Origin of the sequence: Kordiimonas sp. UBA4487 (genome assembly GCF_002389025.1) — a bacterium.
Taxonomy (GTDB): domain Bacteria; phylum Pseudomonadota; class Alphaproteobacteria; order Sphingomonadales; family Kordiimonadaceae; genus Kordiimonas; species Kordiimonas lacus.
On record NZ_DGNR01000011.1, the window covers coordinates 792,127 to 849,797 of the forward strand.

A 57,671-nucleotide genomic window follows, 5' to 3' on the forward strand; every position below is an offset into this window, starting at 1 on the left:
TGCCCATTTCGGCCACGCCGGTGCCCAGGTTTACCACGTCGTTGCTGTCGGTCAGGTTGATATGGTCGAAGCCGTCGCCGCCATTCAGTGTGTCATCACCGTTGGAGCCCAGCAGCGTATCATCGCCAGCCCCCCCAAAGAGGCTGTCGTCGCTGTCGAGGCCGATCATATAGTCGGCCTCAGTGGTGCCGGTCACGGTATCGGCGCCGTTTGTGCCCAGGATGATCGACCCGCCAAAGAGGAAGTCGTCCACGCTGATGGCGCCTGCTGCGATACCTGCGAACGTCAGCACATTGCCGTTGCCGTCATCGAAGGTGGCGATGCCACCGGATTCGCCGATTCCGTCGACGATATCCCAATAGTCATAGCCCGAGCCGCGCAGGTCGATACGGTCTGTGCCCTGCGTGAAGTCGGTGATCACTGCCGTGCCGAAGCCCGCTGTCAGGCGGAAGAAGTCTGCGCCTGCACCGCCCGTGAGCGTATCGTCACCTGCACCACCCGTAAGCGTGTCGTCGCCGCAGCCGCCGGAAAGGTTGTTGTTGCCGTCGCCACCATTCAGCAAGTCATCATGGCAGCTGCCGGTCACGCCTTCGAAGTTCCGGTAGAGGTCGCCGCCAATCAGGGCACCGCCCGTATCAGACAAGGTGACGCCTGTCATGTCGATGCCTGCACTGAGGCCTGCGAAGTCGATCACATCAATGCCGTCACCGCCATCGACTGTGTCGTTGCCGCCTTCCGGGGCACCAGCGTTGCCATAGGGATCGAAGCCCTCAGGCGCAGCAAAGCTGAAGTCGTCTTCGTTGACGTTGAAGGTGGCTGTGTGGCCTGCACGGCTGTAGGAAGAATAGCCGCCTGCCGTAGGCACATAGGGCACATCAATGCCGGTCATGACCGCGTGGCTGGTGTCGCCTGCCGCGATTTCCGCGGCCGTGGCACCATTCTGCCATTCACCGTTGACGGAAATCCAGATGGCACCTGCGTCGGCATCGAATGCCACACCGATCACGTCGCCTTCGCGGATGCGGTCAAGGCCGTTCTGGCCGCTCCTGGAGCGACTGCCATCGCCTACATAGGTCCGGCCGATGCCACGCAGCATCAGCGAGCCGTCGATGGTGGCGAGATCCTGGGTCCAGTCACTGTCCGCAGGGGCGGCAATGGCCACATACAGGTGGCCGCCCTCACGCGCCACATCGGTGAGAGTGACTTCCCAATAATATTGGCCACTGTCGATATCTTCGTCGAGGGCTACACCTTCCCGGTTGCGCCCGCCTTCATAGGTGTAGATCAGGCCTCCGTCGGCCACGGTCACCTGTGACGCGTGGGTTGCGTCTTCCAGGGCTTTGTCCGATCCGCTTGCGCCTGCGAACGCCTGTACAGTGTCGTCGCCGCAGCCACCCATGATGATATCTGCGCCCGCGCCGCCATCCAGGACATCGTTGCCCGCACCACCCAGCAGCAGGTCAAGACCTTCGCCGCCCATGAGCGTATCGTCACCCGCCAGGCCATCCAGCGTCTCATCACGGAACAGGCCTTCGATCAGGTCGTCGCCCGCTGTGCCTTCAAGAGATGTTTCACCAAAATAGAAGTCAGCCGCCGTAAGGTCACCCGCAGTCACACCCGCAAGCGTGATTTCGCCATGGTCCGGCACCTCGACAATCGCGTCGCTGCCGTTCTGTGTGATCACCAGCGAAGAGAAGGTCACTGGCATGCGCGACAGGTCGATGACGTCGTCGCCAGAGGTGAAATCGGTCACCAGATCGCGGACAAAGTCGGCCTCGAAGACGAAAGTATCTGCGCCCGCGCCGCCCGCAAGCGTGTCGTCGCCACAGCCGCCGATCAGGCGGTCATCGCCGCCTTCACCCATGAGGTGGTTGGCGCTGTCGTCACCGATGATCGTGTCGTTGCCGTTCCCGGCTGCAATCGCTTCAAAGCCCGTGATCAGGTCGCTGCCCGTGCCGCCACTTGTGGTGCCGGTGCCAAGGTCAATCACATCGGCGCAGTTTGATCCGCTGAGCGTATCGAAACCGTCGCCGCCAGACAATGTATCGTCGCCTTCGCCGCCACTGATGATATCGTCACCGTCGCCGCCGCCAATGATGTCATCGCCATTGCTTCCGGTGATGGTGTCATTCCCTGCGGAGCCTTCATAGGCTTCTATATTCTGGTGGTTTGAGCTGACAACAATGGACTGGCCTTCGCTCAGGTGCGCATAGCTGATGACGTCATACCCGTCGCCGCCGTCGATCACATCACCTGCATCCACGCCCAGGATCACATCGTCGCCGTCGCCGCCAGTGATCGTGTCGTCGCCGTTGCCGCCCGAGAGCGTATCATTGCCGTCTTCGCCCAGGATCACATTGTCGCCGTCGCCACCATTCAGTTGGTCTGCGTAGGCGGAACCGCGGATATTTTCGAAGTTTCGGTATATATCCCCTGCGATGGTGCTATCGCCTTCGGCCTCCAGGCGGCTGTCACCCATGATGATGCCTTCAGGTGCGTTCGACAGGTCGATCCAGTCGATGCCATCGCCGCCGTCGAGCGTGTCGCCCGCGTCGCCTACTACATTGGCGCCACCGCCATAGCCGCTGTAGCCTTCAGGTGCGCTGAAGCTGAAGCTGTCTTCATCGAACGCGAAGGTGGCTGTGTGGCCTGCGCGGCTGTAGGAAGAATAGCCGCCTGCCGTAGGCACATAGGGCACATCAATGCCGGTCATGACCGCGTGGCTGGTGTCGCCTGCTGCGATTTCTGCGGCCGTGGCACCATTCTGCCATTCACCGTTGACGGAAATCCAGATGGCACCTGCGTCGGCATCGAATGCCACACCAATCACGTCGCCTTCGCGGATGCGGTCAAGGCCGTTCTGGCCGCTCCTGGAGCGACTGCCATCGCCTACATAGGTCCGGCCGATGCCACGCAGCATCAGCGAGCCGTCGATGGTGGCGAGATCCTGGGTCCAGTCGCTGTCCGCAGGGGCGGCAATGGCCACATACAGGTGGCCGCCCTCACGCGCCACATCGGTGAGGGTAACCTCCCAATAGTGCTGACCGCTGTCCTGCCCTTCGGTAAGGGCCAGGCCTTCCCGGTTGCGCCCGCCTTCATAGGTGTAGGTCAGGCCGTCAGCGGACACAGTGACCTGTGGGGCGTCGATGCTGTCGTCCAGCACGATATCCGCGCTGGCGCGTCCGCCTTCTGCCATGGCTTCAAGCCGCATGGTCATGGCGCCTGCATCAGGTTCGATAAAGATGGCCTGCACAGTGTCGTCGCCGCAGCCGCCCATCACCAGGTCGGCTCCCGCGCCGCCGATCATCATATCAGCGCCCGCGCCGCCTTCGATTGTATCGTCGCCTGTGCCGCCGTTGATCGTGTCGTCGCCGGTGCCGCCAACCATCGAATCTGCGCCCGCGCCGCCGTCCATCATATCGTCGCCGCAGCCACCCCACATTTCATTGTCCTGGCTGTCGCCGCCGAGAGAGTCGTTGCCGCTCGAGCCATTGATGATGCGTGTGAACAGGAAGTCGTCCAGGCTAATATCGTCTGGCACGATGCCCCGGATCAGCAGGCTGTTGCCATTGCCGTCTTCCAGGAGGGTGCCGTTGCCGACCTTGGTGAAGGTTACGTCGCTTGAGGTGCTGAGTGTCGACGACATATCGATGACATCAACACCGGATGTGAAGTCTTCGATGGTGTCATTGCCCCAGCTGGTGCCACGGAACACGAACCTGTCACTGCCGGAGCTGCCAGTCAGCAGATCATTGCCGCCGGCACCTTCGATGATGTCATCGCCGCCGCTGCCGACGATTGTGTCGTCGCGCGAGGAGCCCGTCAGGGTGTCGTCGGAGCCTGATCCGACAATTTTTTCGATGCCGCGCAAGGTGACGGTGCCGGTTGCTGTGGCTACGGTTCCAGTCTCCAGGTCGAGGGAAATGGCCTGTGATTGATCTGTGAATCTGGCAAGGTCGTCGCCTTGCCCGCCGTCGAGCGTGTCCGCTCCGCCGCCTGTGACCAGGGTATCGTCGCCGTTACCGCCCAGGATCAGGTCGCTGCCTGAGCCGCCGGTGATCACATCGCTACCTGCGTCACCGGAAAGGGTGGAGTTGTCCGAACCGGACGTGATTGTATCGTCACCGTTACCGCCGCTTGCGACGTCCGCCCCGCTGCCGGTGTTGATCCGGTCATTGCCGGCCCCACCATCAATGGTGTCATCGCCGGTGCCGCCGTCAATCTGGTCGTCACCTGATCCGCCATCGATCCTGTCGTGCTGGTGGCCGCCATCAAGCAGGTCGGCGCCTGCCCCACCGATCAATGAATCGTTGCCGCCCTGGCCGTAAAGCGTGTCGTCGCTGACCGTGCCGACGATTTCCTCGTCCCTGGAGTTGCCGATCCTGCGCACCCCGGTGGTGCCGCGGGAAATGGCTTGTTCGACCATGCTGATGGAGGTGTTGTTGAAAAGCAGCGTGCCAGCTTGATCGCCGCCATAGCTCAGCAACACATTGTTACCGGTCAGGTTCAGGGAATAATCAAGAATGTCAGATGTTCTGATCACATCGGCTGTCGTCAGGCCGTCGACAGTATCGTTACCCGATGACAGCACAAGGGTGTCGCGGCCGCCCCAACCAAGATTGATGAGGTCGTCCCCTTCACCGCTGTCGATGAGATCGTTGCCATCCAAGGCGTAAATGGTGTCATCTCCGGCGCCTGCGGAGATGACGTCATCCCCGCTACCAGCGGAGATAAAGTGCGCGCCATCCGACAGCAGGATGGTGTCATCCCCGGCGTTGGCATATATCCGGCCGGTGAAGGAGCCATCGCGGCTGTCGAACATGTCGTCACCAGCCGCGAGCGTCACGTCGCCGGTGATCGAGCCTGTGTTGTTGACCACGAATGTGCCGCCCAGCAGGCGCAGGTCGCCTTCGATGGTGCCGCTGTTGGTGATGGTGGGGTCGTAATACTGTGGTGTTGTATCGAACTGGACCGCGATGTCGGCTGAGATCGTACCGGTGTTTGTCAGGCTGTGACCTTCGACCAGGCGCGTAAAGCGGACGCCTATGGATTCATTGCCGTTCGGCCCTGTGTTCGTTGTGATTGTTCCATCATTATAGATGTGAACCGGCGTGTTGTGGGTGGCAAGAATGCCCGTTGCATTCACGCTGCCCTCAGTCAGGATGGTGCCGCTGTTGAAGAAGTTGCCGCCGCTCTGGAAGTTGACACCCGTGGCGTCGCCGCCGCCTGCCCAGGCATGCACCAAACCGCTGTTGATGGCGTTCCCTGACGATGACGTCGTTTCATAGCCGACCGCAGACCCTTCGGCCGACACGGCATAAATCTCGCCATTGTTGACGACAGTTGCGCTGTCATAAATATCGATGGCACGCAGGTATCCAGTCTGCGCCAGGGCAACAATCCTGCCTCCGTTGATGACCGTGTCGCCCGGGGTTGCATAGATGCCGGTGGTGCTTCCTTCGGTCCAGATGGTCCCAAGGTTAGAGAAATTACCGTCGACCTGGATCGGGCGATAGGTGCCCTTGAAGTAAAGTGCTTCTTCGGTTGGGATGACGGTGTTGCCCGAATAGATCTGGGCGCCTGTCTGAGCATCCACATCCGGGCGGGTGATATGGTCCGGGAAGAAGGTGAAGGGGACGCCAAGGTCAAGAATCTCATAGGCATAGACTCCGGAGCCCTGATCTTCATCAGTGGCCGGGATTGTGCCGTCGAAGCTGAAGTCCGCTTCCGTGAGGTCGGTTGCCGCGACATCGCGCAGCGTGATGCTGTTTCCAGAACCGTCTGAAATCACGGCATCATCGCCGGACTGGGTGATCACCAGATCGCTGAAGGCAAGACCAGTGCCGGACATTTCAATAATGTTGCTGCCACGGCTGAAATCGCGGATCACATCATTGCCCCAGCCAGAGGCAAAGTGGAACACGTCGTCTCCGGTGCCGCCAATGAGGGTGTCGTCGCCGCCCGCCCCTGTGAGCGCGTCCCGCTTGTCGCCGCCACGCAGGATATTGTCGCCGCCGTCGCCCACCAGCGTGTCATTGTTGGACGAGCCGATCACATTCTCAATATTGATCAGGCGGTCGCCCGTTGCGTCACCGCTGGATTGTCTGCCGCTCGAACTCAGGTCGATCGATACGCCCTTGTGGCTGCCTTCATAGGACGCTGTGTCGATTCCGCTGCCGCCGTCTATTCTGTCGTGGCCCAGCCCACCGACAATCGTGTCGTCGCCGTCTTGGCCGGCAACGGTGTCATCACCGCGCGCAGCATAGATTTTGGTGCTGCCGTCACCGTCAGTGAGGGTTTCATCGGCATCGGTCCCTACCATGATGCCACCCTTGAGGAAGGCGGTTTCATCAATGGTCTCGGCAGTGACGTTCAACAGCGTCAGGCTGTTGCCGCTACCATCGCTGATCACGGTATTATCGCCATCCTGGGTGATGATCAGGTCATCAAACTGTACGCCGCCTTCAGACAGGCCGATCAGGTCGTGGCCCAGGGTGAAGTCTTCAACGGTGTCGTTGCCCCAGTCTGGCGTCAGGACGAAAATATCGTCGCCTGCGCCGCCGCTCATGAGGTCTTCGCCATGGCCGCCGCCGAGGGTGTCGTCGCCTTCGCCGCCCTCGATCGTATCGTCGCTTTCGGAGCCGCGCACCAGGTCGTCGCCTTCGCCGGCCGTGATGACGCCATGAATCTGACCGCCTGTGCTGTCGATCGTGTCAGATCCATCGCCCAGGTTCAGGTCACCAGTAATTGTGCCTGTGTTGGTAATATCCATCCAGGTGTTACTGGCGTGAATGGCGCCGTCCAGCGTACCACTGTTGTTAACGGTGAACCCGTTGTCGGTGTACCGGTAACCGCTGGCATTCACGGCGATTTCAGCTGTCACCGTTCCTGTGTTTGTGAAGCTATGGTCACCGGAGCCTCTAAGGTCCACGCCGACAGAGTTGATGGTTTCAGTATTATCGATGGCGGTGATCTGGCCGCTGTTGGTTATCGATGTATCGCTAGACGATTCGGCTCGAATGCCGACACCAGAGGCTGCACCCTGCGCCAGAACGGTGCCAATATTGTTGAAGCTGCCACCCCAAACCTGAACCCCCATGGCGTGTAGGCCTGCCCAGGCTTCAATATGACCGCTGTTGACCGATGCGTCGGATGGGTCGTTGATATAGATTGTGGCAGCTTTGGCATTGTAAGTTTCAGCAATTGCATAAATTTCACCTTGGTTATCCAAGGCGGTGCCACTAACTGACAAGAAACCATAGGCCTCTTCTTGATTTTGCGCGATGGCGAGGATCAGGCCTTGGTTCACAAAGGTTTCTGCATGTGCCACGACAGCGTCGGCAGAATAGTAGCCTGTAAGGGCGCGAACAATGGCGGCCCCGTCGAACGTGAGGGTTTCTATCTGCGGTGACCCGACGCTGATAAGCCGCGAGCCATTCAGATTGACATAGGTGCCGGTTTCAATGGCGCCATCGGTGATATTTGGCCGGAAGCTCGAGCTGGCGATGTTGCTCCAGAAAGGCAGATAGCCGATTTCCGGCAGGTCCGCCCACGGGTCTGTGATGCCGAGCACGTCTGCAATCACCCCGGTCGGGCTGTCGTCTGTGGGGGTGGCTGTGCCGTCGAAGCTGAAGACGGCTTCCACCACATCCGTGGCCGTCACGTCTTCGAGTGTCAGCGTATTGCCGCCGCCTGAGATAAGCGTGTTGTCGCCGTCCTGCGCGATGACAAGGTCTGCGAACGTGAGGCCTGTGTCGGTGAAATCGAGGATGTCGGCTGTGGGGTCGAAATCTTCGATCGTGTCATTGCCCCAGCCGGTGTCGAAGGCGAACACGTCGCCACCCGAGAGGCCGCGCAGGATGTTGTCGCCGCTGTCGCCTTCGAGGCGGTCGCCCGCGAAGGAGCCGACGGCGTTTTCGATGCTGATCAACGTGTCGCCGTTATTGCCTTCGCCCGTCACCGTGCCTTCGGCCAGGTTGATGCTGACGCCAAGATAGGAATCGGCTGCCGATACCCAGTCGCTGCCTTCGCCGCCATCGAGCGTATCCTCGCCGGGGCCACCGACAAGATAGTCGTCACCGCCAAGACCAAGGATCGAATCATCGCCCGCGAACCCGTGGACCAGATTGCCATAGCTATCGGTCTGCCATTGGCCGTCGGCGTCTGAATTGAAGCTGTCCGCATAGTCCGTGCCTACATTGACCGTGTAGATATAGAACTGGTCACGGCCAATGTCCTCGAGCGCCACATTCTGGAGCGTCAGGCTGTTGCCTTCACCGTCGCTAATGATCACATCGTCGCCACTGCTGGTGATTGTCAGGTCATCATACTTGATGCCCAAGCGCGCGATATCGATGCGGTCTACATCGGGGTTGAAATCTGTGACGGTATCATTGCCCCATCCGGCGCGCAGGTCGATCACGTCGCCGCCGCTTCCCAGCGTGATCATGTCGTCGCCATTGCCGCCAATGATGGTGTCGTCGCCGTTGCCGCCGGCAAGGCTGTCGTTGCCGTCGCCGCCAAGCAGGCTGTCGGAGCCGTCACCGCCATCAATGGTATCGTCACCCGCCGACCCAATGATGATATCATGGCCAGCACCGCCATCGATGATGCCGTCAACGCTGCCGCCAGTGTTGTTCAGCCTGTCGTTGCCGCTGCTGAGGTCGACATTGCCGGTGATGGTGCCGGTGTTTGTCAGCGTGTCGTCGCCGACCCCCATATCAACATCTCCGGTGATCGAACCGGTGTTGTTAAAGATGTCAGTACCACTCTGCATCTTCACATCACCGATGATGGTACCGTCGTTGTTAAACGTTTCGTAGGAGCTCCAAGTGGCCCCGAGGTAGGCGATGTCAGCGTCAATCACGCCGCTGTTGATGATTATAGACCGGTAGCTACTATAGTTATGAATACCGATGCTGTCGCTTCCTGCGCTGCTTGTGCGGGCAAATAGTTCGCCGGTATTTTCGAAGGTAACGCCATCGGAGTTCACACTATGAAGATAAACAGCGGTAGCAAGGACGAAGCCATTCGCTGTGATTGTCCCATGGTTTTGGCTAGTGCCATCGCCATAGAGAAGTTCAACGCCGGTCGAAGAGCTCTCACCCGCCCACGATTCGATAGTCCCATGGTTTATCAGCTGGCCAGAGCGAAGTGAGACGCCTGTGGCGTCATAACCGGCTATGGAATATATGTTTCCATGGTTTTCAACTTTACTCCTGTAGTTGCCTTGAACGGCAGTATTCCAGCCATCTTCATCAATCGCTACAATCGTGCCGTTGTTGGTCAGCCTAAGGTATGGATCGATATAAATGGTAGAGTGGTCTCTGTATGGCTCGTCATACTCGACCCAAATAAGGCTGTCGTTGGCGACATGTGAGTTTAAAGTCAGGAAACGCGACTCGTTTGTCCCTGGGTTATAGATTTCACTTTCGATATCGTCAGAGATTAGTCCACCGTCGTGGGTCGACGATCCAGACGGCCGCACCAGAATGTCGGGCAGGCTAGTCCAGGGCGCGAGAATGCCGAGATAGTCGCCAAGGCTGCCGGGGACAACAAAATCGTCTTCCGTGATGTCGGCACTATCATGGCCCACGAGGGTGACCTGGTTGCCAGATCCATCAGATACAATCACGTCATCGCCGCAGCTGGAGATTGTCAGGTCGTCAAAATTGGCGTCACTGAAAATCAGCCGGTCGTGGCCGGTGCCGAAGTCGGTGATAACGTCGTTTCCGGTAATGACGAAGATGTCCCTACCGGTTCCGCCGGTGAGCGTGTCGTCGCCATTGCCGCCATCGAGATAGTCAAGGCCTTCACCACCCAGGATGATGTCGTCGCTTTCAGAGCCGATGATGGTGTCGTCACCACCGCCGGCCGAAATAGCGCCGACGATCTGGCCGCTGGTGCTATCAACGCGGTCGTCGCCGTCACCAAGCAGGATATCCCCTTCGATCGAGCCCGTGTTTTCGATCACGAAGATGCCGCCATTGTCCAGGTCCAGGTCACCGATCAGCGATCCGCTGTTGATGATGGTCGGGTCATAATAGGTGTTGCCCAGGAACTGGATCGAGATATCGGCCTCAATGGTACCGGTATTGGTGACCTTGTGGCCATTCTGGATGGTCGTGAAGGTTACGCCAACAGAGCCATTGTCCACGTCACCGGACACAGCGGTGATGGTGCCATTGTTGACGAAATCGGTAACATAGCGGCCGTCAAAGCGAACGCCGCGCGCGCCCACGGACCCTTGTGCCAGGATGGTGCCATCATTGGTGAAGCCGCGCTGCCATTCCAGTTCCACGCCGGTGGCGTAGCCGCCGTCGGCCCAGGCTTCGATATGGCCGGTATTGGTCAGGATACCGCCGTTGTTGGTGAAATAAACAGTGGTAACATTGCTGTTGCCAGCCGCGACAATGGAGCCGCTATTGTCGATGTTGTAGGCCCGAACGCCATAAAGTGAGGCGTTATGACCGATGATCACGGTTGAGCCACTGTTATTGAACTGGCCAATGTTGTAGATGCCGTTGCTGGAATAATAGCTGTAGCCCAGCTCGAGCCATATCTGGCCCTCGTTGGTCAGGCTGTCGCCGCTATAGCCGCGGATGGCGCGGGAATAGTTCGGGACCTCGATATTGATGTCTTCGTCGGCCCCCACGGTGCGATTGCCCGAGATATAAAGCGAACTGGTATAAGGGTCTGATCCCGGCTGCGCATACCCGGAAGGCATCTCGGCCCATGGGTCGGTGATGCCCAGCGCTTCCTGGATGCTGTCAGCATTGTCGCCGTTGGTGAACGGGATGACGCCATCGAAGCTGAAAATGGCCTCGGTCACGTCGGTGCTCGCCACGCCGACAAGCCGGATGCTGTTGCCCGACCCGTCGGAAATGACTGTGTCGTCGCCATCTGCTGTGATGATCAGGTCGGCGAAGGTCAGGCCTGTGCCGCTGACTTCCAGAAGGTCTCCGTCGACGTTGAAGTCGGTGATGACGTCGTTGCCCCAACCCGCGGCATAAACGAAGACATCGTCACCGTTGCCGCCCGAAAGCGTATCGTCACCGGCGCCGCCTGTCAGGAAATCCCGGGCGCCGCCCTGGCCGCCAGACAGCTGGTTGTCGCCGGAATCGCCCTTGAGAGTGTCAACATAGGTGCTGCCCACGATCGCTTCGAAGCCCGATAGCACGTCATTGTCGCCCGAACCACTTGTCGCCGTACCGGCCGACAGGTCGACAGCCACGGCAGTGTCCGAGTCTGCATAGGTCGCGATATCGTATCCGGCGCCACCGTCCAGTGTATCAGATCCAACGCCGCCGCTGACCGTATCATTACCGTCGCCTGCAAGGATGATATCATCGCCTGCACTGGCGCTGATGGTCCCGCCGATGGTCCCGGTATTGGTGACCGTGTCGTCACCGATGCCCAGAACGATGTCGCCGGTAATGGTGCCGGTATTTGTCAGGTTCACCGTGGCCAGGTACGCACGCACACCAATGTCTGCGGTGATGGTTCCATCATTCGTGATGGTGACCAGGCTGGCTTGGTTCCCTGACGAATAAACGCCGTAACTGGTACCATATTCATAGTGGCGACTTGCAGTAATGATACCCGTGTTGGTGAGGGAGGTTTCACCGGAATAGATTCCAACCCCGAACGACAGACTGCCCCCTTCCGCAAGCAAGGTGCCTGAGTTGGCGAGGGTGTTGTCGCCGTAAAGGCGCATCGCAGAGGCGAGGCCGCCTGTGCCGGTCCAGGCGTGGATGGTGCCACTGTTTGTATGGGAGCCCGTTTCGCCTGCCGCGTTATAATAGACGCCCGTCGCGCTTTCCGTGCGTGACAGCGCCTGGATCGTGCCGCTGTTTGTCAGCCCTGTTGACGCCGCTGTGGCTCGTCCCTGAACAGATACCCCATAAGCGTCGGAATAGTAGGACACGGCCGATATACTGCCGCTGTTTGTAAGGGTATCCCAGCCGTCTCCGGCCACACCGACCGCAGAATTATAGGTATGGAGCTTGCCGTGCGAGACAAAGATATTGCCTTCGTTATTGAGGCTGGTGCCGGTATCGCCGCTGCTGATCACACCGCGTGCATAGGAGCCAAGCTCGACATAAACCTCGTCGTCAGCGCTGATGGTGTGGGTGCCGGACACCACAAGCGGGTCCGTACTGCTGCTGCCTGTGGGGTTGTAGATCAGCGTCGGATAGGCAAGCCAGGCTGAAAAGTCCCACACGGTGGTCAGATAGTCGGCCGTGACAAAGCTTGAAGCACCCAGTTCCGTTGCCTCGACACCTTCAAGCGTGATGGCAAGGGATCCATCACCGGTGATGACGGTATTCTCGCCTTCCTGAACAATTGTCAGTTCCGAATAGCCCAGGGATGTGCCGGCGATGTTGATGCGGTCCTGTCCAACGACAAAGTCCGTGATGCTGTTGGTGCCGAAGGGACTGCTGAGCACGAAAACGTCCGCGCCCATGCCGCCCGTCAGCGTGTTGTCGCCGTCCTGGCCCACGATGGTGTCGTCGCCGTTGCCGCCGGAAATGATATCATCCAGATAGGAGCCAAGCAGATAGTCATTGCCGCTCGTGCCTGTGTGGACATTGGTGAAGATGAAGTCTTCGGCGGTCAAAGCCGAGGCGTCGACGCCTGTCAGCAAAATGCTGTTGCCGCTACCGTCGGAAACCAGGGCGTCATCGCCTTGCGCGGTGATCGTGAGGTCAGCAAAGCTGAGACCCGTGGTGGCCAGGCTGAGCCGTTCGCTGCCAGCATCAAAGCCTTCAATCGTGTCGCTGCCCCAGCCTGAACCGAAATAGAAGCGGGTATCGTCGCCCGCGCTGATGATCAGGTCATTGCCCGCACCGCCCGTGACGTGTGCGCCCTTATTGACCGACACAGTATCGTCGCCGTCGCCCCCTGAAATGACAGCCTTGCCGTTGCCGGCGATGGTGATCAGGTCGTTGCCGCTGCCGCCATCAATGGTATCGCCGGTACCGTATGAGCTGGCGGAACTGGTAATGGTGTCGTCGCCATTGCCACCATATAGCGCGTCCGTGCCGCTTGCGCCGCTAATCAAATCGGCGCCATCGCCACCGTCCAGAACACCGCTATAATAGCTGTTGGACAGGGTATCGTCGCCCGCGCCGCCGAAGACTGTTACATTGTCATTGACGATGATTTTGTCTGCCAGGTCAGTGGCAATCACGGCCTCAATGTGATTGATCCGGAGGTCGTCTATCGACAGTTGGAGGCCTCCAGAAATGGAGACATCCAGTGCTTCATCGAAGTCGGCAAAGCTGACGGTGTCTTGTCCGTCGCCGCCGTCGATATGGCCAGGGGAGCCGGATACATAGAGAAGGTCATCGCCAGCACCGCCCAGCAGTGTATCCTGGCCGTCGCCGCTACGCAGGGTATCGTCGCCAGCCAGCCCTGCCAAAAGATCCGCATTTGCGCCGCCGCCAAGCGAATCGCCGTTCGCCGTACCAAAGACGGTGAAGCCGCCTGCTTCATTGTCCTGGCAACCGCCGCCAACAGGAGCAAACAGGAAGGTGTGCGTGCCGCCGGAGGTCGCATGAGGCGGCAGGTGAACCAGCTCGCCTTCAAAACCCTCCAGGGTGAACTGATAGCTGGACCCTCGGAAATCCAGCGTTACAACCGTATTGCCGTCCACAACTTCAGAGCTCGGCCCTATCTCATAGTAGCTGGTTGAGACCTGAATGCTGTCAGCAGTTGTGAAGTTGCGAATAACTGTGCCGTCCAAATTCTGGACGTCATAAGACGACAGGCCTGTACGCACGACGTCGGCGTCATTGTCGGCGCCGAGGTCAACGGTATCATCCCCCGTCCCAACGGTTATCGTGTCGCTGCCTTCGCCGCCCAGCTGCAGGTCGTTGCCGCTGCCGCCACGCAGCAGGTCATCGCCGGCGCCGCCGTCTAGTGTATCGTCGCCGCCATTGGCCGTGAGTGTGTCGTTGCCGTCGCCACCTGACAGCAGGGTGCGGCCTTGATTCCAGTCATCATCCAGGATGACATCGTCGCCTGCGCCGCCAAGCAGCGTATCGTCGCCACCTTCCGAGCGAATGGTGTCGTTGCCGTCACCGCCTTCGATGCGGTCGTTGATAGTGGCTTGTGACGACGTGGTTTCGTGTGCAAGCAGAAGGTCATCACCGCTGCCACCAAGCAGGGTGTCTTCGCCGTCGCCCCCCACCATGGTGTCATTGCCGTCGCCGCCGGACAGGCTGTCCTGGCCGCCGCTGCCTTCCAGAAGATCATCACCCGCATTGCCAGCCACAATGTCATCGCCATCGCCGCCACGGATAAAATCATCGCCGTTGCCACCGACAGCACTGTCGTTGCCGGCCCCGCCGCTGATGGTGTCATTGCCGCCGTTGCCGCGAAGAATATCGTCGCCGCCTTCACCGGAAAGGCGATCCGCATTGCCGGTGCCATCAAAGATATCGTTATTGGCGCTGCCAAAGAAATCAGCGCCGCCTTCAGTATTGTCGGCCTGGGTTGTGTCTGACGCCACCAGTTTGAAGGTCAGTTCATTGCCTGCCTCGGCCAATACGATTCTGGAGCCGACAGCCCCGTTGATGCGGATGGACCCCTGCAAGGGATCGGCATCGCCGCGCCCGAACGTGAACATGACGATAAGGTCGTCGCCCAGTGCCTGTGTCTGGATGCCGCTATAGTCGGGTTCGTAATTCAGGCCGCTTAGGTCGAATACAATCCTGTCGGCTTCGGTCCAGTTTTCGAACTCCGTGCCGTCCAGGCGGGAGGTCAGTTCGGTGTAACCAAGGCGGATGGTATCGGTTACATCGTCTTCACCCAGATCGACGAATGCATCCGAACTGGCCAGGTAAATCAGGTCTTCACCGGCGCCGCCCTCAATCGTCATCTTGAAAGCGGAGGAAGCGGTCTGCGCCCGGATGGTATCGTTGCCGTCCCCGCCCATCAGCAGCATGGCCCCGGAGCTGATACTGTCGTCGCCGTCCCCGCCCGAAAGGGTGTCCCGGCCGCTGCTGCTGGTGGTCAGCTTGTCATTCCCGGCGCCGCCTTCCAGAAGATTGCCTCCGGAGTAATAATAGTAAGGGCTGCCTTGGTCATCGAGCGTGTCGTTACCGTCACCACCCCTGAGCGTATCATCGTCACTGCCGCCACTGAGCTTGTCGTTGCCCGTGCCGCCCTCGATCACCTGGCTGTCTCGGCCCCCTAGCAGAACATCGTTGCCCGCGCCACCAAGCAGGGTGTCGTCACCTGTGTCATATTGGTCGGAAGTAAGCGTGTCGTCGCCATTGCCGCCATCAAGCAGATCTCTGCCCTGGCCACCGACCAGGACATCAGCGCCCTCGCCGCCTAACAGGGTGTCCTGGGCTGCGCCGCCTTTCAGTGTGTCGTTGCCGTCGCCGCCGACAAGGCGGTCGTTGCTGCCTTCGCCGATCAGATAATCGTCACCCAGCCCGCCCTCAAGGGTATCATTGCCCCAGTAGCCCGACAGGCTGTCATCGCCGTCGCCGCCAACAATACTGTCATGGCCTTCACGACCGCTGATCCGGTCATTACCGGCTGTGCCCGACAGGGTTTCGCCAGAATCGGCACCGATAATATCAAGTCCGCCAAAGGCATTGCTTTCAGAAACCTCACCAGTTTCGGAATAATAGATCACAAACGTGTCGCCAAACGCGGCGCCCACGAATCCGCCTGTCGTCAGGCCGTTTACCGTGAAGGTGACATCATGATAGAAAACCTTGACCGTGACCTGCATGTTGCCGTCAACGACAGAGCTGGTCACACTGTAGTCGTCTTGTCCGTTCAGGGGCACAGACAGATGGTCGTGAGTGGTCCAGTTTTCAAAGACCGTGTTGTTCAGGCGATAGAGGTTGTCCCATGACTGCACGCCAACAATGTCACCGTCGGTATCCTCGCCCAGGTCAATGTTGGATCCACTGGCCGTGACATAGATGGTGTCGGCGCCCGCGCCTGCATTGACCATGGCAGTGGCATCAATCCGGATATAGTCATCGCCCGCGCCGCCCAACAGGGTTGTTTGCGATGCACCGGCCAAAAGGCTGTCGTCGCCGTCACCACCGGAAAGGGTGACATTTTCGGCATAGGCGCGCAGCGTATCGCTGCCTGCATCACCAGAGGCCACCACACCCGAGACATTGACCCTGACCAGATCATCGCCGTCACCGCCGGAAACGGTCGAATTGATGCCGGAAACATAAAGCACGTCGTTATCGGCATCGCCCGATGCCACGACACGGCTGGTGTGAATTTGCAGCGTATCGTCGCCGTTGCCGCCGCGCAGTGTGTCGCCGTTTCCCGATCCGCTATGCAGCCGGTCGCTGCCGTCACCGCCTTGCAGGCTGTCTGTGCCGTCCTCGCCGAGCAGAGTGTCGTTACCGGCACCCCCCCGCAGCGTATCGTTGCCCGCGCTGCCGGACAGCCTGTCGTTGCCACTGTCCCCGTCGATTTCGTCGTTGCCAGCGCCACCGCTTACGGCGTCATCGCCGCTGCGGCCAAGGATGCGGTCGTCGTTGGCCGTGCCGTCCAGCGTGTCGCTGTCGGCGGTGCCAATGATACCGCCGGCGTCAATGTTGAGGTCAGCAGGCGTCAGGTCGTCGGCCGTGACATTCAGAAGCCGGATCGAATTGCCGCTTCCGTCTTCGATCAGCGCATCATCGCCATCCTGGGTGATGGTCAGGTCCAGGAAGGTGAAACCTCGACCCGACATGTCGATCCGGTCGGTGCCCACCTCGAAATCGGTGATGGTATCGTTGCCCCAGCCAGCCACCTGGTAGGAGAAGGTGTCCGCGCCTGCGCCGCCGGTCAGGCGGTCATCACCGGTCTCCGAAGGCACATGCCGGATGTCACCGTCGAGCGTATCGTCACCGTTGCCGCCAACCAGTGTGTCGTTGCCCGCGCGCCCGTATAGTTGGTCATCGCCGTCGCTGCCGTCCAGCGCGTCGTTGTTCTGGTTGCCCCACAGGGTGTCATTGCAGGCGCCCCCCTTGAGGGCTTCGATGTGAGCCATGTCGGAGATGATCAACTGGCCTTCGGCTGTCACAGGGCCGTCGATTTCTGCGTTGACTGCATAGTCGCGACCAAGCTGGTCCCGCAGGACCGTCATCAGGTCAAGAAGATCGGTCCCGTCGCCGCCATCGATGATGTCATTGCCTGTGGTCGCATAGATGGTGTCGTCACCGCCAAGGCCCGTGATGGTATCGGTGCCGGCGGTACCGGCCAGGGTGTCGTTCCCCGACGTGCCTTCGATAATCCCGCTATCCAGGTTAAGCTTGTCTGCTGTGATGTCGGCGGCTGTCGTATTCACCAGTCGAATGGAATTGCCACTACCGTCTGCTATCAGGGCATCGCTGCCATCCTGGGTAATGGTCAGGTCGCTGAAGGCCAGGCCCGTGCCGGACATATCGATCTGGTCAGATGCGTCCGCATAGTCTGCAATGGTGTCGTTACCCCAGCCTGCGCCAAAGACGAACAGGTCTGCCCCATCGCCCCCGGTCAGGACATCGGTGCCGGCGCCACCAGTCAGGGTATCGTTACCACTGCCACCGACAAGCACGTCATCACCGTCGCGCCCAGACAGCTGGTCGTCGCCGCCGCCGCCATCAAGGGCATCATCATTCTGATTGCCTGACAGGGTATCGTTGCAGCCGCCACCCCTCAGTGCTTCGATGGAGGCCATATCGGTAACCAGAATTTCGCCACCTGCAGACGTCACGGCACCGTCTATTTCCGCGTTCACAGCAACATCGTGACCAAGCTGGGCATTCAGCGCAGTCATCAGGTCAAGAACATCGGTTCCGGTGCCGCCATCGATAACGTCACCGCCAGTAGTCGCATAGATGGTATCATCACCATCAAGCCCGCGGATGGTGTCGGCAGAAGCCGTTCCTTGAATTGTATCGGAATTGTTCGTACCTGACAGGTCCGCCATACGTCCCCCATAAACGTTGATGCGCGGTAGCAAAGTGCTGCGAATAAAACAAAATATTCCGACTTTAGACCGTGTTAAGGGGCTTGTGTCAAGCGCTTAGTGTCAATCTACCCATATTGTTTCCGCCATTATATTTTGGTTGCTCCGCCGGGTGTCTGTTTTTGGTCGGGCGGCCTTGAAAAAGCGCAGTTTCCTCCCCGAGATTTTTACAGGGTTTTTTCTGCAACGCTCTCAATACAACCTGTCTGACAACAGTTCTGACGTCAGGACGATGGATTGCGTTGCTGCTATTTTGACGAAGTGATATACACCTAATAGTAGATATCGCATCGCTATAGATGTAAAAGTTCAAGAGTTCCCGAATGTAATGAGGCAAGGATTGGGTGCCTTCCCGGCAGTCTCTCCCGCGGTACAGATGTGTCTGTACCGACAGGGGAGCTGTACTTCAGGTAGGTGGTCAGTCCGGTATCCGGGCCGCCAGGGGGGCGGTCCATAACGCAACCAAGGGCACCCACCATGACTGTTCATCCACCAAACACCGCACCCAACCTGTCTGAACCACTGATCACCGAACCGCCGCAGATGTCGCCGGGTGTGCCGACCGCAGACCTTGGCCCGTTGCAGTATCTGATCGGCACCTGGACCAACCAGAATCTGCCAGGCACCAGCATGGGTGGGCCACAGGCGCCCTATGCCTATAATGTGATGCCCCTGCCGCAGGTGGACCCATCGAGCCCGTCAGGCTTCATCCTCAAGAATTTCACTTACTATGAAGAACTGACGTTTTCAGCCATTCACGGTAGCGCCGCAAATCGCGGGGGTATTGGAACACAGACCGCCTATACGATCTTTTACGAGCAACGCGTCTATTTTGCCGAAGGGCCAAACAAGGATGCGCTGGTGCACGCGGAAAACGGTTCGCTTCTGTTCCTGCGTGACGGTACGCAGCAGCTGGGCCCCTACGGCAATGGGGACCAGCCGGGTATCGGCAACCAGACGGTCAAGGACAGCATGGCGCCAACCCAGGCCTTCAATGTGGTCAAGCAGGTATCGGTACCGCACGGCAACTCGATCCTGGCGCTGGGCAATTATACGGGCAGCAACGCCGGATCAGGCGTCCCGACGATCCCACCCGCCACCGTGCAGCCTGAAGGCTTCAGCGGCCTGCCGCCCCAATATACCACCCAGGACCCGGTGACCAACCCGCAGCCCAACTTCACGGCAAACCCAAACCTGGTGCTTGAGAATGCGTTGGCGGCCAGAAAACCGACCAACTTCCTGGAGCTGGCGTTGAGCACAAGGAACGGCAAGGGCGCTGTGACCAACATTGGGTTCGAACAGCAGCACGCCAACGTGCAGTGCTACGATTTCACCTATTGGCTCGAATCCTTCGACGGGACCGACAATTATACCCAGTTGCAATATAGCCAGTCCATCTGGATGCAGCTGCCGGTGGGGGGGCGCTTCCTGACCTTCCCGCATGTCACGGCGAACACATTGACCAAAGTTCCGGGTTCTTAAAACAGTGCCGGGCGCCTGAGCTGGATCGGGCGCCCGACACAGAGGCATTCCAATAGAGACAAAGGACACACCCATGTACGACACGACCCAAAAAAGCGATCCTCTGCTGCCGCCAACTGAAGCGGAAAAGGCACTGATCAACACCATCAACACCTCGCCCGCCTGGAACCGGGAAAAAGTGCTCAGCGATCTGACCGAACACTTGAAGGTGGCGGTTAAGATCGAACTCGCGACCCTGCCAATCTATCTCTACACCTATTATTCCATCAACCGGACGCCGGAGGGCTTTCCGTCCACCAACGTGACCCGTTTCGCCGATGAGGCCGGCGGCCTGATCATGAGCGTAGCGGTGGAAGAGATGCTGCATATGTCGCTTGCATCCAACATTCTTGATTCGCTCGGGCAGGACCCGGAGCTGTATGGGAATTCACCATGGCCTTACCCGGCCAACCTGCCAGGCCACACCTACCTCGGGCCGGACGGCAAGGCGATGCAAATACCGCTGGCGCCCTTCTCGCTCGAGCAGATGTGGCAGTTTCTTGAGATCGAATATCCGGCCATGCCAGATGCGCCGCCGCAACCGGGCGCTTGGTCGACGATCGGGCAGGTCTATTCCTATGTGCGCTGCCTCATCCTGTCGAAATACATCACGGACGCAGATTTCAATCAGCGCCAGACTGCAAGCCAGATCCAGGACACCAACTATTCGCCCAACAATATTGATACAGCCTATCCTACCGGCAGCTTCGACAAGAAATGCCCGGTGCCGACACCGACGGCGGGGTCTGCTGCAACTGTGGCGGAATTCTCCAGCCGGGATGACAGCCACGCAGGCGGCGTGCAGCTTCTGACCGTCAATTCAAAAGAGAGTGCGCTCCTCGCGATCCAGACGATCGACGCCCAGGGCGAAGGCTATGATTTCACCAAGTTCGACGATCCATCGGACCAGGAGTTTTCGCACTATTATAAATTCCTGACGCTGCAGTCGAACCTTGAGGGCTATGACCCGGCCCACGAAAAAATACCGCATCAGAACCCGACCCCGCCGGCGCCCGCCGCGACAACCATCACGAATTCTGATCTGGCGAGCTTCGTCTATAATGTGCCCACCAACCCGGTGGCGGCCAACTATGAAGACGGCTTCAATGACTGTGCAAATGTGGTGAACGGTCTTTACCAGTATATGCTGATCATGACCGAGACCATCTTCAAGATCCCACCGGCCCAGCAGAAGCTTTATTTCAACCAGTCCCTGCACCGGTCCATGATCTGGATTCTCGACAAGGTCATTCAGGCCATGCGTGTCCAGCAGGCGCCCATCAAGGGCAGCTGCCTGACGGTCGCCTTTGCACCATCGTTCGAGAATGTCGACCTTGGCACCCGCGACAAGGCGTTTGGCAACCTGTGCCACATGGTTACCAAGTTGAACAAAAAAATTGGCACAGAGAAATGGTACACCGATGACATCCAGGGCTATATCAACATGATCCCTAGCCTCTTTGATGTCAGCCCTTACTGGACATCGGGCATCGTGCCGGCGGATGTGCTGGATGCCAATGTGGCGGCGGCAAAAGCGGCCACCACCTTCAAGACCTATCCGGCGTCAGCGCCGAACCCGCCATCGATGGTGTGCGACATCACACCCTATCAGGGCATTCCGAAATTCCCGCAATATCCACCAAAGGATATCGGGGCTGACGAGGTGCGTCACGCCTGTATGGGGCTGAACAGCTGCAAGGGGCAGGGCCGTACCCGGGACAATGCCTGCGCGGGCCAGGGTTACTGCTCGACGGCGCTTGCCTATAATTATACCAAGCCGGGTGAGCCAATCGTCTCCGACCATACTTGCCACGTGAAGAACAACTGTGCGGGCCAGGGCGGTTGCGGCCTCTACGGTACGGCGGAAGAGCAGTATAACGACCCGAGCAACAACGCCTGCGCCACCAAAGGGTCGTGCGCGACGCCGATCAACGCCGAGCGTTTCTCCACCATGGGCAAGAACCAGGGCAAGAGCGTCTGGGTGCGGGCACGGGAGATCTTTGAGACGGAAACCTACCCGGAACTCCGCAAGAAGAAGCCGCACCTGCCCGAAAAGCCCGGCACTGTGCCGCATCCCAACCTGTTCCAGTATGGCCCGACCATTCAGTGGATACAGGACTATAGCGGCCAGGGCATGACCGCCTGTGGGGCATCCGGCATGAGCGGCGCAGGTAGCTGCAGCTGATGGATGGTGCGGTAAAGCAAAGCGTTGCGCAGGCTGACGCTTCGGGCCCAACCTTCGAAAGGTTGGGCCTGGGGGTCGGGCTGCGCAACAGCCATTTCGACCATATCCTGAAGGCCTGGCCCGAGGTGGACTGGTTCGAAGCCATTTCAGAGAATTTCATGGATTCAGGCGGACGACCGCGCTGGGTCCTGGACCAGATCAAGGAACGCTATCCCATCGTGCTGCACGGGGTGTCCATGTCGATCGGCAGCACCGACCCGCTGGATAGGGCGTATCTTGCCAAGCTGAAAGCGCTGGCGGACGATGTGAAGGCCCGGTGGGTCAGCGACCATCTGTGCTGGACCGGGATCATGGGCCTCAACAGCCATGACCTCCTGCCCCTGATGTTGACCGAAGAGGCCCTCACCCATGTGGCGGCGCGGGTGCGCATAGTGCAGGACGTGCTCGAACGCCCGCTGGTGCTCGAAAACCCTTCCAGCTATGTGCAGTTCCAGCAGTCGACCATCAGCGAACCGGATTTCCTGCGCGCCCTGTGCGACCAGACCGGCTGCAAACTCCTTCTGGACGTCAATAATGTCTATGTCACCTGCTTCAATGCGGGGACGAGCACGGACGCTTATATGAAGGCTTTCCCCTTTGAGCATGTCGTTCAGATGCATCTGGCCGGGCACCAGCATTGCGGCACCCACATTGTGGACACCCACGACGGCCCGGTGTGTGACGAAGTCTGGCAGCTGTTCCGCGCCGCCTGGCAGAAAACCGGCGGCGCCAGCCCGCTTCTGGAGTGGGACGGCGACGTGCCGGAATTCGACCGCGTGCACGCCGAGGTGCTGCGCGCCCGCGCCTATATCGACGGCATTGATCCGGTAGAGGCAGTGGCCACCCGCTCGCGCACCAGTGCCGCCACCTCCACGCCGGTGGATTTCATGGTGCCGAACGTGATGGGTGAGAGCAGGATGCAGACCCTATGACCACAGCGACGCTCCCAGACATGCAGCGCTGGATGATGGAGGCGCTGATCGCCCCCGGCAGGGTGGACGGCGCAAGTGTGGCGGGTACCTTCAAGCCCGGCGCCCACATTGACGCTGCCGCCTGCCTGGGTATCTATCAGCGCAGCTATATCCTCAGGCTTCGGCAGTGCCTCATTGAGCAGTTCCCGGCCACCGCACACGCGCTGGGGCAGGACCTGTTCTGTGATTTCGCGGATGAGTATCTGCGCAGCTGCCCGTCAGACAGTTATACGCTCTATGAACTGGGCCGCCGGTTCGCAGGCTGGATTTCAGACAACCGCCCGGACAAGGACCTGCCGGAGGACGAGCGCGAAAGCTGGATCGATTTCATGATCGACCTTGCGACGTATGAGCGTGCGCTGTTTCACCTGTTTGACGCGCCGGGGCATGAAGGCAAACCCTGGCCTGATGGGCAGGAGGCTGACGCGGAGCTGACGCTTTTGCCGTCCCTTGTGCTGGGGCACTACCGTTTCCCGGTGGCCTGGTATTATCATGAAGTGCGCGCAGGCAAATCGCCAGCGCATCCGGGCCAGGCAGCGCAGTATGTCGCCGTCGTGCGCCGGGATTTCCAGACCACCACCTATCCCCTCAGCCCGTTCCACCACCGCTTCCTGATGGCAGTCCAGCAACTCGGCAGCATCGATGCGGCACTCGAAGACCTCGCGGCCTGGAGCCAGCGGCCCCTTGAGGACGTCAGGAACTCCTGGCGCACGGACGTGCGGCAAGGCTGGATTGATGCCGGCTTCTTCATTCGCCGCGGAGACGCGTAACAGGAAAACAGGCAGTAGCTGGCTGCCTGCCGTCTCTCCCTGAATTCAGAAATGATTGGCAACCCGGCCGGTTCCGGGTGGGGGGCTATTTTTTTGGTGGTATGTGATTCCCCGACAGTTGCAAAAATATTTTATTCAGCTATAAAAAAATATACGAGTTAAAAAATTAAATTAAGGGACTAGAGACCATGGCTGGCCTTAGGGAAAAACAAAAGGCGCAGCGCCGCGCCCTGATTGAAAAGGCTGCGGCGGACCTGTTTGTGGAAAAAGGATTCGCTGACACCACGATCGAAGAGATCGCCGAACGGGCGCTGGTGTCCGCCCCCACCGTCTATAACTATTATGGTACCAAGGGCGACTTGCTGCTGGCGCTTGTGGCGCGCGGCGAGGAGGGGATCGAGGAAGCTCAGGACGATTTTTCCAAACAGACCGGCACGCACACACCGTCCGAACTGGTGGCCAAGGTGATTCACTCGAACGTCAACGATACCCTGTCTGCCCTGTCGCGCGAGCTTTGGGGCCACGTGGTGGCCTTTGTGGCGACGGCAAGCGACCCCGCGGTTGCCCCCCGGTATATCGAGACCATCGCCAGCGGCCTGGGCACCGCGATTGAAAGCGTGCTCAGGAAATATCAGGACGACGGCAAGCTGCGGGCTGGTACAGACATGCACGAGCTGGCATTCCTGCTGACCCGCATGGAGCGCATCCACTTCCTGAATTATGTGTATCTGAAGGATATGACGGTCGAGGACCTGCACAACGCCATCGCGGCGGATGTCGCCATGATTGTTGGGCCTTATGAAATCTAGACATCTTTTAGTCGACTAAAAAAATAGTCACTAATAAAAATTTAGTTGACTATAAAAAATTAGCCTGCCATAAATTTGTCAAATGACATCGAAATGGGAGGAATAGCCATGACGGCTATCGGTAAAGTTTCTACATTCGCACTGCTTTCCACCACGGCGCTGTCGGGCGCATTCGCACCTGCCGCGATCGCACAGGATGCCGCAGACGAGGGAATCAGTTTTGAGGAAATCATGGTCACGGCCACGCGCCGGTCTGAATCTGTCCAGGATATCCCCTATAATATTTCCGCAGTGTCCGGCGCTGCCATCGATGCCGCCAAGGTGATCGACGCGTCGGAGCTGCTGCGCAACATTCCGGGTGTGGCGGTAAGCGACAAAGGTGCGCGGAACGCGGGCCAGGTGAACGGCATTCGTATCCGCGGCCTGAGCGTGGATAGCGCCAACCGCTCCGACGTGCCTGTAACCAGCGCGCCAACGGTTGCCACCTACATCAACGATACGCCGGTGTTCGGCAACATGATGATGAGTGACCTCGAGCGCGTCGAAGTGCTGCGCGGCCCGCAGGGCACGCTCTATGGCTCCGGTTCGCTCGGCGGTGCGGTTCGCTATATCACCAACAAGCCGGTGCTGGGCGAATTTGAAGGCTCTGTTGGCGGCACGCTGACGACCACCGCGGGCTCCGGCAGCCTCAGCTGGACGGGTGAAGCCATTGCCAATATCCCGCTCGGTGACACGCTTGCGCTTCGCGTGGTGGGCAGCAAGGTCGATTCCGCCGGTATCATCGATTATGTGAATGTCTATGAACTGGACAGCTCTGGTGCCCCCGTGGTGCCGGGCGATATCACAGACACCGATGCGGTCTTCACCTCGGTCAAGGACGCCGACACAGTAGACATTGATTTCCTGCGTATCAGCGCGCTGTTTGCGCCAAGCGATGCCTTTGATGCAGTGCTCACATACACGCGTCAAAGCGACGAAGTGGGGGCTCGCCGTGGCTCCGCAGAGGGTTTCCTGGACGGTTTTGGTAATGAGTATGGCCGCTATGAAGCCGGGTCTGTGCAACTAGAGCCTTCCCACTCGGATCTCGAACTTGCAAGCCTTGAAATGAACATAGACCTCGGCTTCGCGACCCTTACTTCGTCAACGTCCTACTATGAGCGCGATGGCCGCTCCATCAGCGAAAACACGGGCTTCTATGCCCAGAAAAACTGGCTGTCGGGTTTCTATTATAACTCGCCGCGTCCGCTTGCACGCGCCGACCGGGGCTATTCCGATGAAGCTTTCATCCAGGAAGCGCGTCTGGTGTCCCAGAGTGACGGGCCGTTCAACTGGGTTGCGGGTATCTATTACCACGACCAGGAACAGACGGCTGACCAGATCTCCACGCTGGCGGGCTACAGGGCCTGGGCGTCGACCGTGTTCCCATGGATGTCCAACGGCTTCGGCTATTCCGATATCGACAATGATTTCGATTTCGACAGCGTGACCAAGATCAAGGAAACCGCCTTCTTCGGTGAAGCGACCTATGATGTGAGTGACCGACTGAGCGTCACAGCGGGCATCCGCTATTTCGACAGCAAGGTCACCGCCGACGCCCGCATTGACCTGCCGTTCTGGAACACGCTGTTCGCACCGGCTGTGATCGAGGGTGAGACGTCCGGCAAGAAAGACGCGCTTTTCAAGTTCAACATGTCCTATGACGTGAATGACGATACCATGGTCTATGCCACCGTATCTGAAGGCTATCGCCGTGGCGGCGCAACTGCTGTGCCCACCACCGGCTTCTTCGCCGAAGACGAAAGCTGGCTTTCCTACGGCTCGGACTCCACCCGAAACTATGAGATCGGCATCAAGGGCGCGACCGCGGATGTCCGCTATAGTGTCAGCGGCTTTTATGTGGACTGGTCCAACCCGCAGATCAACACGGCGACAAGCAACTGGGGTTTCTTCACGGTCGCCAACGGCGACAGCGCCCGCTCTATCGGGATTGAAGCCGAAGTCGAAGGCTATATCGGCAACGCGCTGCACTATAACCTCGGCTACGCTTTCGCTGACGCCAAGCTGACCAGCGACTTCCTGTCGCCAACCGGCAGTGTGATTGCCACTGACGGCAACCAGCTCACCGGCGTGCCCAAGCATATGCTGAATATCGCGTTTGATTACACCACCGATATCACCAGCGAGATCCAGATGGTGGCACGGGTGAACGGTTATGTTCAAAGCAGCAGCCAGAACTATATCGACAATGATAACGCCACCCTTGGGGCAGAGCTTGGTGGCTTCTCCATATGGGGTGCGGGCCTGACCTTCACCAAGGGTGACATTGACGTAACGCTGTTCGCCAAGAATATCTTCAACAACCGCGGTATCTCGGCCGTTTACGGCGACGCCTATATGGGCACCGACGCCAGCCAGAACTATCTGGGCAGCGGCGCTAAAAGCGAAATCACGCTGCCGCGCACCGTTGGCCTTGCGGTCAAATATAACTTCTAAAGCGACGCTGAAAGCGTCCGTGGGGAAGGGGCTTCCCTTCCCCCCCTCATTTGCCGCATGCTCAGACATACCAGATGTCCCTGCAGCGGAGAGAGCCTTGTGAATATCATGACCGCCCTACAGCAAATTGATGCCCTGATGAAGGAGCGACGCCTGGCAGAAGCCGGTGACCTCGCAGCCCTTCTGGCGGAAAAGCATCCCACCAACCCGGATGGGTGGCGGCGGCTCGGGCGGGTTCACGAGGCCTCTGGTAACTTCAGCGCCATGCTCACAAGCTTCCAGAAAGTAGTCGAGCTGGCGAAAGAAGACCTTCACGCCCACCTCAAGGTGGCGCAGGCCCTGATCCAGCAAGGCGACCTGAAAGCCGCGACAGATGAACTCGCACGTCTTCGCGCGCTTGCCTGGGGCGACAGCTATCTGTTGATGCATACCGGCCAGCTGTATACGCACCTGTCGGTTTTTGATCTGGCCTATGACTGTTTCAAGCGCTCTGTCGCGCTCGCGCCAAAGGATACGCAGGCCCTCTACAACCTGGCGACTGCCGCCACGGCGGTGGGGGACCTTGATGAAGCCGTCGCACTTTATGATCAGGTTATCGCCCTGAAGCCGAGCGATTATGACGCTTACTATAACCGCGCCACGCTGCGGAAATGGACGGCGGACAATAATCACATCGCAGAGATGGAAGCGCTCTTGCGCTCAGGTGTCCCCGACATGAAGGGCGCCGTGCAGCTTTTCTACGCGCTCGCGAAAGAATATGAAGACCTCGGGGACGCGGGTGCGAGCTTTGCGCACCTCCGGCGCGGCGCCGACCTGCGCGCCTCCATGATGGCCTATCATGTCAGCACCGACACAGGCGCCATGGCCGATATCGAACGGGTTTTCAGTGCCGACTTTTTCAAAGGCGGTGTATCCACCTCAGACGCACCGGGGCCGATCTTCATCGTCGGCCTGCCGCGCACGGGCACGACGCTCGTGGACCGGATATTAAGCTCGCACTCAAGCGTCGACAGCCTTGGCGAAATTCATGATTTTGCCCAATCGCTGATGAGGCTCGCGGGCCCTGCTTCGAATAAGACAGACCTGATTGAAAAATCTGCGGCCCTTGATTTTGAGGCGCTCGGGGAAGCCTATCTCACCAGCACGGCGGCGCGCGGGCAGGCAGGCCCCTATCTGGTGGACAAGACGCCAGCGAATTTCCTGTATCTGGGCCTGATCGCCCGGGCCATGCCGACCGCCCGGATCATCCATCTGCAACGCGGGGCCATGGACAGCTGTTTTGCCATCTATAAAACCCTGTTCCGGCTCGGGTACCCCTATAGCTACCGGCTGGAGGATCTGGCCGACTATTTCATTGCCTACCGGAAGCTGATGGCCCACTGGCATGCTGTGCTGCCCGGCCGCATTCTGGATGTGTCCTATGAAAGCCTGGTCGCGGACCTTGATGGCCAGACGCGCCGGATGCTGGACCACTGTGGCCTGCCATTTGAGGACGCCTGCCTGACGTTCCATGAAAACAAAAGCGCGTCGGCCACGGCCAGTGCCGCGCAAGTGCGGCAGCCCCTTTATGCGTCCTCTGTCGGGCGCTGGAAAGACCATGCTGAAGCGCTGGCGTCCCTGAAGGCACGGCTTGAGGCCGCTGGTATAACCACCGAAGGGGGCGCGAAGTGATAGTGGGTGGCCGCATCTTCCTGTCTGCTGCTGTTCTCCTGCAGGCCGTGGGTCTGTCGGCCTGTGCTGCAGCGTCCGATCTTGATGCGCTGTTTGGCGGCGCGGCCTTCACGGACCCGCTTGATTTTGCAGATTTTGCCAAGCCCACGGGCGCCAGCCCGACAAGCCGGTTGATGGACGGCCACCTTGTGTTGGGCGGAAACCAGGCGGCCAGTGGCTTTGAAGCGCTGGATGATGCCGACGGCATCGCAGACGTGCCAGCCAACCAGGTCAACACCTTGCCGGCCATGGACATCTGGCTGGTGCAATCGGGCGACGCCATCGTGCCCGTGGTGCGCGGTATTGTGAACGCCCTGCACCCTTATTTCGACCTTGTCTTTTCCCCGGGCGCCGTGTGGCAGGACGACAGCGGCGACAACCGCATTTCCCTGCCGTTCGCGCTGATGGAAAAGAACGCCAACTGTATCCACAACGGGGTGCTGACTGTGCGCGTCAGCGGGTCGGGCCGGGCCAGCAAGGCGCTGGTGCAGGTAGCCAGCGAGACCTGCGGCTATTTCAAATTCAACCTGTGGGGCAGCTATGACGCGGAATGGGCCTATGCGGCCCCCCTCGGTGCAGACGGCGTGCGCGCGGCGTATGTCGCAGAGGTGGCGCGCCGCCTGCCGACGGCTCCGATCAAAAACCTCGCGGGCACGGATGCCGACGTCTTCGCTCAATCCGGCACCATCGCTTCTGACAATATGACCGTCTTTGGCGTGGTGCATGACGGTACGCATTATGTCAGCGGCTGCGACACGCGCTTCGGCGCCTACCCCTTCTGTGACACCATGACCCTGCCGTCCTATTCGGTCGCCAAATCACTTGCGGGCGGCATCGGCCTGATGCGGTTCGAGAAGCTCTATCAGGGTCTGAAAGACGCCACTCTGCAGCGTTTTGTGCCCCAGTGCACAGGCAGCCAGTGGCAGGATGTGACACTTGAGCATCTGGCGGACATGACCACCGGCAACTATGTCAGTGCCGAGGCTCACGTGGACGAAGGCTCCGCTGGCTATCTGCCTTTCTTCCTGGCGGAAATTTCAGCTGACAAGACAGATTTTTCCTGCCGCTATTTCCCGCGCAAGAGCCAGCCGGGCGAACAGTGGGTGTATCATACGTCTGATACCTACCTTTTGGGCGTGGCCATGAACGGCTTTCTCAAAAGTCGGCATGGCGGTGGTGCCGACTATTATCGTGATCTGGTGGCCCCGCTGTGGCGCGCGCTTCACCTCGGGCCGCTCAGCCAGGAAATCCGCCGCACGAGCGGCGCGAACCCTGAGCCCTTCAGCGGCTACGGCATGCTGTTTTACCGCGACGATATCGCCCGCATTGCCACGGCCCTTGCCGGACGCGACGCCCGACTTGAAACCATGCTGGACACCGGCCTTCTGGACAGCGCCATGCAGCGCGACCCTTCTGATCGTGGGTCTGAGGCAGGCAGCAGCACGTTGCGCTACAATAATGCTTTCTGGGGTTGGAATGCCAAGGATGCGCTTGGCTGCACGGGCGATACCTGGCTGCCTTTCTTCTCTGGTTATGGCGGGATCACGGTGGTGATGCTGCCGGGTGGCAGGGTCTATTATTATTTCAGTGACGGCTATAATTTTACATTTTCAGAACCGGTGAAAGAATTGGCGAAAGTCAGCCCGGTATGCGGGGTGACAGAATGATCGATACCGGCAATAAAGCACGCTTTCCGGTGGTGGCCCCCAATGGCCACCTGGCCAGTGTGCTGCTGGCCTTCCTGACAACGGCGGGGCTGTTTTATGTGAACATCATGCCCGCGCTGGTAAGCGGCCTTGTGGAGGGCCTCGGCTTTTCCAAGCAGGCCGCCGGCCATGTGGCGTCGGCCAATGTGTACGGCGCGGCACTGGGGGCGTTTGTGGCGGTGTTTGCCATCAAGCATCTCAGCTGGCGCCCGACGGCCATTGCGGCACTTTTGATCCTGATTGCGCTCGATGTCTTTTCCAGCACGATCGCGGACCCGACGCTGCTGACAGTCATGCGCTTCATCCACGGCTCAACAGGCGGCTTCCTTGTGGGCGTTGGTTTTTCCGTGATCGCGCGCACGCACGCGCCGGACCGCAGCTTCGGCATGCTCCTGATCGTGCAGTATGGTCTGGGCGGACTGGGGCTGATGTTCCTGCCCAAGCTGGTGCCGCTTTACGGCACGCAGGTGCTGTTTTTCGCGCTGATTGCCTTCAGCTTTGTCACGCTTCTGATGGTGCCCTTTATGGGGACTTATGCGCCCAAGGAAAAGACGGCGCTTTCAAATGAAAGCGGCGGTGAAGACAAGGTTTACCTGAAGCCCTTGGTGATGGCGCTGTTCGCGGTGTTTTTCTTCCAGGCGGCCAATATGGGCCTTGCGGCCTATGTGATTGAACTGGGCAAAAGCTTCGGGCTCAAGACCGGCTCCATCAGCACCACGCTTGGCCTCGCCAACTGGATTGCCGTGATTGGTGCGGTGCTTGTCTATGGGGTGGGGACCAACTTTGGCCGCCTGCTGCCGCTGATGGGCGGCCTGGTGCTGACTGCCGTCGGCATGATCCTGTTTCGTTTTTCCGGTGAAGTGGGCGTCTTTTTTGCCGCCAACATCATCACGGGCATCACCTGGGCCTTCCTGATCCCATACCTCCTCGGGATGTGTTCAGCCTTTGACGGGCACGGGCGGATGGCTGCGCTGTCGGGCTTTTTCTCCAAAATGGGCCTGGCGTCAGGCCCCTTCATCGCAGCCCAGGTGGTGGGCGATGACAATTATAACCTGATTATCAATCTGGCGGTTTCCGGCATCATCCTGTGTACGCTCGCGGCCTTTATGCCCGCGCGGCTCCTGGACCAGAAGGAAGCAGCCTACAAGGCGCCTGACCAGGGTGTGTTAGAGTAGGGAAGGGAACCAACCGTGAAACCATTTGCTATTGCAGGGTTGCAGCTGGATTTGAAGCCAAACGGCAATTTCGATCTTGTTGTGAAGAAAATCCGCACCACGCTTGTGCGCTATCCGTGGGTCCAGATGGTGGTCCTGAGCGAACTTGCAATCTGCGGCGCAGGCACCGGCACGGCTGAGCCCTTGCCGTCTGCCACCGAAGGCAAGCTGGCGGCACTCGCCAAAGAGCTGGGCATCTGGCTGGTGACAGGGTCGCTGTATGAAAAAGACGGCGATGAGGTCTATAACACCGCGTCGGTGATCAACCCGGCGGGTGAGGTGGTGACACGCTACCGCAAAATGTATCCCTTCTATCCTTATGAAGTCGGGGTGGCCGCAGGCACCGACATCTGCGTGTTCGATGTGCCGGACGTAGGCCGGTTCGGCCTGTCGATCTGCTATGACATGTGGTTTCCGGAAACCAGCCGCGCAATGGTGCTGGAGGGCGCCGAGGTGATCATCCACCCGACGCTCACGAACACGGCAGACCGCGATGTGGAATGCACCATGGTGCGGGCAACCGCCGCCCAGCAGCAATGCTATGTGGTGGACGTGAACGGTGCGGGCGAACAGGCGTACGGCCGGTCCGTGATCGCGGGGCCGGACGGCGAGGTTATCCACGCCGCGAGCGACGATGAGGAAATCATCGTGGTGGAGCTGGATATGGACCGGGTGACCCGCAGCCGCGAGCGCGGCGTTCTGGGCCTTGGCCAGCCGCTCAAGAGCTTCCGCGACGCCGCCCACACCTTCCCGGACCCACAGGCAAGCAAGGCGCTCAAGGCGCTCGGCCCGCTTGAGGTTCCTGCCCGGCACAAGTAGCCTCTATAAGCGGTTGATCCGATATGGCGTCAGGTCCAGTGCGGGCTTTTCGCCGGTCACAGGGTCGCGCATCACCGCACCTGTCACGGCGCCGAGGGGGGCTGGCCTTGCCTGTCCCGGAACGGCAGCCGTGACAATTTTATGAAAATTGCATGCACGGCTTGGCCGGTTGTATCGCTCGTGCTATACGCTAAGTTCACGCGTCAGGCACCCACCGCGTCATCAGGTAATCTAAGCGAGAATCAAACATGCCCATCTCAAATGCAAACGACCTTTTGGCTCAGGCCAATAATGTAACCGGTTACATTGATCCTTCCGTGGCTATCGGCCTTCAGGGAATCACCGATACTTCGACCCAACTTCCTTTCCTGGACCTGACAAAGATGATGCGGCCCTGGTTCGGGGTCTCCGACACCGAAGGGTATGTGGATTATGAGTCCTTCCGGCCCTTGATGACGCTGGATGAAAATGGCTGGCCGACAGAAATGGTGGACGGGTTTCACAGCATCCAGACCATCTTCGATTGGGACCTTGGACCCATTGCCGAAGGGGCGAATGCGGGACGGGCGGGTGTCTATGTGCTGCAGTATGAAGGCGAAGGCGACATCAATATCTTCGGTGTCAACATCAATATATTGAGCGAGACAGACGGTAAAATCGTGTTCGAGAATACCAGTGGCGGCACGTTCGGTTTCGAGATCGCGAACACCGACCCGGCCAATACCGGTGACTATATCAGGGATATTTCCATCGTTCGGGAGGAACATCTGGAGCTCTATCAGGCGGGCGCGGTCTTCAATCCAACCTGGCTCGACCTTGTGGACGATATGCGCGAATTTCGCTTCATGGATTGGATGAACACCAATCATTCCCCGATTTCCGAATGGTCCGATCGGCCACAGGTGGATGACTTCACCTATGCGGCCAACGGCGTCCCCATTGAGGTGATTGTCCAGCTGGCCAACGAAGCGGGGACCGATATCTGGATCAACATCCCCCACCTGGCAACTGACGACTATGTGGAAAACATGGCCCTGTATATCAGGGACAATCTGGACCCGGCCCTGAAGGTGACCGTGGAGTTTTCAAACGAGGCATGGAACACCATCTTTGCCCATTCTGCCGAAATGGACGCCCTGGGCCAGGCCGCGTTTCCGGGTGTCGAGCCCAGCTATCAGGTTCGGCTTGACTGGTACGGCATGCGCGCGTCCCAGGTGATGAAGATCTTTACCGAAGTGTATGGTGACCGGGCCGAAGACAGCCTCGTGCGGGTCGCCGGGTCCATGACGGACAACACCTGGGTGACCGAGCAGGTCCTGACCGCCTCATCCTGGCAGCAGACCGATCCGGAAGGGTACGAGCCGCCACATACCTATTTCGACGCCGTGGCCGTCACCACCTACTTCGGGGGTGCGGTCCCGCTTGATGACACGCATCGGCAAACCATTTTGGATGCCATAGACGACCCCGCAGTGGATGCGTTCGATGTAACGGCAAACCTTCTGCGGGACCCGAATGTGGAAAGCTCGATCCCGCAGGTTCTGGATGCCCTTGCCACCCAGCAGGCTTTCGCGGCCGACTATGGCCTCGCGCTTCTGTCCTATGAAGGCGGGCAGCATATCCACCACTATGCCGGGACCAATGGGTCCAGCCTTATCCTCAGCGATTTTCTGGCTGACTTTGTGCGGTCGGACCAGATGGCCGAGTTGTATCAGGAACTGTTTGACGGCTGGCAGGCAGTGGGTGGCGAAGCCTTCATGCAATTCGTGGATGTCTCGGCGCCGGGCCAGTTCGGCTCCTGGGGCTTGCGGGCCTTTCTGGAGGACACAAACCCGCGCGCAGAATTGATCGACACCCTCAATGCCACCGTATCGCCCTGGTGGGAAAGCCGGGGCGGCACCCATTTCCAGCAAGGGGTCCAGGCTGAGGGAACCAGTAGCGACGACACACTGATCGGCACTTTGCAGGAAGATTATCTGGTTGGCTCAAGCGGGGACGATGTGCTTGTTGGTGGGGCGGGCGATGACGGCCTGCATGGCGGCGACGGCACCGACATTGTGCTGCTGAGCGGTACAGCCGATGACTATGAAATCAGCGTGGAAGGTTATGGCTACCGCGTCGTGGGCCCGGACGGGTCCGACCGCCTTGTCGCTGTTGAAACAATCGAGTTCGCCAACGGCACGCAGATACAGCTTGATCCGCTGCCGGTACCTTCAACGTCAGGCGGTTCAGGCGGCGGTGGTGGTGGTGGTGGTGGCGTGCCGGCCACCGGAAACCACTATGAAATCAGCAACTATATCTTTGGCCACAGCCTGGTGAATTATCAGGAAGTGCCGGAAACGGCCATGCCCTACTGGCTGCATCAGCTGGCAGATACGGCCGGGAATGACTATGCCTTCACCGGTCAGTTCGGCTTCCTGCGCCTTCATGACGACCTGAACCCGGTCTCCCAGTGGGGTTTTGCAGGGGTGCCCAACCCATGGAACTCGGAATCCGGCACCAGCTTCGCCGATGCCGATTTCACTACCGTCACAATCACGCCGGGCAATTTCATCCAGGGGCTGGCGCCTACGGAACCTTTCGAAGGCGAGAACCCCGAGGGCACAACCCCGCTCCAGTCTACGCTCACCATCATTGACTGGGTGCAGGAACAGGAACCCGGCGCGGTTATCTATATCTATGAAAGCTGGCCGGACATGGCAGCCCGACAGCTGTCGTTCCCGCCGACGGAAGCTGAGTTCGCGATATATCACGACTACGCCCAGGGGGAGTTCCACGACTGGTTCGAGACGTATGTCGATGCGATCCGGGAAGCGCGCCCAGATGTGGTCGTGGAGCTGATCCCGGTTGGATCGCTGATCAGCCAGATGCTGACAGACGACAGCTTGGGTCTGGGCGGCATCACGCCAAGTGACCTCTATGTCGATGCCGACCCGCACGGTACGCCCACCATGTATTTCCTGTCTTCGCTGATCAATTATACTGCCCTGTATGGTCAGCCAGCGCCTGATACCTTCCAGGTTCCGGATGACGTTCATCCGCTGGTTCAGCAGAATTATGCGGCTATCGCCGATTTTGTCTGGCAGGCCGTGGGCGACGAACTGGCGCATGTCGAACCGGTGGAGGGGCCGGGCACAGGCGGGGGTACGCCTTTGCCGGGTCCTGATCCTGAAATCCCGGTTTATACTTTCCAGGGCGACGACGGCGATAATCTGTTCATCGGGTATGACGACCATCAGCGCTTCCTTGGCGAAGGCGGCTTCGACACTGTGGACTTCAGCGGGTCTGCCGGTGGTATCGCCATTGATCTGGGCACAGGGACCGGGACTGCAGGCGATGCCATCTGGGACGAATTCCATTCAATCGAAGCAGTGATCGGCACCAATGACAATGACACGATTTCAGGTGGGGATGAGGCCAACGCCCTGTCCGGGCGCGGCGGAACTGACATCCTGTTCGGCGCTGGCGGGGCGGACACCCTTCACGGCGGCGACGGTGAAGATCTCTTGCTGGGCGGTGACGGCGATGACCAGCTGTATGGCGACACAGACACCGCAGCATCCGACACGCTTGTTGGCGGCGACGGCAATGACCATGTGAACGGCAGCGGTGGCAATGACCTGCTGATCGGCGGTGGCGCTGAAGTAGCGTTTACCGTGGCCGGAAACGGCTATGTGGGTAGCGGCGAGCATGACGGTTCAGACTATCTGATTGGCGAAGAGGGCGACGACACGATCATCGGCGGCGGTTGGGTAGACGGCATTGTTGCAGCCAACGGCCAGTTCGACGAAGGCGAAGCCCTCACCTACGGCACCGACAGCGATACCATGAAGGGCGGCGCCGGTGATGATGTGTTTCATGCGGCGTCGGGTGACGACATCATCATGGCCGGGTCGGGTGCCGACAGGGTGTTGGCAAACGCGGGCGACGACAAAATATACGCCGGCAGCGGCAGTGACTGGATTGACGGCGGCTTGGGTGCAGATCTGATCTTTGGCGGCAACGGCAATGACACGATTTTCGCAGGCAACGGCGAGGATGTCATCTGGGGCGGTGCAGGCGACGATCTGCTGTCCGGCGGCGGCGGCGCAGACCTCTTTGTCTTTGGTGCCGGGCACGGCCAGGATGTGATCATGGATTTCGACATAAACCAGGACACCCTGAAGCTTCGGGCCCATGATGGCTATTTCGCGGATTTCGACGCGGTGGTTGCCGCGGCCAGCGACTATCGAGGCAGCCTGTTGATCGACTTAGGAAACGGTAGCGTCCTGATTGAAGGATACAGCGTCGCTGACCTGGCCACCATGGCGATCGAAATTTAGGCTACGGCAGGCTGGCTTTATCCTGCGGCACACTGATTGCCGCAGGATGGTCCGGCTCCGACATTCAGATTCCCATGCCGCCCTTGCGCGGCTTGGGAAGTTCTAGGGCGGCAAGTTAAATGCCGTCAACGCCTTCCCGGACCCGGTCGAAGGGGCTCCGGGCCTTGGTCCCACTTAAGGTCCTCCGGCACCGGTAACCCGCTAAAAGCGATTGAGCCGGTATGGCGTCAGGTCCAGTGCGGGCCTTTCGCCGGTCACCAGGTCACGCATCAGCGCGCCGGTGATGGCACCGTGGGTCAGACCCATATGGTTATGGCCGAAAGCGGCATAGATGCTGTCATGGTTCGGCATCGGGCCCATCACCGGCAGGCTGTCCGGCAGCGTGGGGCGGAAACCCATCCACGGCGTTGTGGCCTTGGCGTCAAGCCCAGGCAGCAGGTCCTGCCCCAGTGGCAGCAGGGCATGGGCGTGGCGGTCCTTGGGCGGCAGCTTGAGCCCGCCCAGTTCCACCCGGCCCGCGAGCCTCAGGCCCCCGTCCATCGGCGTGGCGACAAAGCGGCGTTCGAAAAAGGTGGTGGGCACGCGCGGCTGGGCGCTCGGGCCTTCGAGCATCAGATGGTAGCCGCGCTCGGTCTCAAGCGGCACTTTATGGCCCAGCATGCGCATCAGCTGGTGCGACCAGGCACCCGCCGCGATCACCAGCTTTTCCGTGCGCACCCGGCCGCGGTCTGTGGCCAGCACCGTGCGGGCACGGCACGGCTCAATGCCCAAGACCGCCTGTTTTTCAATATGGCCACCTAGGCGCACGAAATGCCCCGCCAGCTTGCGCACCAGTCGTGCCGGATCTGTCACATGTGCAGAATGCGGGAACCGTAGCGCGCCCCTGAGCGATGAGTTTAGCGCCGGGTCAAAGGCTTTCAGCGCCGGGGCGTCCATCAGCTCCGTTTCCACATCGAAGGCGGCCAGTGCCTGCTGTTCATGTTTGGCGCCGGCCAAGTTTTTCTCGGCCTCATACACCACCAGGGTGCCGTCTTCATGGAGGAGGTCACCCAGGCCGAATCGCTGATGCAGGCTGCGGAACGCCGGCAAGGCGCGGGCGTTCAGGGCGGCAATCGCCGCGGTGGCGCGGGCCACTTGTGCCAGGCGCCCGGCCCACAGGAACCGCATCAGCCATGGCGTCAGCCGTGGCAGGTAAGGCATCCGGATCGACAGCGGCCCGTTGGGCGCCATCAGCATTTTCGGCACCTGCAGAAGCATCGCGGGGCTGGAGAGCGGAAAGATATGCTCGACCGCAATATGGCCGGCGTTCCCGAACGAGCATTCCTCGGCCACGCCCTTGCGGTCCAGGAGCCAGACATCATGGCCCGCCGCCTGCAGTTCAAGCGCCGTACACACGCCGATAATCCCGGCGCCCACCACAGCGATTTCGCAGTCAAGCCGGTGTGAGCGCGCGGGCGCGTGCCCTTTAAAGGGGGCTGGGTTGTTCATGGCAAGCCTTTCCTACAAAACGCGAAGTGACATCAAATCAGGACTTGAAATAACATATTGTATACAATATACACAATTCAAATTTTGAATGTGGCCACAGAAAAATGGCTGTTTGCGGGGCGCTGAAGTTTGAGTGTTCCCTTCTATAGGAGACAAGAAAATGATTGATTGGTCTGGTGTATTTCCGGCGACAACAACCCAGTTCCGGGACGATGAAAGCATCGATATCGAGAGCACCCAGCGTGTGATTGATGGCCTGATCAAGGACGGTGTGCACGGCATCATCGCGCTTGGCACCGTGGGCGAGAATGTATCGCTGTCGGCGGATGAAAAGCGCCAGGTGATCGCGGCAGCCAAGGAAGTGGTCGATGGCCGCGTGCCGCTTTTGACTGGCACGGCGGAATATACCTCCAAGCTTGCGGCGGACTATGCCCGCGACGTGGAGCGCATCGGCGTGGACGGCATGATGCTGCTGCCCGCCATGGTCTATCAGGCGCAGCCGCGTGAGATCGTGGAGCATTACCGTACGGTGGCGGGCGCCACCAATCTGCCGATCATGATCTATAACAACCCGGTCTCCTACAAGATCGACATCAAGATCGAGACCATGCGCGAGCTGGCCGAGATCGACAATCTGGTGGCGGTGAAGGAATCGACCGAGGACACCCGCCGCATCATCGACCTGCAGAATGCCTTCGGTGACCGCTTTGCCATCTTCGGCGGTGTGGACGATATCGCGCTTGAGGCCCTCGCGCTGGGCGCCCAGGGCTGGGTATCGGGCCTGACCAACGCCTTCCCGGCGGAATCGGTGGCGATCTACAAGCTGATGAAAGCGGGCCGCACGGACGAGGCGCTCGAGATCTACCGCTGGTTCATGCCGCTGCTGGACCTGGATACCATCCCGACGCTGGTGCAATGCATCAAGCTGGTGGAACAGATCATGGGACGTGGCAGTGAAATGGTGCGGGCACCGCGCCTGAAACTGACTGGCGAAGAGCGCGCTTATGTGGAAGCCGTAACAAAACGGGCGATCGAGACGCGCCCGACCCTGCCTGCTGACCTTCAGGCTGCGGCGTAACCACCGTGCGGCACACGTTCCTGTGCATCGATGGCCACACGGGCGGCAACCCCGTCCGTGTGGTGCATGGCGCGGTCCCCAACTTGAGGGGCCGGACCATGAGCGAAAAGCGCCAGGATTTCCTGAAGCACCATGACTGGATCAGGAAGGCGCTGATGTTCGAGCCCCGCGGACACGACATGATGTCTGGCGCGATCATATATCCGCCTTGCTCAGACGATGCGGACGCATCGATCCTGTTTGTTGAGACGTCAGGCTGTTTGCCCATGTGCGGACATGGTCTTATCGGAACCGTAACGATTGGCCTGGAGCATGGTTTGATCACCCCACGCGTGGAAGGCCATCTTGAAATTGATGTGCCGGCGGGCCGCGTGAGCGTGACCTTCACCCGCGCGGGCGACAAGGTTACCGGCGTGCGCGTCCGCAACATCGGGTCATACCTTGCGCATGCGGGTGTGGAGATTGAGGTGGAGGGGCTTGGCCCGCTTACCGTCGACGTGTCCTACGGTGGGAATTTCTATGCCATCGTGGACCCACAACCCGGCTATGGCGGGCTGGAGCAGATGCGCCCGGCTGACATCCTGCGCTTCAGCCCAAAGGTGCGCGCGGCGGTCAACCGGGCGGTCACGGTGGTGCATCCGCTGGACGCCACGGTGCAGGGCTGCAGCCACGTGCTGTGGACCGGCGCGCCGACCGAAGACGCGGACGGCAGGAACGCTGTTTTCTATGGCGACAAAGCCATCGACCGGTCGCCCTGCGGTACCGGCACCTCGGCGCGCCTGGCGCAACTGACGGCGCGCGGCAAGCTGCGTGTGGGTGATACCTATGTCCATGAAAGCATTATCCATAGCCGTTTCACCGGCCGGGTTGAAGCGGCCACAGATGTGGGTGGCAATCCGGGCATTATCCCGTCTATAGAAGGCCAGGCCTTCGTGACGGGGCTGAACACAATTTTTGTAGACGACCGCGACCCCTTCCCGGAGGGGTTTCAGCTGGTCTGAGTATTGGGAGGGACACATGACACAGTATGACAATTTCATCGGTGGTGAATGGGTGGCGGGCGCCAAATATGCCCCCAACGTAAACCCATCGAACACCGACGACATCATCGGCGATTATGCCGTGGCGGACCGCAAGCAAGCCCTGGATGCCATTGCCGCCGCCAAGGCCGCTGCCCCCATCTGGGGCTCAAGCGGCATCCAGGCGCGCTTTGATGCGCTTGATTTTATCGCCACCGAACTGCTGGCGCGCAAGGCCGAAATCGGCGAGCTGTTGGCCCGAGAAGAAGGCAAGACGCTCGCGGAGGGCATCGGCGAAGTGGCGCGCGCCGGGCAGATTTTTAAATTCTTCGCAGGCGAAACCCTGCGCCTGACCGGCGATATCCTGCCGTCAACGCGGCCGGGTCTGAGCGTTGAAGTAACGCGGGAGCCTGTAGGCGTCATCGGCATGATCACGCCGTGGAACTTCCCGATCGCCATCCCGGCCTGGAAGATCGCGCCGGCGCTTGCGCATGGCAACACAGTGGTGTTCAAGCCTGCCGGGCTGGTGCCGGGTTCTGCCTGGGCGCTTGCTGAGATCATTTCCCGCGCTGGCCTGCCGGCGGGTACCTTCAACCTGGTGAACGGCTCGGGCCGCGAAGTGGGTGAAACCATCGTGACATCAGACGACGTGCGCGCCATCAGCTTCACCGGCAGCGTGCCAACGGGCTCAGACATCCGCAACCGGGCGGTGGCGCGCGGCGCCAAAGTGCAGATGGAAATGGGCGGCAAGAACCCGATTGTGGTGCTGGATGATGCCGATCTCGATATCGCGGTGGACTGTGCGCTCAACGGCGCCTTCTTCTCCACCGGCCAGCGCTGTACGGCCTCCAGCCGCATCATCGTGACCGAAGGCATCCATGACGCCTTTGTCGAGGCGCTGGCGAACGCGACCCAGGCGCTCGTGGTCGGTGACGCGCGTGACGGGGCGACCCAGATCGGCCCGGTGGTGGACGCCGGCCAGCTTGAAAGCAACCTCAAATATGTCGAGCAGGCTGTGGTCGAAGGCGGCACGCTGGTGTGCGGCGGTAACCGGCTGGCGGACAAGCCTGAAGGCTATTTCATGGCCCCGGCGCTGATCACCGACACCACGCCTGAGATGACCATCAACCGTGAGGAAGTCTTCGGCCCCGTGGCCAGCGTGGTGAAGGTGAAGGACTATAAGGAAGCGCTGAAGGTCGCGAATGATTGCCAGTTTGGCCTCTCAAGCGGCATCTGCACCGGCTCGCTCGAATATGCCACAGACTTCAAACGCAAGTCCGAGGCCGGGATGGTGATGGTGAACCTGCCAACGGCGGGTGTGGATTATCACGTGCCGTTCGGCGGCACCAAGGGCTCCTCCTACGGCAGCCGCGAGCAGGGCTCGTACGCCAAGGAATTCTATACCACGGTCAAGACCGCCTATACGCGGTCGGCCTAACACGATCAGGACCCCAGAGCCGGTGTCGCCAGGTAACTGACGGCACCACTCTGAGCCAACTCAGCTGTCATACCCCATGTGTTTCGAGCATCCGGGGTTGGCAGCTGTTTTTTGTGCCAGCATCGGGTCTCTCGCTAGAACTCGCGGCGGATGGTCAGGCCATATCGGGCAGGAACGCTTGCGTACACGGCATAGGTGCCTGGTTGTCCAGCTGACGGAAAACCGGCAAGAATGACCTTGTCGCTGGTGATGTTCCTGCCCCAAAGCATCAGTTCCCAACCATTGTCGAAATCGGCACCAATGGACACATTGATGGTGCTTACCTTTTTTTCGACGCTATCTGGAACGTTTGTGGCTACCGGGGTTGCGCTTTCATATTGCCAGTCTATGCGGGCGAACAGTTCCGCAGGCCCCAGCGCTTTTTTCAAGGTGATTGCCGACGAGGACGCGAACTCCGGAAAGCCGGGTACAGCCTCGCCGGAAAGGTCGACAATGCCGTCAACGCCTGAAGCACCCATAAATTCCTCAAACCTGGCGTCGAGATAGGTTCCGGCAAAATCAAGCTGCAGCCAGTCGGTAACGGAAATCGCTAGTTCTGCTTCAATGCCCCTGGATTTCTGCTTGCCGGCATTGGCAAGAATAGATGACACACCATCGAACACATTTGTCTGGAAATTTTTGATGTCCTGATCAAACAAGGCCAGGTTGAAGGTGCCAGCCTTGAACTTGGTTTTCATGCCAAACTCGACCAGACGGGTGCGCTCTGGTTCGGTAAAGCGGGTGCCTGCATACTCGCCCAAACTGACGGCGGTTTGGTCTGGCAGAAGGCCTGCTGCATCCAGCGTCTCTATGTCTGCCACTGCCGGTCGGCTGTTTCGCCCCGGATTGGCGGCTGAGGCTTTGAAGCCTGTTGAATATGATCCATAGAGGTTCACCCTGCGGGAAACACGGTACGCCAGTTTGACAGCATAAGTGAGGCCAGTGTCGGTCTTGGTGCCGTCTTCAACCGCGTTTGGAATTGGTACGACAGGCTTCAGGAATTGTAGTGCCTGCAGGCCAAGCAACTGGCCTCCGCCAAGGGTAACAAGGTTCAAGTTGGATAAGGTGTCCGTGTTCCGGGTCGCGATGGTCAGTTGTTTTTTGTCATAGGTGTAGCCAGCGCCAAGTGTGCCGGTGAGTCGGTTAGTCACGTCGAAATCGATATTGGAAAACAGGTGCAGGGAGTCACTTTCAACCTGGCCATTTGTGAAAACGCCCTGGTTTTCACCAAAGAAAAGGGTGTCTGATGGAAGCGCGCCCAATGACTTCAGGTGCTCTTCGGCAGTGATAAGGCCACCCCTGGCAAGGGCATTGCCGAGGGCCCTCATGTCAGCGCCGTATGTAATGCTTCCTTTCCTGATGTCCTCATCGTGGGCGTAGAAGGCCCCTAAAAGCCATGCCGTACTGGCGCCTCCGCCCGATAGGCGAAGTTCCTGCGTGAAGGATTTACGGTCGTTGTTGTTGGCGGCGATGGTTGCATCGAGAGAGGTGTAATCAGCATCACCAACACTGTCGCTATCATGGCTGCGAAAGGCTGTGATGGATGTAAGGACTCCTAGGCCCATGTCCCAGTCAATCTGCGCGCTGATGCCGGCGTTCGATATGCTGTTGGATCGCGGTGTGTTCTCGTTGGTCTCATAGTCAAAAATATCACCTGCAGCTGGTTCGGCGCCAACCATATCGAAGATGGCGCGGGACCGGCCGATGATGGCCGGCGCTGAATAACAGCAGGTCTCGTCAAGTCCGTCGACATCGGCGATAACGCGGACAGTCAGGTCACCAGACGGTACAAACAGCAACTGGCCTCTGGCCGCCCAGCGGTTTCTGTCCCCCAGGTCTTGCCCGTTGAAAGTGTTTTCAACATATCCATCCCGGCTGTTGTAGGAGGCTTCAATGGATGCAGCGACAGTTTCTGAGATGCCCGTTGTCACATATCCGCGCGCGATCATTTGGTCATAGTTGCCGTAGGTTAGCTCAAGCTTGCCATTTGGTTCGAATTCCGGTGCTTTGGTGATGATGGAAATGGCGCCTGCGGACGAGTTTTTACCGAACAGCGTAGACTGCGGTCCGCGCAGAACCTCCACGCGTTCGACTTGCATGAAATCCCCCAGGGACTGGCTGTTTTTGGACCGATACACGCCGTCAATGAAAACACCAACAGAGGGCTCGATGGCCGCATTGTCATTGCCGCCACCAAAGCCACGAATGCTGACCACTGTGTTCCCTGTCCTGCCGCGCTGTGTAACGGTGAGGGACGGGACAACGGATTGCAGATCGGTCAGGTCCCTGATCGCGGCTTGGTCGATGGTATTGCCGGAGATGACACTCACGGCAACAGGCACGTCCTGAAGCTGCCGTTCACGCTTGGTTGCCGTAACGATAATTTCTTCGATGGCGGAATCAGCAGCGCCAGCTCGATCTTGCGCCTGAACCGCGCCGATGCCAAGGGCCAGCATGCCGAGACCGGCGACCGATCTGGTCAGGCCAAGACAAAGATGCCTAGCACCAGATACAGGCTGCCCCACCGAGATTTTTTCCGTCAAATTGCCCACTATCAGCCAGGCATTTTTTCTAGCGGCGCCGCGTCGGAAGAACTTGTTTGGGCTGCCAAATGTTGTTCACGGTATTCGCTGGGGGTCTGATTGGTCCGGTTTTTAAAGGCTCGGTTGAAAGGCCTGAGTGAAAGATACCCGACGTCCATTGCAATGGTCAGGATCGGCACATGCCTCTCGCTTACGTCCGCCAATCGTTTTTTCGCTTCATCAATGCGGTAGTCGTTGAGAAACTGCGAGATGTTTCTGTGCCCCAGGTGCATGTTGATCAGTTTGCGCAGCCTGTGCTCCTGAACGTCTATGGATTTAGCCAGTTCGGCCACAGTCAAACCGGGTTCGCGGTAAAGGCCTTCGTCCATTTTCTGCTTCAAGATTTCCAGATTGTGCCTGTCTGCCGCTTGCAACTCAGGCAGTGTTTCGGTCGACTCACTGCGGGCATTTCTATAGTCCGATTCAAACGGGTTTTTCTCTTCCGGTCGAATGGAATGAAACAGGAAATAGGACGATAACAAGAATACCGCGAAAGACTCTGTCAGCGATATATTGTCACCATACAGGGCGTTGCTGACATACATACGTTCCAGTGTGAGCGCGGCCGTAATCAGCACGTGCCCAACCATAAACCAGATGCGGAACCTGCGGCGCTTTTCAAGAAGATCGCCAGGCATGTCAGACAGAACTTTGTATATCAGGAACAGATAGAGCCCTATCCGCATTGGGTGGGATATCTGCGCGAACAGGTCGTGTGGCACGATGTCCAGCTGAAACGCGAGGGCCCTTAATGCATACACCACCAACACTGCAATGTAGAACGGGCCAAGCCGGAAGGAATCGCTGAGCACATTGATGGTGAAAAGCCAATTGAGGACAACCACCATTCGGGCCATGAATCCCAAGACATAGCCGAACGGGCCAAACAAAGCGATTTCGTCGTAAGCCCCTGTAATCAGCCAACAAATACCTGAGGCCATTGCTGGAATGACGATGTAGGTATGGGCGAGATTTGAATGGTTGCGCGCGGCCAGGAAACAGACCCAAAACAGATTGCAGATAGCCCCATAGCGGAAGACGTTATCAAGAAGTTCCCAATGCATTGAACGTCTCTCCCCAAAAACTCAATCATGTTTCCCCGACCGACTGGGTCAGGAAACCATTTGCCAGCAGGCTTGCCCCCGCAGCGCCAACAGGCTGAGCGAAGAACCCTACAGTACGTTATGTCTTTTGACAGCCCCCACGGTCCCAAGGAGGGTATTCTTAGCCTAAAAGCATCGGTGAAGAAGGGGTTAATGGCGCCATTTTTAAAAAAAGCGCGTCATTTTTGAAAAAACAGGGCCCAAATTCGAAACTGACGAGCTTCAAACGCGGACTTTCGCCTACTCCTGCGTGCGGGCGGCACCTGGCGATATCTCCGAGCTTCCTTCCCACGGACCAAGGGGGTAAGCCGCCCAAATTTTTGCCGGGGGTGTTTGATTTCCGTATTTGCATGGGGGCAACGAATATTCCGCTGGGAAATTCGAAGTGCAAATTCGGTCGGAAAATAATCGGGAAACTTGGCTGTGGCCGGTCGCTGCTATGAACGCACTGTGATCAAGCCCAGGCACAGATCGATTGTTTTGAGATTAGGAGCAAGAGGGGAGCGGGGTCATGGAGTTTAGTGAAAAATCAATCCAGGAATTTGAAAGAAAGATCAGCGAGGCATTCGATATGCCGCGAGCATATTTCACGTTTGTAACGGAATTTCCTCGCAGGGTGATTGCTCTCGGCTTGGTATTCATTCTGGTAGCGGGTGCATTCATTCCTTCGCTCGTGAAAGACACAACGATTGATGCATTCATCGATCCAGACAATGTTGCCATCCAGTATCGGGACAAGGTGAAAGACCTGTTCGGCCTCAAGGACCCGATAATTGTCGCCATTGCCGGGCCTGATGAGAATGCAGCCTATCACCCGTCTACCCTGACGGCGGTCCGAGAGTTAACTGAAGCACTATCCGGTATGGACAATATCGACCCCGAAAAGGTCATGAGCCTCTCAACCGAGATGTCGATCCGGGGTACTTCAACAGACTTGTTTGTCGATCCCTTGATTCCGGATGGGCCGGTAACAGATGAAAGCGCAAGGCTAACGCTTGAACGTGTTTCAGCAATGCCGCTCTACCACGGCAACCTGGTGACAAATGATGGGTCCGCAACCCTGATTGTCGCGGAAGTCATTGACCAACATATCTCTGGGAAAACCTATGAGGCTGTCCTGAAGTATGTGGATGGGCTTGCCCCTGCAAATTACGAACTTCATGTCGCGGGTGGCGGTGCGGTTGACGGCTATCTTTCCGCCTATATCGACAAGGATTCAAGGCAAACCCTTCCCTTCACACTGGCGGTGATTGTCCTGATGCTGTTCCTGGCTTTCCGCACGCCGCGCAGCGTGGGCTTGCCCCTTCTTGTTATCGTCGGCACCGCAATTGGAACCATCGGTACCATGGCTGCAGTGGGCGTTCCCTATTATGCGATCACATCGGCGCTTCCCATCATTCTGGTGGGTATTTCGGTCGCTGACAGCATCCACCTGCTTACCTATTATTATTCCGAGCAGAAAGCCCATCCAGAACAGACTTCCTGTGAGCTGGTCATAGGCGCCTGCACGCAGGTCTGGCGGCCGCTGGTGATGACATCGGTCACGACGATGATCGGCTTTATCGGCATTGCCGCCACAGCCATCATGCCGCCGATGAAGTGGTTTGCAGTTTTTGCATCCCTCGGTGTCTTGATTGCAATTGTTCTTACCCTGACGGTTTTGCCTGCCGCCCTGAGTTTATGCAGGCCGCTCCCCTGCAAAGCGATTGCGGATGATGCAAAAGGCGGCTTTGTTGCGGGCTGTTTGGCCCATGTGAATCACTTTTCCATCAGGCATCCATATCTTGTATGTGCGGCTGCCGCGTTGACCATTGTTTTGGGGCTGTTTGGCGCAAGCAGCCTGGAGGTGGAGCGCGAGACGGTGCACAACTTCCGCGAAGGGGAGCCAATCCGCGAAGCTGACGCCCTTATCAATGCCCGCTTCAACGGCACCACCTACCTTGACGTGATTATCGAGACGCCGGAAGAGGGCGGCCTGTATGAGCCTGAAAACCTTAAAAGGGTGGAAGCCCTGCAGGGTTATCTCGAGAGTTTGCCGCATATCAAAGGGTCTGTTTCAATTGTCGACTATCTGAAGCAGTTGAACAAGTCCCTGAATGCTGGCGATGAGGCATATTACCGGGTGCCGGACAACCGCAATCTTGTGGAGCAGATGTTCCTGGTACATTCCGCGACCGGCGACCCGACCGACTTTGAAGAAGAGGTGGACCCAGCCTTCCAGACGGCCCTTCTGCGCGCCAATTTGAACACAAGCCTGTATTCGGACGTGAGTAAAACAGTGATCGCGGCCGAAGACTATCTGGCGAAGAATTTCGCTGATGACAGCATCAAGGCGACGCTCAGTGGACGGGCAGCGCTTGACCATCACTGGCTGTCGCCCCTCAGGGAAAGCCACTTCATGTCCCTGGGGGTATCCATTGTGCTCATATGGGCTGCTGCCGTGTTGCTGTTCCGGTCCGTCGTTGCGGGCACAATCACGCTTGTACCGGTGGTGGTTGCCATCCTGATGATCTATGCGGTCATGGGGGCGATGGGCATCTGGCTTGAGCCGGCAACATCCATGTTCGCCCCTATCGCGATTGGGGTTGGCGTTGATTTCTCAATCCATACGGTTGAGAAGATCCGGTATTACACTCGCAAGCAGGGACTGGACCTGAAGGATGCCATGGACCGCATCGCGTTCAAGTCAGGCCGGGCGCTGTTTTTTAATTTCGCTTCCATCTTTCTCGCGTTTGGGGTGTTGCTCTTCAGCGAACTGCCAACGCTCAATCGGTTCGGCGGTTTGACCACGGTTGCCCTGGGCTCCGCTTATGTCATGGCGCTGGTTGTCTTGCCCGCGATTGTGGCAGCGCTGAGTGAAGAGCGGGTCTTCAGGCCCGTGACGCGCCGGATGATGGCAACGGCCACGTCGTTGCTGGTTATCGCTGTATCGGCCGTGATGATCATGACCGAAGAGGCTGGGGCGCAGGAAACGCCCGAAGGTAGGGCACTGGCCGAAAGGATCGCAGCGCGACCCGAGCCCGACAATGTCGACCAGACAATAGAAATGGTACTGACAGACCGAAAAGGCCGGACAACAGAACGAACCGCCCGCATGTTGCGCAAGATCGGGGACGACCAGAGGCGGTCGATCATTGCCTTCTCGACCCCGTCCAGCATCAAAGATACCGCCTTCATGACCCATGACTTCAATGAGGCCGCCACAAGTGACAATCAGTGGCTTTATCTGCCTGCCCTTCGGCGGTCACGCCGGATATCCGCTTCTGATCGCGGTGACTATTTCCTGGGTACGGATTTCACCTATGAAGATATCAAGGACAGCACGAAGTTCTCGCTGACGGATTACCAGTTTCAAATGGATGGTGAAGAGAGTGTGGAAGGCAAGCAGTTTCCCGTTCTGCTGCTGACACCGGTTTCCGGTGAGGTGGCAAAGGAACTTGGCTATTCAAAGGTCCGGGTTGTTGTTGATGCCGAAAATGCGTTTCCTATCCGGGCGGATTATTGGGATGTGGCTGGCAACAGGCTGAAGACGATCACGCTGGATGACCGGGTCATGCTCGACGGTTTCTGGACAGTCCAGACCATCACAGCCGAAAACCACAAGACGGGGCATAGCACCCGGTTCAAGATTTCAGATATTGATTATGGTGTCCAACTTCAGCTTTCGGCATTCACCGAGCGCAAGCTTCGCGCAGGGTTTTAATCGTGCGGCGAATTTGGTTGGTTTTGAGTGCCGCGTTTATGGCGGACGGGGCACCGGCAAACGCACAGGGTCTGGATATCAGCGCCGTACTGGAAGCCCGCTATGCTTTCGGCACGCAGTCCGGGCGAAGCCAAAGCGCGGAGCTTGAGTTTCGCCCCAAATGGGACCTGGCGTTTTCAGATGCCTGGGAATTCCGGGGCGAGGTTCGTATCAGGGCCGATGCCTTTGACCGGCTGGAGGTTGGGCGGCCCAGCCAGGAAACGATATCGGCGCTGACAAAAAGGGTGTTGATCGGGCAATCGACCGAGATTGAGCTGCGGGAGGCCTATCTCCAGTATTCAGGTGACCTTTCAACAGTTCGCATCGGCAAGCAACAGATTGTCTGGGGACGGTCTGACGGCATCAAGGTGCTGGATATCGTGAACCCGCAATCCTATCGGGAATTTGTGCTCGATGATTTCGATCAGTCGAGAACACCCCTTTGGAGTTTGCTGCTGGAGCGGACAATCGGGGGGCTGGATTTTCAGGGCTTCTGGATTCCTGACCGCAGTTTCAATGAAGCCCCCCCAAGGGGCTCAGTTTTTGAGATCACTGCCCCCGAATTCGTGCCGACATTCTGGCAGGCACCTCCCTATCCGGTAAGCCTTCAGGAAACAGAGCGTCCCCAAGGCGGCCTGGACGCCAGCGAAGTCGGGTTCAAGGTATCAGGGCTGATCGGCAACTGGGACTTCAGCCTGAATTACCTCCATACCTTCGAGGATACTCCGTTCTTCGATCTTGAAATCGTCCCGCCTGCGCTGGCGATCACGCCACAGTTCAACAGGGTCGATATTCTGGGCGGGTCCGTTGCCAATTCCTGGGGCGATTTTACCGTGCGCGGGGAGGCCACTTATACGATGGACGCAAATATCCCGGTAGGCTTGCTGCCGTCGGATACCCTCACTCCTGCCAGAGCCGATGTGTTTAAATATCTGATAGGCATCGACTATTTTGGCATTCCAGATACCTTTGTCAGCGCCCAGTTTTTTCAGAAAATCAATATGAGCAAAGTGCCGAATGCGTTGTCTCCTGATGTGGAAGAATTGTCGACAGTGACAGTCAGGCATGACCTCCCGGGCGGGGACTGGCAGTTGGATTTCAGGTGGTATGCGAACCATGACAGCAATGACGGGCTTTTCAGAATGCTCGCCAAACGCAGGATCAATGACAGGATGACAGCGTCCGTTGGCGGCGACTTTTTCTATGGCAGGAAGGACGGCATTTTCGGCCAGTTCGGCGAGGCAGACCGGGTGTATTTTTCTGTCGCCTATCACTATTAGCGGGCAATGCGGGAAAGCTATAGGCCGGCCGCCGTCTTGCTGCAAAGCACTGCATTGAACCAAATTGAGATAGGACAGGTGCTGCCACAAAGCCTGTCATGCCTTCCTTTGTTAAGTCGCGCAGTAGGTGGGATGTTTCCCGTGACAATGGGAAGTTTTGGCGTGCATTTGCATGCCAGCAACCAGCCTCAATAAAGAGTGTAAGACAGGATCAATGTCACGACAAAGCCTGTCAGGCCAATGAGGCTTGCCGAGATGGTCCAGCTTTTCAGCGTTGCGGCGGGGCTGAGCGAGAAATAGCGGCTGACCAGCCAGAACCCACTGTCGTTAACGTGCGACGCGGCGGTTGCGCCGGCGGCGATGGCAATCACGGTCAGGGCGGTTTGCTGGGGGCTGAGCGACAGCGTGTCCACAAGGGGGGCTGTCAGGCCCGCGGCTGTGATCATGGCGACCGTGGCTGACCCCTGGGCGACCCGGACAATCAGCGCCAGGACAAACCCGGCGACCAGCGGTGTCAGCCCCATGTGGGCTGCCCCATTTGCAAGGCTTGCCCCGGCCCCTGTATCCACGAGTATCTGCTTGAAAGCGCCGCCAGCGCCGGTCACCAATATGATGGCGCCCGCGGGCTCCAGCGCGCGTTCGCAGACATTTCTGAAGGCAACCCGTTTCTCTGTGTCGGCTGGTCTGAACAGGCCGTAGGCAAGGCCACAGGAAACCAGCAGCGCGGCAAAGGGGTGGCCTGCGAACTGTATGAATTCGACCATGGGGCCCTGGCCGGCTACCAGGGGGGCGAGCGTGGCGGCAAGGATCAACAGCAGCGGCAGAATAATCACCGCCAGGGCCTTGGCGGCATGGGTGCGCGGCCACGGCTGTGCAGCAGGGGCGGCAGCCTTGGATGTCTCAGCAGCCTGACCGGGATGATCGGCCTGAAAGCCGGTGCGCCTGAGAATAGCGGCCCAGCCGGGGCCCGCAACCAGCATGGCGGGAATGCCGGCGGCGGCACCAAAAAGGGCAACCCAACCGATATCAGCCCCCAGAAGGTGTGCAACAGCCATCGGCCCGGGCGTTGGCGGCACAAAGGCATGGGCCGTTGCAAGCCCCGCCAGAAGCGGAATCGCCAGATAAATGGGTGGCGTGCCCGACCGTGCGGCAAGGGCGAAGACAATAGGCGCCAGGATGATCAGCCCAACATCGAAAAACACGGGAATCGCGACGAGGGTGCCCAGGCACCCAAGCAGCCACGGCACACGGCGCGCGGCGACATTCTTCAGCAGCCGGTCAGCCAGCGCTTCAATGCCGCCACTGGCCTCCAGGAGGGCCCCGAAGATGGACCCGAGCCCCACGATTATGGCAATGAAACCCAAGGTGCCGCCCATGCCTGACTGGACGCTTTCGATCACACGCATCGGCGGCATGCCGGCGGCAAGGCCCGCAATAAGCGTGGACAGCAGAAGCGCAAGAAAAGCCGACATGCGGAACTTCAGCACAAGCATCAGCAACAGCGCGACAGACCCGCCTGTGGCCATGAGGGGTATGGCTGTGTCAGTCATGCCAGCCGGTCCCGGTTGCGATTGTCGGGACTGCCAGAAGCCGGTCACCGGAGGTGATGAACAGGGTGCGGCCGTCCTGGCCGAAAGCGCAGTTGGCGGTGGCACTGTCCAGCCGGATCATGCCCAGAAGCTTCCCGCTTGGTGCCAGCACGAATATGCCGCCGGGCCCGGTGGCAAACAGATGCCCGCTGGCCGTGACGGCCATGCCGTCGGGCAGGCCCGGCCAGCCTTTGGCCAGATAAGGTGACGCGTCGAAGAAGGTTTGGCGGTGCGTGAAGCGACCGTCGACTTTCTCGTATCTATAGATAATTGGGCTGGCCGGATCGGAGACGGCTACATAGAGGAAGGCACCGTCAGGCGAGACGGCCAGCCCATTGGGGAGGCTCAGGCGTGCGTCGACCAACGTGGCCGGCGTGCTGGGCGCCACGGCATAAACGCCGTGGTGGGGAAGTTCCTTGAGCGGGGATTTTTCAATACCGGCAAGCCCATAGGGCGGATCGGTGAAATAGAGAGTGCCGTCGGGCCCGACGGCAAGGTCGTTCGGGCTATTGAGGCGGTGGCCTTCAAAACGGTCAATCACTGTCTCGCGCTGGCCGGTTGCAAGGTCCATGCGCTCTACCGCCCGGGCGCCATGGTTGGCGATCAGCAAGCTACCGTCTGGCGCATACAAAAGGCCGTTTGTGCCCGCCTCGCGAAAGCCTTCAGGGTTTTTCTCCGGGTGCCCTGATGGGTCCAGAAAGACCTCAAGGCCCCGAGTTTCCGACCACATATAGGCTTTGTTTTCGGGAACGTCCGAGAAATACAGCCGGTTGCGCTGCCTGTCCCATGCTGGCCCTTCTGCCCAGGTGAAACCGTCTGCCAGGTAGCGGATTTCAGCGCTTTCGGCCAGAACTTCGTCCAGGGCCGGATCAAGCCGGACGATATGATCCTCGGCGTGTGCCAGCGCGCTTGCAAGCAGGGTCGCAAGCGCCAACAGAAAGGGGAAGCGCATGGGGCTATCTCCCGATCATGCTTTGAAACGCCTTGATGCTGCGCGTCAGGGTTTCCATTGGTGCCGGGCTGTTGTCGCGCTCGATAAAGAAGTGCTTTACCCCGGCTTTCCTGAGCGGGGCATAGAGGCCCCCAAAATCGATCGAACCATCGCCGACGTCCACAATGCTGCCGTCTGCGCCATAGTCTTTGACATGCACGCAAGGGAAGCGGCCGGGATGCGCCTGGACAAGGGGGAGTGGCTCAACACCCGCGACCCTGGTCCAGTACAGGTCCAGTTCGAACTTCACCAGATTGCGGTCCGTATTGTTCAGGAAAATATCATAGCCGCGCAGGCCGCCATGATTTTCAAACTCGAATTCATGGTTATGGAACCCAAGCTGGATACCAGCGGATTTGGCAATCTCACCGTTCTTGTTCAACAGTTCGGTGATGGCGTAATAGCGCTGAACTGTCCGGTCCTCAGGTGGCAGCCAGGACAGGAACAGATTCTTGTGTCCGAGCACTGTGGCTGCCTCAACGGCAGCCTCGAAATTTTCCTTGAACACTTGGTGCGAGACATGTGCCGACGGGGCGGTCAGGCCGCTTTCGGCCAGCCAGCCCTTGATGTCGGCATAAGACTGATCAAAGTATCCGGCGAATTCCACTTCCTGGTATCCGAGCGCACCAATCTGCGCCAGTGTTCCGGCCACATCCTGGGCCATCAGATCCCGGACGGTATAAAGCTGCACGCCGATGGGCTGTGCGCTGGCGTTGGCCGCGCCACACGCCGACAAAAGCGTTGGGACTGCGAGAGCTGTGCCCGTAAGGGCGGCGGCACGCAGAAAGGACCGCCGGGTGATCGGACGTTGTGTCATTAGAGGGCTCCTGCTTTCATCTGTTCATCGGCGAACGCGGCAGCGCGTGCCGACAAGGCCATGAATGTCAGGGACGGGTTCTGGCACGCCGATGATGTCATGCTGGCGCCGTCCGTTACAAAAAGGTTGCTCACATTGTGGCACTGGTTGTGACGGTTCAGGTAGCTGTCGTCCGCCGTGTGGCCCATACGGGCGGTGCCCATTTCATGGATCACGATGCCGGGAAAACTTTCTTCGCTATAGGGCTGAACTTTCGTATAGCCCGCAGCGCGCAGCATTTCTGTCGCGGTATTTCGCATGTCTTCTTTCATGCGCAGTTCATTAGCGCCATATTCACAGCTGATTTCCAGGATGGGCATGCCCCACTGATCAGTCTCGGTGGTGCTCAGAGAGACGGAATTCTCATGCTGGGGCAGCATTTCGCCAAAGCCCTGCAGTGTGAAGGTCCAGGGCCCCGGTTTCTGAACGCGTGCCTTGAGGTCTTTGCCAATCCCTTCTGCGCCGATGGCCGCCCGCCAGCTCAGCCTTTGGGCTTCGCCCTGCATGCCGTAGCCACGCAGGAAGGCATCGGTTTTCTCCGTCACGTTCCGGAACCGGGGAACATAAAGCGACGTAGGCCGCCGCCCGGCGTAATAGACATCTTCATAGCCGTCCACAACGGCGTTGGCGCCCGCCCCCTTGATATGGTCCATCAGATAATGGCCAAGGGCACTGCCGGTGTTGCCGATCCCGCGCGGGAACTCTGCGCTTTTGGAATTCAAAAGGATTTGCGTTGTCGCCAGCGTGGAGGCGCAGACAAAAACCACCCGGGCAGAGATAAAGACCCGCTCGCCAGTGGTGATGTCGATCATGCGCACGCCGGACGCCCGCTTTGTTTTGGCGTCATACACCACTTCCTGCACCATGGCATTGGGCACCAGCGTCATGTTGCCGGTCCGGTCTGCCGCAGGCAGGGTGGCAGACAGGCTTGAGAAATACCCGCCCCAGGAACAGCCGGCCTGGCATTCATTTCTTGCCTGGCAAGGGCCGCGCCCCAGCTCCAGCTGTTCGTCGGTTGGTTCGGTCAGGTGAGCGGCGCGTCCGATAATGATTTTCCGGCCCGGATAGGCTTTTTCCACCTTGGCCTTGGCGTCCAGCTCCACCGGGTTCATGTCGAACGGTTTCTGGAATACGCCATCTGGAAGCTGTGGCAGGCCTTCTTTTGACCCACTGATGCCGGCGAACCGCTCAACATAGTCGTACCAGTCCTTCAGGTCGTCATACCGGATCGGCCAGTCACAGCCGTGGCCGTCCTGCTTGTTGGCCTGAAAGTCCATTTCGCTGAAGCGGTAGGAGTGCCGGTGCCACAGGACGGATTTACCGCCCACACGGGCGCTTCTGATCCAGTCAAACCGCTTGCCGTCCTTTTCCTTGAAAGGATAGTCGCTGTCTTTGATGAAATGGCGTTTGGTATATTCGTTGAACGCGTAGCACAGGCTGCTTTTTTCATAATCGCGTTCGATTTCTTCCTTGGAAACACGGCCCCGGTTCGGCATCTCCCACGGTGCCTTGCCTTCGTTTTCATAACCCGCGCCATGCTCAAGCGGGGCGCCGCGGTCCAGTACGGCGGTTTTATAGCCGCGTTCGCACATTTCCTTGGCCACCCAGCCGCCCGACATGCCCGAGCCGACGATAAGAACATCGAAGTCAAAATTGTCTGATGTATTTGTCATGTTGACCACGCTTTCGTCTCACTTGTAACGGGTATGATGGTGTAGCCGCCGGGGACGGGGTCGTAGGCCAGCTCTTCCGCTGCCCCCACTTCCGATGTGTAATAACCAATCAGCACCAGCTCCTTGAGCTGTCGGTAAAAGCGGTATTTTTCCGGCAAGTCATGCAGGCTGCTGTCAATGCCTGCGATCAGGTTGGTTTGGGCAGTGATATCCTGCCGCGGGAAATCGGGGTGGGCCTCCAGAAAGCCGTCCAGGCCGTCAACAAAAGCCTGCGCTTCCTCCTTCAACAACCAGTTTGCCATTGCCGTGCGTATGAACGCCGGGACGCCCGCACCGGATGCGCCGGGGGTGTCCGTTTCCGGAATGATGATATCGGCCATGATGGTGATGGCCTTCATTTGTGGTTCTGAAAGGGTCGCCTTCCTGAATGCGCCGGCACTGCCACTTCCATGCAGTGCCTTGACGGATGCGGGCAACAAAGCGCCCCCCATCAGTGCTGCGACGCCCACCAGAATTTGTCTTCTGTCAAGCATATGGGGCCTTCCCACTTTTCCCTATGCAACCAAAATGAAACCGGTTACATTCCCTGAAAACTACCATATTACGCTTTCTCGAATTTGCAACAGCTAATTCTAAAGTAAAGTAAAACATGCCGAAAAAAAGGGGATGCACGTAATGAGTATGGACAGAGCCATTGTGGTGATGGGGGTCAGCGGGTGCGGCAAGTCAACGGTTGGTCGCCAGTTGGCGGACCGATTGGGGTTTGTGTTCCAGGACGCGGACGATTTTCACCCAGCGGTCAACGTGCAGAAGATGCGGGACGGTATTGCCCTGACGGACGCGGACCGGGAACCCTGGTTGATGGAGCTGGCCACCTTGCTTGAAGCCGAAGTGGCAGCGCGCGGCGGCGTTGTTCTGGCATGCTCGGCCCTGAAGGACAGCTACCGCCGCATGCTTTCGTCGGGCCGGGTCATTCCCCGGTTCGTTTATCTTGAAGGCACGAAAGAGCTGATCGCTGACCGGATGGCCAGACGGGCAGGGCACTTTATGCCCGTCGGACTACTGGATAGCCAGTTTGAAACGCTTGAAGTGCCTGGCGCCGCCATTTGCGTTGACATCGCAAAGCCCGTACCGGCAATTGTGGCCGAGATTGAGGAAAAGCTGTTGGCGCCAGATAGTTAATTCAGACTGTAAATGCTGACTATAGATATTGGCGGAGGAAAGCGCCGCTTTCTGTCAGGGCGCGCTTGCGTTCATCCAGCGAGCTTTCATAATCGCTGTCTTCCACTTCGATACAGAAAGCGCCGTTGAAGCCGCTGGCCTTGAGAGCAGCCACATATTCTTTCCAGTCGATATCGCCGCGACCCGGAATGCGCGGATCGTGATATGACAGCGGCACAGCCATGGTGCCAACATCATCCAGTTTTTCCCGGTCGACCTTCACATCCTTGGCGTGGGCATGGAAGAAGCGCTTGTTGAATTCCTTGAGTGGCTTCAGGTGGTCCATCTGCATCCAGATCAGGTGCGATGGGTCATAGTTCAGGCCGAAATAATCGCTGCCAAGGTCTTTGAACATGCGCCGCCAGATTGCCGGGCTGTAAGCCAGGTTTTTCCCTGCGGGCCATTCGTCGTCTGTGAAATACATGGCGCAGTTTTCAATGGCGATGAAAACGCCGCGTTCCTCGGCAAACTGCATCAGTGGCTTCCACACTTCAAGGAAGCGCGGCCAGTTGTCTTCAACTGACTTTGTCCAGTCGTTGCCGACAAAAGTGGTCACAAGGTCAAGCCCCATAAGGTGAGACGCCTCGATCACCTTCTTCAGGTGATTGAGGCTGGTTTCGGCTTCTTCGGCATCTGGGCTCAGGAGATTCGGGTAATAGCCAAGCGCACTGATGCTGACGCCCTTCTTCTCGCAGTAGCCCAGCGCCTTTTCGGCGTCCGCCTTGGTAAAATTGGTGACGTCCAGGTGTGTGACGCCAGCATATTTCCGGTCTGCCTGCCCGACAGGCCAGCACATGATTTCGACGCACTCGAAGCCATTTTCCGATGCAAAATCGATTACTTCCTCGAAGCTCAGGTCGGCCAAGATGGCACTTTGAAAACCAAATTTCATAAAACTTTCCTACTTTTAACCGACATCAACCCAAGAGCTCTGCTGATGGCTCTTCAGTATCGCTTCGCACAACTGGAGTTCCCTGTGGCCGTCTGAAAAGGTGGGGAAGGGTGGCAGTGCTGCCATGTCCCCGGCTTC

At 58.8% G+C, this 57,671-nt stretch carries 28 protein-coding genes (1 of these 28 running past the window's edge); 17 read left to right on the forward strand and 11 right to left on the reverse strand.

The features are described 5' to 3' along the window. Window positions 1-17,944: M10 family metallopeptidase C-terminal domain-containing protein (locus B3Z17_RS09325; RefSeq protein ID WP_286829546.1), on the reverse strand; the 17,944-nt coding region annotated here is incomplete at its 3' end. Between the two features lie 516 nt (window positions 17,945-18,460). On the opposite strand from B3Z17_RS09325, the gene B3Z17_RS09330 reads away from it, so the two are divergent. From B3Z17_RS09330 to B3Z17_RS09380, 11 genes are all read left to right on the forward strand, one after another. Further along, entirely contained in the window at window positions 18,461-19,465 is a 1,005-nt protein-coding gene (locus tag B3Z17_RS09330; protein ID WP_286829547.1) for a heme-binding protein, read from the forward strand. A 73-nt stretch (window positions 19,466-19,538) separates the two neighbouring features. Next, window positions 19,539-21,689 (forward strand): ferritin-like domain-containing protein, encoded by a 2,151-nt coding sequence (locus B3Z17_RS09335; protein WP_286829548.1) that lies wholly within the window; start codon window positions 19,539-19,541, stop codon window positions 21,687-21,689. Further along, on the forward strand, window positions 21,689-22,660 hold the full coding sequence (locus B3Z17_RS09340; protein WP_286829549.1) for a DUF692 domain-containing protein: 972 nt from the start codon (window positions 21,689-21,691) through the stop codon (window positions 22,658-22,660). The genes B3Z17_RS09335 and B3Z17_RS09340 overlap by 1 nt, the downstream gene beginning before the upstream one ends. After that, window positions 22,657-23,469 (forward strand): DNA-binding domain-containing protein, encoded by an 813-nt coding sequence (locus B3Z17_RS09345; protein ID WP_286829550.1) that lies wholly within the window; start codon window positions 22,657-22,659, stop codon window positions 23,467-23,469. Before B3Z17_RS09340 ends, B3Z17_RS09345 begins: the two co-directional genes overlap by 4 nt. Before the next feature lie 188 nt (window positions 23,470-23,657). Further along, on the forward strand, window positions 23,658-24,278 hold the full coding sequence (locus tag B3Z17_RS09350; RefSeq protein ID WP_068309160.1) for a TetR/AcrR family transcriptional regulator: 621 nt from the start codon (window positions 23,658-23,660) through the stop codon (window positions 24,276-24,278). 108 nt (window positions 24,279-24,386) lie between these two features. Beyond that, entirely contained in the window at window positions 24,387-26,771 is a 2,385-nt protein-coding gene (locus B3Z17_RS09355) for a TonB-dependent receptor (RefSeq protein WP_286829551.1), read from the forward strand. Window positions 26,772-26,879: 108 nt separating this feature from the next. Further along, complete coding sequence (locus B3Z17_RS09360) at window positions 26,880-28,442, forward strand: tetratricopeptide repeat-containing sulfotransferase family protein (RefSeq protein ID WP_286829592.1); 1,563 nt, start codon at window positions 26,880-26,882, stop codon at window positions 28,440-28,442. Beyond that, window positions 28,439-30,148: a serine hydrolase domain-containing protein gene (locus tag B3Z17_RS09365; protein WP_286829552.1), complete on the forward strand. Its 1,710-nt coding sequence runs from the start codon at window positions 28,439-28,441 to the stop codon at window positions 30,146-30,148. The genes B3Z17_RS09360 and B3Z17_RS09365 overlap by 4 nt, the downstream gene beginning before the upstream one ends. Further along, window positions 30,145-31,362, forward strand: coding sequence for an MFS transporter (locus B3Z17_RS09370; RefSeq protein WP_286829553.1), 1,218 nt, complete (start codon window positions 30,145-30,147; stop codon window positions 31,360-31,362). Before B3Z17_RS09365 ends, B3Z17_RS09370 begins: the two co-directional genes overlap by 4 nt. 15 nt (window positions 31,363-31,377) lie before the next feature. After that, on the forward strand, window positions 31,378-32,220 hold the full coding sequence (locus B3Z17_RS09375) for a carbon-nitrogen hydrolase family protein (RefSeq protein WP_286829554.1): 843 nt from the start codon (window positions 31,378-31,380) through the stop codon (window positions 32,218-32,220). A 248-nt stretch (window positions 32,221-32,468) separates the two neighbouring features. Continuing rightward, window positions 32,469-36,542, forward strand: a complete 4,074-nt coding sequence (locus tag B3Z17_RS09380) for a calcium-binding protein (protein WP_286829555.1) — start codon at window positions 32,469-32,471, stop codon at window positions 36,540-36,542. 201 nt (window positions 36,543-36,743) lie between these two features. Here B3Z17_RS09380 and B3Z17_RS09385 read toward each other — a convergent pair whose 3' ends face one another. Next, window positions 36,744-38,030: an NAD(P)/FAD-dependent oxidoreductase gene (locus B3Z17_RS09385; RefSeq protein ID WP_286829556.1), complete on the reverse strand. Its 1,287-nt coding sequence runs from the start codon at window positions 38,028-38,030 to the stop codon at window positions 36,744-36,746. Window positions 38,031-38,190: 160 nt separating this feature from the next. On the opposite strand from B3Z17_RS09385, the gene B3Z17_RS09390 reads away from it, so the two are divergent. From B3Z17_RS09390 to B3Z17_RS09400, 3 genes are read left to right on the forward strand one after another with little or no spacing between them, the layout of a single operon-like run. Further along, window positions 38,191-39,108, forward strand: coding sequence for a dihydrodipicolinate synthase family protein (locus B3Z17_RS09390; protein WP_286829557.1), 918 nt, complete (start codon window positions 38,191-38,193; stop codon window positions 39,106-39,108). A 5-nt stretch (window positions 39,109-39,113) separates the two neighbouring features. Then, window positions 39,114-40,109, forward strand: coding sequence for a 4-hydroxyproline epimerase (locus B3Z17_RS09395; RefSeq protein ID WP_286829558.1), 996 nt, complete (start codon window positions 39,114-39,116; stop codon window positions 40,107-40,109). Between the two features lie 16 nt (window positions 40,110-40,125). After that, the gene (locus tag B3Z17_RS09400; protein WP_286829559.1) at window positions 40,126-41,565 is read left to right on the forward strand and encodes an aldehyde dehydrogenase family protein; all 1,440 of its coding nucleotides are present in this window, start codon (window positions 40,126-40,128) and stop codon (window positions 41,563-41,565) included. A 134-nt stretch (window positions 41,566-41,699) separates the two neighbouring features. Here B3Z17_RS09400 and B3Z17_RS09405 read toward each other — a convergent pair whose 3' ends face one another. Continuing rightward, window positions 41,700-44,129, reverse strand: coding sequence for a TonB-dependent receptor (locus B3Z17_RS09405; RefSeq protein WP_286829560.1), 2,430 nt, complete (start codon window positions 44,127-44,129; stop codon window positions 41,700-41,702). Window positions 44,130-44,158: 29 nt separating this feature from the next. Beyond that, entirely contained in the window at window positions 44,159-45,250 is a 1,092-nt protein-coding gene (locus B3Z17_RS09410) for a helix-turn-helix transcriptional regulator (RefSeq protein ID WP_068309184.1), read from the reverse strand. Window positions 45,251-45,800: 550 nt separating this feature from the next. On the opposite strand from B3Z17_RS09410, the gene B3Z17_RS09415 reads away from it, so the two are divergent. Continuing rightward, window positions 45,801-48,992, forward strand: a complete 3,192-nt coding sequence (locus B3Z17_RS09415) for an outer membrane lipoprotein-sorting protein (protein ID WP_286829561.1) — start codon at window positions 45,801-45,803, stop codon at window positions 48,990-48,992. 2 nt (window positions 48,993-48,994) lie between these two features. Further along, window positions 48,995-50,311, forward strand: coding sequence for a DUF1302 family protein (locus tag B3Z17_RS09420; RefSeq protein WP_286829562.1), 1,317 nt, complete (start codon window positions 48,995-48,997; stop codon window positions 50,309-50,311). A gap of 188 nt (window positions 50,312-50,499) precedes the next feature. Here the strand turns inward: B3Z17_RS09420 and B3Z17_RS09425 are convergent, their stop codons facing one another. From B3Z17_RS09425 to B3Z17_RS09445, 5 genes are read right to left on the reverse strand one after another with little or no spacing between them, the layout of a single operon-like run. Continuing rightward, window positions 50,500-51,861, reverse strand: coding sequence for a gluconate:H+ symporter (locus B3Z17_RS09425; RefSeq protein WP_286829563.1), 1,362 nt, complete (start codon window positions 51,859-51,861; stop codon window positions 50,500-50,502). Further along, window positions 51,854-52,852, reverse strand: a complete 999-nt coding sequence (locus B3Z17_RS09430; protein ID WP_286829564.1) for an SMP-30/gluconolactonase/LRE family protein — start codon at window positions 52,850-52,852, stop codon at window positions 51,854-51,856. The genes B3Z17_RS09425 and B3Z17_RS09430 overlap by 8 nt, the downstream gene beginning before the upstream one ends. A 4-nt stretch (window positions 52,853-52,856) precedes the next feature. Further along, a complete protein-coding gene (locus tag B3Z17_RS09435; RefSeq protein ID WP_286829565.1) occupies window positions 52,857-53,708 on the reverse strand; it encodes a sugar phosphate isomerase/epimerase family protein in 852 nt (283 codons plus the stop codon). Beyond that, window positions 53,708-55,420, reverse strand: coding sequence for a GMC oxidoreductase (locus B3Z17_RS09440; RefSeq protein WP_286829566.1), 1,713 nt, complete (start codon window positions 55,418-55,420; stop codon window positions 53,708-53,710). The genes B3Z17_RS09435 and B3Z17_RS09440 overlap by 1 nt, the downstream gene beginning before the upstream one ends. Beyond that, the gene (locus B3Z17_RS09445) at window positions 55,417-55,953 is read right to left on the reverse strand and encodes a gluconate 2-dehydrogenase subunit 3 family protein (protein ID WP_286829567.1); all 537 of its coding nucleotides are present in this window, start codon (window positions 55,951-55,953) and stop codon (window positions 55,417-55,419) included. The genes B3Z17_RS09440 and B3Z17_RS09445 overlap by 4 nt, the downstream gene beginning before the upstream one ends. Before the next feature lie 142 nt (window positions 55,954-56,095). Between B3Z17_RS09445 and B3Z17_RS09450 the strand changes: the two genes are divergently transcribed. Next, window positions 56,096-56,602, forward strand: coding sequence for a gluconokinase (locus B3Z17_RS09450; protein WP_286829568.1), 507 nt, complete (start codon window positions 56,096-56,098; stop codon window positions 56,600-56,602). Window positions 56,603-56,621: 19 nt separating this feature from the next. On the opposite strand, the gene B3Z17_RS09455 is transcribed toward B3Z17_RS09450, so the two are convergent. Then, a complete protein-coding gene (locus tag B3Z17_RS09455) occupies window positions 56,622-57,533 on the reverse strand; it encodes a sugar phosphate isomerase/epimerase family protein (protein WP_286829569.1) in 912 nt (303 codons plus the stop codon). A gap of 15 nt (window positions 57,534-57,548) precedes the next feature. Beyond that, a protein-coding gene (locus B3Z17_RS09460; RefSeq protein WP_286829570.1) for a Gfo/Idh/MocA family protein crosses the window boundary here: on the reverse strand, window positions 57,549-57,671 show its 3' end. 984 nt of this gene lie beyond the right edge of the window; 123 of the gene's 1,107 nt are visible here — the last part of the coding sequence; the start codon falls outside the window, past its right edge — the gene reads right to left on this strand; its stop codon occupies window positions 57,549-57,551.

Coding starts and splice junctions, on each gene's coding strand:
- B3Z17_RS09330 (WP_286829547.1), top strand. CDS start 18,461: ATGACTGTTCATCCACCAAACACCGCACCCAACCTGTCTGAACCACTG.
- B3Z17_RS09335 (WP_286829548.1), top strand. CDS start 19,539: ATGTACGACACGACCCAAAAAAGCGATCCTCTGCTGCCGCCAACTGAA.
- B3Z17_RS09340 (WP_286829549.1), top strand. CDS start 21,689: ATGGATGGTGCGGTAAAGCAAAGCGTTGCGCAGGCTGACGCTTCGGGC.
- B3Z17_RS09345 (WP_286829550.1), top strand. CDS start 22,657: ATGACCACAGCGACGCTCCCAGACATGCAGCGCTGGATGATGGAGGCG.
- B3Z17_RS09350 (WP_068309160.1), top strand. CDS start 23,658: ATGGCTGGCCTTAGGGAAAAACAAAAGGCGCAGCGCCGCGCCCTGATT.
- B3Z17_RS09355 (WP_286829551.1), top strand. CDS start 24,387: ATGACGGCTATCGGTAAAGTTTCTACATTCGCACTGCTTTCCACCACG.
- B3Z17_RS09360 (WP_286829592.1), top strand. CDS start 26,880: ATGACCGCCCTACAGCAAATTGATGCCCTGATGAAGGAGCGACGCCTG.
- B3Z17_RS09370 (WP_286829553.1), top strand. CDS start 30,145: ATGATCGATACCGGCAATAAAGCACGCTTTCCGGTGGTGGCCCCCAAT.
- B3Z17_RS09380 (WP_286829555.1), top strand. CDS start 32,469: ATGCCCATCTCAAATGCAAACGACCTTTTGGCTCAGGCCAATAATGTA.
- B3Z17_RS09385 (WP_286829556.1), bottom strand. CDS start 38,030: ATGAACAACCCAGCCCCCTTTAAAGGGCACGCGCCCGCGCGCTCACAC.
- B3Z17_RS09390 (WP_286829557.1), top strand. CDS start 38,191: ATGATTGATTGGTCTGGTGTATTTCCGGCGACAACAACCCAGTTCCGG.
- B3Z17_RS09400 (WP_286829559.1), top strand. CDS start 40,126: ATGACACAGTATGACAATTTCATCGGTGGTGAATGGGTGGCGGGCGCC.
- B3Z17_RS09410 (WP_068309184.1), bottom strand. CDS start 45,250: ATGCATTGGGAACTTCTTGATAACGTCTTCCGCTATGGGGCTATCTGC.
- B3Z17_RS09415 (WP_286829561.1), top strand. CDS start 45,801: ATGGAGTTTAGTGAAAAATCAATCCAGGAATTTGAAAGAAAGATCAGC.
- B3Z17_RS09425 (WP_286829563.1), bottom strand. CDS start 51,861: ATGACTGACACAGCCATACCCCTCATGGCCACAGGCGGGTCTGTCGCG.
- B3Z17_RS09430 (WP_286829564.1), bottom strand. CDS start 52,852: ATGCGCTTCCCCTTTCTGTTGGCGCTTGCGACCCTGCTTGCAAGCGCG.
- B3Z17_RS09435 (WP_286829565.1), bottom strand. CDS start 53,708: ATGACACAACGTCCGATCACCCGGCGGTCCTTTCTGCGTGCCGCCGCC.
- B3Z17_RS09440 (WP_286829566.1), bottom strand. CDS start 55,420: ATGACAAATACATCAGACAATTTTGACTTCGATGTTCTTATCGTCGGC.
- B3Z17_RS09445 (WP_286829567.1), bottom strand. CDS start 55,953: ATGCTTGACAGAAGACAAATTCTGGTGGGCGTCGCAGCACTGATGGGG.
- B3Z17_RS09450 (WP_286829568.1), top strand. CDS start 56,096: ATGAGTATGGACAGAGCCATTGTGGTGATGGGGGTCAGCGGGTGCGGC.
- B3Z17_RS09455 (WP_286829569.1), bottom strand. CDS start 57,533: ATGAAATTTGGTTTTCAAAGTGCCATCTTGGCCGACCTGAGCTTCGAG.